This window comes from Acidimicrobiales bacterium, from assembly GCA_035546775.1.
GTDB lineage: Bacteria > Actinomycetota > Acidimicrobiia > Acidimicrobiales > JACCXE01 > JACCXE01.
Genome location: DASZWD010000030.1, coordinates 284,758 through 341,648 on the forward strand (window position 1 = coordinate 284,758; position 56,891 = coordinate 341,648).

A 56,891-nucleotide genomic window follows, 5' to 3' on the forward strand; every position below is an offset into this window, starting at 1 on the left:
GGCTACGAGGAAGGCGTGAGCTATGGCGAGGACTTCGTCGCCGGCGTGCGCGCCGCGTTGCTGTCATGACCACGCTCGCCGCATCCGTGGTCATCACCCCCGACGGGCTGCTCGCGCCGGGTGAGGTGTCGATCGACGAAGGCGTGATCGTCGACGTACGCCCGCACACCGGTGTCGCGCCCGCGCGCGTGCTGGCGCCGGGTTTCATCGACGTGCAGGTGAACGGTCACGTCGACGTCGACGTCGCCACCGCCGCGGGCGACGACTGGGATCGCCTCGACCATCTGCTGGCGTCGCAGGGCGTCACCGCGTGGTGCCCGACGATCGTGACCGCGCCGCTGGCGGTCTACCCCGAACGCCTCGAGCGCATCGCCGGCGCGGCGCGGCGGCCACCGGCGCACGCTCGCCCCACCATCATCGGCGCCCACCTCGAAGGGCCGTTCTTGGGCGACGCCTACGGCGCCCACGTGCCCGAGTGGGTCGCCCCGATCGACCTCGACTGGCTCGCCGCCCTCCCGCCAATCGTGCGGGTGATGACCCTCGGCCCCGAGCAGCCGTTGGCCGCCGAGGCCATCGGCCTCCTGTGCAACCGCGGCGTGCTGGTGAGCATGGGCCACTCGAAGGCGACCTACGAGACGGCGATCGCGGGCGCCGACGCCGGCGCGCGGCTCGTCACCCACCTGTTCAACGGAATGGCGCCGCTGCACCACCGGGCGCCGGGCATCCTGGGCGCCGCTCTCTCGGACGACCGCCTCGTGCCGTCGCTCATCGCCGACGGCGTGCACGTGCACCCCGCAGCGTTGCGCGCCGCGGCGCGGGCCAAGGGGCGCGGCGGGTGGATTTTGGTGACCGACGCCGTCGGCTGGCAGACGCACGACCGCGTCGAGATCGTCGACGGCGCCCCGCGCCTGCCCGACGGCACCATCGCCGGCAGCTGCGCCCGCATGGACGAGTGCGTGGCACGCATGGTGCAGGCAGCGCGCATCGACATCGTCGACGTGGTGCACGCGGCCGCCACCACGCCGGCGCGCCTGCTCGGCCTCGACGGTGAGCGCGGCGCCATCGCCGTCGACCTGCGCGCCGACCTCGTCGCCCTCGATCCCGACACTCTGCGCGCCACCGAGGTCTGGATCGCGTAAGAGTTAGGCAGTGGTAATACTGCGCCCGTTGCGAGAAGCCCCGCTGGCGTTCCGCCGGCTGGTGGCGGTGCAGGCGCTGCACGCGGCGGGCGACGCCATGGTCGCCGTCGCCCTTGCCAACACCCTGTTCTTCAACGTGCCGGTAGGCGAGGCGCGCGACAAGGTCGGCTTGTACCTGCTGTTGACGATGACGCCCTTCGCCGTCCTGTCACCGCTGGTGGGCCCGGCGCTCGATCGCCGCCGCGGCGCCTACCGCCTCGGCTTGCTCGCCAGCGCTGGGGGGCGCGCCGTGCTGGCGCTGTTGCTGTCGACGCGCACCGACCGGTTGTGGCTGTATCCCCTCGCCTTCGGCTTGCTCGTGTTGTCCCGCGCCCACGGCATCAGCCGCGCCGCCATCGTGCCGACCACCATCGACGAGCACCACCGGTTGATGTGGGCCAACGCCTGGCTGGCAGTGACGTCGGTCGCCGGCGCGGCGGTCGGCGCGGCGGTCGGCGGCGGCGTGCAGCACTTCATCTCGACCAAGGCGACGCTGTGGCTGGCGACGATCCTGTTCATCGTCGTAGTCCCACCGGCGTTCGCGTTGCCGAAACCCGAAGGCGACACCGCGCACGACCACGTCGCCGGTGACTACCGCGCCCTGCTCAGCTCGCGCCTGATCGGCGGTGGCGTGGTCATGGGCGCGTGCCGGGCCAGCGTCGGCTTCCTCACGTTTCTCCTCGCGTTCCTGCTGCGGGCGCACGGCCACGGCACGAAGGGCTTCGCGCTGACGATCGGCGCGGCTGGTCTCGGCGGCTTCGCCGGTTCGGCCGTCGCCCCGGCGCTGCGCAAGGTGCTGCGCGAACCGCTGCTGCTGCTGAGCGCGCTCCTGCTGATGGGCGGCGCCGCGCTGTACGTGTCGCACGCGTTCACGCTGCGCAACGCCGGACTCGTCGCCGCCGTCGTCGGCTTCGGCAGCACCGCCGGGCGCCTGGCGTTCGACTCGCTGGTGCAGCGCGACGCGCCCGAGGCGATCCGCGGCCGCACCTTCGCCCGCTACGAGACGATCTTTCAGTTGTGCTGGGTCGCAGGCGCCGGCATGGCCACGCTGATCCCGTTCCATTCCCGCGGCGGCATGCGCGTGCTGGCGCTGATCTGCTTCGGAGGCGTCGCTTTGTCGATCTACGGCCTGATCGTGCGCGGCCGGTTAGTTCACCGCCCGCTCCCGGCCCTCCCAGAAGGGGGCACGGAGCTCCCGACGAAGGATCTTTCCTGACGGGTTGCGCGGCAGGGCGTCGATGAAGCCGACGCCCGTCGGGCACTTGAAGTGGGCGAGGCGTTCGCGGGCGAAGGCGATGATCTCCTCGGGCGTCGGGTCCTGTCCCGCCGCCTTGACGACGAGGGCGTGCACCGTCTCGCCCCACTTCTCCGACGGGATTCCGAACGCCGCGACGTCGGCCACACCGGGATGCGACATCAGGCAGTTCTCGATTTCGGCGGGATAGATGTTCTCACCGCCCGAGATGATCATGTCCTTCACGCGGTCGTGGATATAGAGATATCCGTCCGCGTCCAGGTAGCCGGCGTCGCCCGTCTTCAACCAACCCTCTGCGTCGACCGTGTTGGCGGTCTCGTCCGGCTTGTGCCAGTAGCCGAGCATGTTCTGGCCGCTGCGCGTCCAGATCTCGCCCACCTCGCCGACCGCGGCGTCGTCGTTGGTGTCGGGGTCGACAATGCGCAACTCGACGCCGGGCAGCGGCTTGCCGGCGGCGCGCAGGAGGTGGGGCTTGTTCACCGGGTCGTGGTCCTCGGGCGCGAGGCACACGATGGCGCCCGTCGTCTCGGTCATCCCGTAGGCCTGGATGAACTTGGCGCCGAACAGTTCCATTGCACCGGCGAGCACCTCGACCGAGATGGGCGACGCGCCGTAGACGACCGTCTCGAGCGACGAGAAGTCCATGTCCTTGGCGCCCGGCACCATGAGCATGAACTGGAGGACGGCGGGCACGGCGAACATGTTGGTGATGCGCTTATCCGGGATCATCGCCAGCATGGCGGCGGGGTCGACCTCGCGCATGAGCACGGTGTGGCAGCCGACGAAGAAACCGACGGTGGCGTAGCCACTGCCACCGATGTGGAACAGCGGCATGGCCACGAGGTTCACGCAGTCCTCGCGGAAGCCCCAGTCGGGTACGGCGATCGGCAGGAGCGCGAACAGGTTGTCGTTGGTCAGCATCACGCCCTTGGGCAGGCCGGTGGTGCCCGACGTGTAGAGCTGGAAGCCGACGTCGTTCGGACCCGATTCGATACCCGTGTCGGTCGCGGGCTGCGCCGCCACCCAGTCTTCGTAGGACGTGTATCCCGCCTTGCCCCCGACGACGACGATCTTCTTCGCGGCGGTGAGGTCGGCGGCGATGGCGTCGAGCACGGGCGCGAACTCCTGGCCGACCACGATCACCTTGGCCTCGGAGTCGTTGAGGATCTGCGAGATCTCGGGCGGAGCAAGGCGCCAGTTGACCGCCACGTTGGCGGCGTTGACCTTGCCGCCACCGAAGAGCAACTCGAAGTACTCGATCGAGTTCTTGTCGAGGATGGCGATGCGGTCCGCGACGCCGACGCCCTCGGTCAGCAGCGCGTTGGCCACTTGGTTCGAACGCTCGTCGAGCTCGCGGAAGGTCAGCGTGCGGTCGCCGAAGGTCAGTGCCGGATTGTCGGGGCGCTCCCGGCCGTGCACGCGAACGAGGTCGGCGATGGTCTTGATGTCTGCCACGCGTCGTAGTTTGCACCCGTGAACGAGATCCTTGCCGCGCTCTCCGACCAGCAGGCCGAGCTCGACGCGCTGCTCACGCCCGTGGACGACGCCGCGTGGGGCAAGCCGACGCGTTGCGTTGGGTGGAGCGTGAGCGACGTCGTGCTGCACCTCGCGCAGACCAACGCGATGGCCGAAGCCTCGCTCGACCATCGCATGGACGCGTTCCTCGACGACATGCTGCGCGGGCTGCCTCCCACGGCCAACGTCGACGACGCCGCCGGAGCGATGGTCGACAAGGAGCGCGGCACACCGCCGGCCGACGTCTACGCCCGCTGGCGCACCGGCGTCGACGCCTTGTTGGGCAAGTACCGCGCCGCGAATCCGAGCGAGCGTGTGCAGTGGGTCGCCGGCACGCTGTCGGTGCAAACGCTGGCCACGACGCGCCTCGCCGAGACGTGGATCCACACCGGCGACGTGGCGTCGGGGCTCGGCGTCGCCCTGCCCTCGACCGATCGACTCAGGTTCATCGCCCGCCTGGCGTGGCGCACGCTCCCCTACGCGTTCGTGCGCGCCGGCCGGGAGATGCAGGGCAAGGTCGCGTTCGAACTCACGGCGCCGAACGGCACGGACACGTGGGTGTTCGCCGACGGTGCCGCCGAGACGATCGTGCGCGGCCCCGCGCGCGATCTGTGCGAGGTGGCGGCGCAGCGCGCCGACGCGGCCGAGACGTCGTTGACAGCGCAGGGCCCCGACGCCGACGGCGTCCTGGCCTTAGTCCGGACGTTCGCCTGAGCGCTAGGTCGCCGAGGTGGTGGTCGGCGTCGTGCCGCGGTAACGGCCGGGACCGTCGCCGTCGCGGTCGCCGCGGTGGTGGCCGCCGGGACCGCCGGGTCCGTGCTGGGGTGCGGGGTCATCCACCTTCGTGACGGCGAAGTTGGCGTCTTCGTGCACGAGCACGTGGGTGCCGTCGGCCTTCTCCATCATGGCGACGTAACCGCTCGGGTTCGAGCGGTCGTGATCGGCGTGCTCGAAGGTGGACTTGGGCACAGCCTTCTCGGCCGCCGCCTGCACCTTGGCGCTCGTAGCGGCGTCGAGCGATTGGTGGTCGCCGTCGTGATCGCAGCCGGGACGGTTTCCCGTCGCCGGGTCCGTGGCGGACGGAGTGGTCGTGGTGGTCGTGCCGCCGTTGCTGTCGGGGGCGGCCGTCGTGGTCGTCGTGTCAGCAGCAGCGTTGGTGACACCGTCGAGCAGCGACGTGACCGTGCTCTGCACGTTGTCGGTCGCCGCCGTGGGCGTGAAGTTGACCGCGGGGGCGGCACCGCCCAGCGCGTTCATCAAGGCAAAGGCACCGACGCCGCCGACGGCGGCAAAACCGGCAGCGCTAGCGGCGAAGGCGCGGCGAGAGCGAGGAATTCCCATGCCTCACAGGATGCGCCGCGTTTCTGTGAATTCACCCACGTTCTTCCTGTGAATCTGTGCGTGCGGCGCGGCGTTACGCGCCATTCGCCTGAATCGGTTTCTTTCTCCTGACGGAGGGGTACGGGCGCGGGGTGATTCGCGCCCTTCTCACCGCCCTCCTCAGCGTGCTCGGCCTCGCGCCCGCCCTCGCCCCACCGACGCGCGCGTCAGCCTGGGCGCCGGCGGCGAGCGCAGCCATTCACCCCGGAGTGCAGACGTTCACCAACGGCGCTCAGTGCACGGCCAACTTCGTCTTCGAGGCGGCGGGCGTCGTCTACATCGGCCAGGCGGCGCACTGCGCCAGCACCGGCAGCAACACGGACACCAACGGCTGCACCACGAAGTCGTTGCCGCTCGGCACCGCCGTCGCCGTGACCGGCGCGTCGCATGCGGGCGTGCTCGCCTACAGCTCGTGGATCACGATGCAGGCGCTCGGCGACAAGAACCCCGACGAGTGCGCGTACAACGACCTCGCCCTCGTGCAACTCGACCCCGGCGACGTTGCCCGCGTCAACCCGTCGGTCCCGCACTGGGGCGGTCCGAGCGGCCTCAACACGTCCGGCGCGCCGCTGCTGTCGCGGGTGTACTCCTACGGCAACTCGGAGCTGCGCGGCGGGCTCGAGCTGCTGTCGCCCAAGCTCGGCGTGAGCATGGGCGACGCCGGCAACGGCTGGGAGCACTACGTCAACACCGCCACGCCGGGCATCCCCGGCGACTCGGGCTCGGCGTTCCTCGACGGCTCGGGCCGCGCCCTTGGCATCCTGTCGACGCTCGGCATCGCGCTGCCGCAGGCGGGCACGAACGGCGTCGGTGACGTCGGCCGCGAGCTGATGTACATGCACGCCCACGGCGGGCCCGACGCCACCCTCGTCAACGGCACCGAGCCGTTCAACGGGACGCAGCTTCCGCTCGGCATCTGACCGCGCTCTTGCGCGAGGATCACGCTCCATGACAATGGAGCTGGACCTGGGGCCGAACGCGAAGAAATTTCGCGACGAGGTGCGCGGCTTTCTCGAAGCGCACCAACCGGAGGGCCTTGAGGGTCTCGACGACGAACAGGCGGCGTTCTCCAACACGCCGGCCGCCAGGGCGTGGGCCGACAAACTCGCCGAGCACGGCTTCATGTGCGTGTCGTGGCCCAAGGAGTTCGGCGGGCGCGGCTTGAGCGGCATCGAGGTCGCCGTCCTGAACGAAGAGTTCTCGCGCATGAAGGTGCCCCGCGTGACGCGCGGCATGGGCGAATGGCTGGTGGGCCCCTCGATCATCGTCTGGGGCACCGACGAGCAGAAGGCCAAGTTCCTGCCGCGCATCATCGACGGTAGCGACCGCTACTGCCAGGGCTTCTCCGAGCCCGACGCCGGCTCTGACCTCGCCAGCCTGAAGACCCGCGGCGTGATCGACGGCGACGAGATCGTCATCACCGGTCAGAAGGTGTGGACCTCCGGCGCGCAGGCGGCGAACATGATGTTTTGCCTGTGCCGCACCAACCCTGACGTCCCGAAGCATCAGGGCATCTCCTACGTGCTGCTGCCGATGTTCCGCGACGACGGTTCGTCCAACGGCATCGAGCTGCGTCCGATCAAGCAGATCACCGGTGGGTCAGGCTTCACCGAGACGTTCCTCACCGAAGCCCGCGCCCCGGTCGCCAACGCCATCGGCGGCTTGCACAACGGGTGGAAGGTCACGATGACCACGCTCGGCAACGAGCGCGGCGGGAACGCGACGACCCAGCACGTCCGGTTCACCAAGGAGTTCTGGGACCTCGTCACCGAGGCGCAGAAGCGCGGCCGCGCCGACGACCCGGCGCTGCGCCAGGACCTGGCGAAGGCGTTCACCAACGTGGAGATCATGCGGTACAACGGCCTGCGCGCGCTCAGCGAAGTCGTGGCCAAGAAGGAGCCGGGCCCGGCGTCGGCGCTCAACAAAATGTTCTGGTCAGAACACCAACGTCGGCTCGGCGAAGTCGCGCTCGACGTCATGGGCATGGACGCCACGGTGTTCGAGTCGTCGCAAGCCGACGGCTATCACCCCGATCGCTGGCAGAACCTGTTTCTGCAGAGCCGGTCGGGGACCATCTGGGGCGGTACCGCACAAGTGCAACGAAACATCGTCGGCGAGAAAGTTCTCGGATTACCGAAGGAGCCGAGCGTCAGCGAGGCGACCAAAGTGATCGCTAAGTAGGTAAGGACACAAGGGAGACGTTTGTGAGCAGGCTGAATGAGGGGCGCGTCGTTGTCATCACCGGCGCGGGCAATGGCATCGGACGCGAGCACGCGCTGCTGTTCGCGCAGACGGGCGCCAAGGTCGTCGTCAACGACCTCGGTGGTGCCCGCGACGGGACGGGTTCGGACCAGTCGGCCGCCAACCAGGTGGTCGAAGAGATCAAAGCCATGGGCGGCGAGGCCGTACCGAACTACGACGACGTGTCGGACTACGACGCCGCGGGTCGCATGATCCAGCAGGCGATCGACACCTTCGGCGGGCTCGACGTGCTGGTGAACAACGCCGGCATTCTGCGCGACCGCATGCTGGTCAACATGAGCGTCGACGAGTGGGACGCCGTGATCAAGGTGCACCTGCGCGGCACGTTCTGCCCGACGCGTCACGCGGCGGAGTACTGGCGCAATCGCAACAAGGCGGGCGAGGACAACGACGCCCGCATCATCAACACCACGTCGAGCTCGGGCATCTACGGCAACCCGGGTCAGACGAACTACGGCGCCGCCAAGGCCGGCATCGCCGCGTTCACGATCATCGCCGGCATGGAACTCGAGCGTTACGGGATCACCGTCAACGCCATCGCGCCGGGCGCGCTGACCCGCATGACCGAGGACCTCAACCCGAACCGTCCCCAGCCCAAGGAAGGCGAGTGGAACGCGTTCGGTCCCGAGAACATCGCGCCGCTCGTGGTGTGGCTCGGCTCGCCCGAGTCACGCGACATCAACGCTCGCGTCTTCAACGTGGCGGGCGGCCGCATCTCGGTGGCCGAAGGTTGGACCTACGGCCCCGGTGAGGACCACGGCGCCAAGTGGGATCCCGAAGAACTCGGCAAGGTCATCCCCGGTCTGGTGGAAAAAGCGGCGCCCAACGTCGCCCAAGCCCGCCGCGCCGCCCGCTAATTGACGGAAACACAACTTTGACGACGAGTTTTGGCCGCCATATCGCGTCTATGACGGGAAATGGCGGCCATAACTCGTCACAGAAGAACGGCGGGCGCGCGTGAGGGTCGTTGATCTCCGCTATGAACGACTCGTCGACCCGATCGGTCTCGACACGCCCCACCCGCGACTGACGTGGCGCATCGAGGCCGACGGCGACGAGCGCGACGTCGTTCAGACGGCGTACGAAGTCGAAGTCGACGACTGGAGTACCGGCCGCGTCGAGTCGTGGCGCCAGCAAGTCACCTACGACGGACCGGTGCTCCGCTCAGCGTGGAACGGAGGGTGGCGAGTACGTGTGTGGACGAGCGCGGGTCCCTCCCGGTGGTCCGACTGGGCGCAATTCCAGACCGGGATCCTCGACCCCAGCGAGTGGGTGGCACGCATGATCGTCGCCGATCACCCGACTACCCCCGTGGTGCGGTTCACGCGCACGATCGACGTACCCGACGACATCGACTCCGCTCTCCTCCGGCTGAGCGCGCACGGCATTGTCGACGCAACCGTCAACGGCCAACCGGTCAGCAGCGAAGTGCTCGCTCCCGGGTGGACGAGCTACGACCAGCGTCTCGTGGTGCGAACCCACGACCTCAAGGCAGTGCTCAATCCGGGCCAAGTCGAGCTGGCGCTCACCGTCGCGCCCGGTTGGTACAGCGGACGCATCGGTTTCCGTGACGCAGGGCCGCTGTATGGCACACACGTCGGCGTCTTCGGGCAGCTCGAGATCGTGCGCGCGCACGCCGATCGGATAGTCATCGGTACCGACGAGACGTGGACAGCGACCACAACCGAGTACTCGCTCGCCGAGATCTACGACGGCGAGGACATCGACGAAGCGCGCGCCGGTCAGCCGGTGCCAGTCCAGATTCTGGACTCGTTCGATCCCGCGGTGCTGTGCGCGCCGGCGGTGCCGCCGGTGCGGCGTACCGAAGTGCTGCAGCCCGTATCCGTCAACGGGTCGATCCTCGACTTCGGGCAGAACCTCGTCGGGTGGTTGCGCGTGCGCGGCGTCCCCGACGGCAGGACGGTCACGCTGCGTCACGCCGAGATCCTCGACAACGACGGGCAGCTCTTCACCGCGCCGCTGCGCACCGCCCGCGCCACCGACGTGTTCACGGGCGGCGACTACGAGCCGCGCTTCACGTTCCACGGTTTCCGCTACGCCGAGGTCACCGGCGTGTCGCCCGACGATGTGGAAGTCGAAGCCGTTGTGATCCACAGCGACCTCGAGCGCATCGGCACGTTCGAGTGCTCCGACCCCCTGCTCAACCGTCTCCACGAAAACGCGGTGTGGGGCTGGCGGGGCAACTCCGTCGCCGTGCCGACGGACTGCCCGCAGCGCGACGAGCGCCTCGGCTGGACCGGCGACGCTCAGGTCTTCTCCCCCACCGCGTCGTTCCTCTACGACGCGGAGACGTTCTGGCAGAACTGGCTGGCCGACGTCGCCGCTGACCAGCGCGCCGACGGGGCTGTCCCGAGCGTCGTGCCCGACATTGGCCTCGAGATCCGCGGCGCGTGCGGGTGGGGCGACGCCGCGGTCGTGGTTCCGTGGACGACCTATGTCGCCTACGGCGACGACACGGTGCTGCGCGAGGCGCTGCCGTCGATGCGGGCGTCGGTCGACTACGTGTACTCACGCCTCGACGCCGACCACCGCTGGACCCAGGACTTCCAGTACGGCGACTGGCTCGACCCCGACGCGCCGACTGAGCAGCCGTGGCGGGCCAAGGCGAGGTTCGACCTCGTCGCCACCGCGTACGCCGCGCACGTGGCGGACTTGCTGGCGCGCACCGCAACCGTGCTCGGCGAAGACGCGCTGGCGGCACATTCACGGGCGCGCTTCGAGACGGTGCGCGCCGCGTGGTGGGAGCACTACGGCGACACGGCGGCGACAACGCAGACGGGTGCGGCCCTGGCCATCGCCTTCGCCCTCGTGCCCGACGACGAAGCGCGCTTCAAGATGGGCGAGGCGCTGGCGCTGCGCGTGCACGACGCCGGCGACCATCTCGCGACCGGCTTCCTCGGCACGCCGTTACTGCTGCCGTCGCTGGCGGCGACGGGTCACCTCGACGTGGCCTACGACGTGTTGCTGCAACGCAGCGCGCCGTCGTGGCTCTACACCGTCCTCGCCGGTGCCACGACAATCTGGGAGCGGTGGGACGCGTTGCGCGAGGACGGGTCGGTCCCGCTCGGGTCGCTCGACATCGGTTCGGGCAGTTCGATGGTGTCGTACAACCACTACGCCTACGGCGCCGTCGCCGAGTGGCTGCACACCGCTGTCGCCGGTCTGCGCCCTGATCCCGACGACCCCGGCTATCACCATTTCTTCGTCGAGCCCCGCCCGGGTGGAGGCCTCACCCGCGCGTCGGCGGCGCGGCAGACTCGTTACGGCACCGCATCGGTCGCATGGCGCCTCGAGGGCGATCAGCTACACGTCGACGTCGAAGTCCCGCCAAACACCTCGGCGACCGTCATGCTGCCCGACGGCTCCACGCAGCGCGTCGGCTCAGGCGTCCACGCCTTCGGTTAGACGCCGGGGACGTAGCTGTCGATGAAGTCGCGCATCTGGGGGTTGTTGACCTCGCCGTAGCTGCCCGGGAACTCGGGGATGGCGCACAGGAAGCCGTGGCTGACGACGCCGATTTGGATGCGCTGGCCGAGCGGGCCCTTCCAGAACAGCGGACCGCCCGAGTCGCCCTGGCAGCTGTCCTTCAGCAGGGCGGCGGCGCACACCTGGGTGTCGGCCTCGACGCCGCTGAGCCCGCAGTTGGCGTCGCTCACGACCTTGAGTTGCACGTCGCGCATCTGCGGCAGCGCCAGCAGTCCCATGGTGACGGGGTTCCAGTCGCCCCACCCGGCGACGGTCACCGCGGTGCCGTCGGCCTCGTGCGTGTCGTCGCCCAGCGGCGCCAGCGTGATCTTGGCGACCGTCAGCGGCACCGCCGAGGCCAAGTGCAGCAGCGCCACGTCGTAGTTGGTGCCGTCGTACGCCGGGTCGACGTGGAAGGCGTCGACGGGGATGACGACACCCCCGGCGGAGTTGTCGTTGCTGCCGACCCGCACCGTCAGCCCGTTGGTCGACTCACCCGTCATGCAGTGGGCGGCGGTGAGCACCCACTGGTTGGCGATGACCGAGCCGCCGCAGAAGTGGGCGCCGCCCGACTGCACCGACGCCATGAACGTGTAGGCGCCGCCGGGCGTGGTGGAACCACCGACGATGGCGTCGGCGCCCGGCGCCGCGAGAACGGTCGCGCCGAGCGCGAACACGACGACGAGAATGCCCCAGGCTTTCCGCATGCTGGGACAACGGACGAACCGGCGCATTTCTTGCGGTTAGGTTCTGGCCATGCCCGTCGACATTGGTCAGGAAGCCCCCGATTTCGAGCTGCGCGCCAGCACCGGTGACACGGTGAAGCTGTCGCAGTACCGCGGCGACAAAGCCGTCGCCCTCGTCTTCTATCCCTTCACCTTCACCGGCGTGTGCCAGGGAGAACTATGCGCCCTGCGTGACGACATGAGCCGCTACGAGAACGCCGGCGTGCAGGTGCTCGCCGTCTCGTGTGACACCGCGCCGGCGCAAAAGAAGTGGGCCGAGGAGCAGGGCTACAACTTCCCGGTGCTCGCCGACTTCTGGCCCCACGGCAAGGTGGCGCAGGACTACGGCGTGTTCAACGACAAGCTCGGCTGCGCCATGCGCCACACCTTCCTCATCGACAAGAACGGCACGGTCGTCGACCACTTCGACACCGACGCCATCGGCACGCCCCGCGAGCAGGCGCGCTACGAGGAAGCCCTCGCGAAGCTGGTTTAGCTCTTCGGCAGGCGTTTGACGAGGTACGCGGCGGGTTCACCGTCGTCGATCACGTCGCCCCAGTACTCGTACCCGAGGCGCTCGTAGAGCCTTCGCGCCGCGGTGTTCGTCACGAGCACGCCGATGCCGATCATCTCGTCGCCGCGCCCGTGCGCGAGTTTCTCGCACTCCGCGATGATCCGCGTCCCGACGCCCGTGCCCGTGGGCCAGGCATCGAGGGCGTTGATCTCGGCGAACTCCCCCAGCGCGTCCAGTACTTCGACGTACTTCGAGAAGAAGCGGAAGCGGACGCGCCCGCGCAACTCGTCGCCCTCCCATGCGATGAGCAGCAGCGCCTCACCACGCTGCTGGGCTTCGTAGCGCTTCCGCTCGAACTGTTCGTTCGCGGGGTCGCGGGCGATGAGTCGCAGCAGGTCCTCTTCCGTGGCGGGTCGCACGTCGATCACAGTGCGCAGACGCTACGCGGCCGTCACCTCGCGGTGTGTGAGTCGGGCGCGTCACAGGCGTGACACTCGAGTTCGAGCGTGGCGTGCTCGATCCCGAACCGCTCGTCGAGCATCGCCTTCAGTTGCTCGCCCCGTTGTTGCGCCTCGTGCAGCGTCACCTCGCCGCGCAGCACGACGTGCGCCGACAGCGCCGGCACGTCCGACGCCAGGTTCCACAGGTGTAAGTGGTGCACCGTCTCCACGTTGTCGTCGCCGGCGAGCGCCGCTGCGACCTCGCCGGCGCTCATGCCCCGTGGCGCACCCTCGAGCAAGACCTGGGTGGTGTCGCGCAAGAGTCCCCACGCGGACCACAACACCAACACCGCGAGCGCGATGGACACCGCGGGGTCAACCCAGTTGGCGCGCCACAGCACCACGGCGACACCCGCAGCGATCGCCCCGATCGAACCAACGGCGTCAAGGGTCATGTGCACGAGCGCGCCGCGCATGTTCAGGCTTTCACCGCCGGCGCGGGCGAGCAGCCCGGCGCTGACGACGTTGACCACGAGGCCCAGACTGGCAACCACCAGCAACCCGCCACCGACGACGTCGACGGGTGAACCGATGCGACGAACGGCTTCGAACACGATCCATCCTGCGACGACGAGCAGCGTGAGACCGTTGGCCTGGGCGCCGAGGACCTCGGCGCGCTGGAGGCCGTACGTGTGCCGGGCCGTGGCCCGGCGATCGACGAGTTGCTGCGCAATCAGCGCGATGGTCAGGCCGGCGACGTCGGAGACCATGTGGGCGGCATCCGCGAGCAACGCCAGCGAGTGGAAGGCCCATCCACCCACCGCTTCGGCCACCAGGAACACGCCGTTGGCGGCGAGCGCGATCCACAGGGCGCGGCGTTGCTCGCCCCGGCTGCCGTGGTGATGGCCGTGGACCACATCGTTGAAGGTACAGCCGTTAGGTTGCGCACATGGTTGACATTCAGGGGACGTGCGACGAGCGCTACACCAAGGTGCGCGACGTGCTGGCCAGCAATCTCGAGTCGGGCGCCGACGCGGGCGCGTCGGTCGCGGTACTGAAAGACGGCGAGCTCGTCGTCGACATCTGGGGCGGCACCGTGGACCTCGTCGACGGCCCAGCGGACACGCCGTGGCAGCGCGACACGCTCGTCAACGTGTATTCGTCGACGAAGACGATGTGCAACCTCAGCGCGCTCGTGTGCGCCGACCGGGGCCTCATCGACCTCGACGCTCCCGTCGCCACCTACTGGCCCGAGTTTGCCGAAGGCGGTAAGGACAGCGTGCGCATTCGCCACCTGTTGTCGCACACCGCCGGCTTGGCCGGCTTCGAAGAACCGATGGAGCCTGACGACCTTTACGACTGGGAAAAGTGCTGCGCCCGCCTGGCGGCCCAGACACCCTGGTGGGAGCCCGGCACGGCGTCGGGCTATCACGCCGTCACGCAGGGCTACCTCGTAGGCGAAGTCGTTCGGCGCGTCACCGGCAAGAGTCTCGGCACGTTCTTCCGCGAGGAACTCGCCGAGCCGCTCGGCGCCGACTTCCACATCGGCACCGGGCCCGAGTACGACCCGCGCGTCGGCAAGCTCATTCCGCCCGCCGATCCGATCGTGCCGACCAACGCCGACGAGACGGGCCTCGTCTACAGGACCTTCACCAACCCGATGGTGAAGGCCGAGGCCTCGTGGACACCCGAATGGCGGCGCGCCGAGATCCCGGCGGCGAACGGGCACGGCAATGCAAGGTCGATCGCGCAGGTGCAGTCGATCGTGTCGCACGGCGGCTCCCGCGACGGAAACCAGTTCGTCTCGCCCGCGACGCTCGACCGCATCTTCGACGTGCAGTACGAAGGCACCGACCTCATCCTCGGCGTTCCGATGGTGTTCGGCATCGGCTACGGGCTGCTCAAGCTGCCGGGCATGGAGCGCACGTGCTTCTGGGGCGGGTGGGGTGGCTCGGTCGTGTTCAACGATCTCGCCCGGCGCATGACCGTGGTGTATGTGATGAACAAGATGGGCGCGGGCACGACGGGCGATTCGCGCGGCATCGGCGTCGTGTTCGCTGCCTTCGAAGCCGCCGGAGCCGAATGACCTCGTCGGTCGACGACGGCCTCGCGGCGGGACTCGACTCGCTGCAGCGCACCGCCGCGGCCATCGCCGCGCTCCCGGCGCGTAGCGCCGGCGCGTTGCGCGCCGCCGCCCAGCTGGTGCTCGACCGCCACGGCGCCCTCGTCGTCACCGGCCTCGGCAAGTCGGGACTCGTGGGCGCCAAGCTGGCGGCGACGTTCGCCAGCACCGGCACGGTCTCGTACTTCGTGCACGCCGCCGATGCGCTCCACGGCGACTCCGGCATGGTGCGCCCCGACGACGTGCTGCTGGCACTGTCGTACCGCGGCGAGACCGCGGAGGTCGTCGCCTTCGCTCGCATGGCGGCGGCGCGCGGCGTGCCGGTGATCTCGGTCACCGGTTGCGGGGGTTCGTCAAGCCTCGCCGCGCTCGCGGCGGTCACCCTCGACGGCTGCATCGAACGCGAGGGCGACCCGCACGACCTGGCGCCGACCGTGTCCACGAGCGTGGCCCTCGCACTGGGCGACGCGCTCGCCGTCACGTTGATGGTGGCCCGCGGGTTCGGGCCCGACGACTTCAAGACGTTCCACCCCGGTGGCTCGCTCGGGAGGATGCTCGATGGCCAGTAAGACGGTGTGCGTCGTCGGCTCGTTCATGATGGACGTGGTCGTGCGCACGGCGACGCGGCCGGCGGTCGGCGAGACGGTGATCGGCCGCTCCGTCGACTTCTTCCTCGGCGGCAAGGGGTTCAACCAAGCGGTTGCCAGCGCCCGCTACGGCGCGCCGACGGCGATGGTCGGCCGCGTCGGCACCGACGCCTTCGGCGACGAGTTCATCGACGCGCTGGCGCGCCTGGGCATCCACGCCGAATTCGTGAGCCGCGACCGCACGGTGGGCACGGGTGTCGGCGTGCCGATCGTCGACGACACCGGCGCCAACTCGATCATCGTCGTACCCCAAGCCAACCTCGAGTGCAGCCCCCGACATATCGAGGACGCCGCCGAAGTCATCCGCAACGCCGCGGTCGTCCTGGCGCAGCTCGAGCTGCCCTACGACTCGGTCGCCGAGGCGCTGCGCATCGCCCGCGACGCCGGCGTGCGGACCGTCCTCGATCCCGCCCCGATGGGCGCCGAATCGCTGGCGCGTTTCCGCGGCCTCGTCGATCTCGTCACGCCCAACGAGTCCGAAGCCGCCACCATCGCGCCCGACGCCGGCGACGACCCCGCGACGATCGCCGCGGCCGTCGCCGCTGCCCTCGACGCGCCGGCGGTGCTCCTCACGCTCGGCGAGCGCGGCGCGCTGCTGTGGCACGACGGCCACGTGGTCAAGTTCGAGCGCCACGTCGTGAAGGTCGTCGACACCGTCGGCGCCGGCGACGCCACCAGCGGCGCGCTGGCTGCGGCGTGGGCCGGTGGCGCATCCCTCGGCGACGCGGCGCGGGTCGGCAACGCCGCCGGCGCGCTGGCGTGCACGATCGCCGGCGCCGAACCGTCCATGCCGCACCGGGTGGCGATCGATCAGCTGCTGGGGGGCTCATGACACAACGCATCCAACTGCCCGACGATCGCATCGAAGTCGCCGGCGCCATCGCCGCGGACGTCACCGACTCGGGCGTGACGCCGCGCCGCATCGACAACGCCTACCGCCACCAGTTCCCGCCGGAGGTCGAGTTTCTGGCGTCGTCACCGAGCGGGGTGCGGTTGCGCTTCGCCACCGACGCGCGCACCGTCGGCCTCGAACTGCTCGCTACCCATCTCGCCGTCGGCGACGTGGTCTACGCCGCTGCCGTAGACCTGCTGGCCGACGGCCAACTCGTCAACTCGACGCCGTTCAGCGACGGCAACGTCCTGCGCGTCATCGTCGAGACGCAGGGATTCAACTTCGAACCCGGCGGTGCCGTCACGTTGTCCTTTGACGTGCCGCCGGGCGCCCAGGTCCTCGAATTCTGGTTGCCCAATACGTCGATCGTGGAGGCGCGGGCCGTCACCATCGACGACGGCGCCACGCTCAGCCCCGCGCCGCCCGACAACCGCCGCAGGTGGGTGCACCACGGCTCGTCGATCAGCCACTGCATGGAGGCCTACAGTGGCTCGCGTACCTGGCCGGCGACCGCCGCCCGGCTGGCGGACGTGAACCTCGTCAACCTCGGCTTGGCCGGTCAGTGCCACCTCGACCAGTTCACGGCCCGCACGATGCGCGACACGTCCGCTGACCTCATCAGCCTCAAGTGCGGCATCAACCCGGTGAACGGCGACACGCTGCGGCTGCGCACGTTCGGCCCGGCGTTGCATGGCTTCCTCGACACCGTGCGTGACGGTCACCCCGACACGCCCCTGCTCGTGGTGTCGCCCATCCTGTGCCCCGCGCACGAGCACGCGCCCGGCCCGACAGATTCGACCGACGGCAAGGCGCGCTCGGCCGCGTCACCGGTCGCCGCCGAGCAGGGAGCGCTCACCCTCACACAGATCCGCAAAATCATCGCTTCGGTCGTAAAGGCGCGCCGCGACGCCGGCGACACGAACCTCCACTACCTCGACGGCCGCGCGCTGTTCGACGAGGCGGACCTCGACGACCTCCCCGACGGGCTGCATCCCAACGGCGACGGCTACATCCGCATGGGCGAGCGCTTCGCCAAACTCGCCTTCGGCGACGGCGGCGCCTTCGCCGGCTAACCGGGCTGGACGTCGCGGCGCTGGAGAGCCGCCGCGCCGCCGGCGGCGCACACCACGGCGACGGCAACCATCGCGGTCGTCGTCGCCCAGCGCGGATCGGCCGCCGGTGCCGCCGCCAAGTGGTGGATGATCGACGTATCGAGGATGAAGTGGTTGAGCTTCACGAGCGCGCCGATCATTTCGACGAGGAACGACCACGCCACGACTCCGTAGGCGACCGCTGACCCGGGCCGCCCGGCAACGCCGTAGACCAGCGTGCCCACGCCGAGGACGAGCAGCCCGGGCCCGACGACGTTGATACCGGCGAGCATCATGTCGCCGAAGGAAATGTCGCCGCCCGACGCCGCCACGCCGATCCAGCCCCCGAACCCGACGATGCACGCCATGACGACGAGCGCGCCGGCGGCGATGGCGGTGCGCGTCGCCAGCCACGCCCGGCGCGTCAGCGGTCCCGCGGTCAGGTACTCGAGTCGACCGTCGGCTTCCTCGGCGCGACTGGCGGAGATGAAGGTGGCCGCGGTGAGACCGAGGAGCGCCGAGATCATGACGAAGGTCACGCCGATGTAGCCCTTGGCCGACAGTTCCGCGCCCATGCGCTTGAAGATGTCGGACGCGGCGTTGTTGTCGCCGAACGCATCGCTGACGGCGGTGCTCACCGTCCCGAACATGGCGGCAAACAGACCGACGCCGATCGTCCATGCGATCGACGTGCCGCGCAGCAACCGCAGCGCGAGTCCCGCGGGCGATTGCAGCAGCGCGGTCCTCGCCACCGCCGTGTCGCGGCTGGGCCACACTCCCTGACCGAGGTCGCGCCGCGACGAGACCGCGATGGCGAGGGCCACCGCGGCGACCACGCCGATCAGGACGAGCAGCAACGGAGCCGGGTTGGTTCCGGTCAACGCGTGCGTCTTGTCCATCCATCCGAGCGGGCTGCTCCAAGCCAACCACGCCGCGCCGGCGACCGACCCGGCGATGGCGCGCGCGACGAATGCCGCGCCGAGCACTGCGCCCGCAATCGACGCCGCGGCGCGGCGCGTCGAGGCGAACTGGGCGGCGACCGCGCCCACGGCGAGGAACAGCGCGGCGAGGGCGCACGCCACCAGTGAGAAGAACACCGCGGCGGTCCACGACCAGTAGTGACCGAAGACGCCGACGCAGATGAACCACGACACGACGGTGGCGAACAGCAGGAGCCACGTTACGGCCAGCCCCGCGAGTTGATACGCGAACCCGAGGCGCCGGCTGACCGGACCGGCAAAGTAGAGATCGGTGCGGCCCGCCTCCTCGTCGCCCCGCAAGATCTTCGTGGCCAGCAGCAGGGCCCACACAGCCCCGATGACGCCGAACAGGGTGCCGCAGCGCCACGCCGTGAACCCGTTCACCGTGTCGAGGGCTCGTGCCGGGCCGAAGAGCGAACGGATGCCGCTGTTGCTCCCCAGGGTGGCGACGATGTCGCGGCGGTCCTTCGCCGTCGGGTAGGCCGCCGCGTAGCCGTACGCCGACACCCACACGAACAGCCCGAAGACGCTGCCCCAGATGACCGCACCGCGTCGCTGCTGGCGATAGATCAGCTCCACGATCGCCCGGCCGCCCCTCACGACTGCGCCGGCTCCCGCCCGTAATGCGCCAGGAAAAGTTCCTCGAGCGACGGCTCGCGACTGAACATGCTCACGACCTGATGACCGTCGAGCGCGTCGAGCAGCGGCTGGATCGGGCCGGCGATCTGACACCGAACCGACTTGCCGTCGACACTGACATCGCGCACGCCCTTCACCTTCGCCAGCGCCGGCGGCCGCCCGCTGAACTTGATCTCGACGGTGACGGCGGACGCGATGCGCAGCTCGTCGATCGACCCGGACTCGACGAGCCGGCCGGCGCGCAGGATGGCGACGCGATCGGCGACGGCCTCGACCTCCGACAGGATGTGGGACGACAGGAACACGGTCTGGCCGCGGTCTTTCGCGTCGCGCATGGCGGCGCGGAACTCTTGTTCCATCAGCGGGTCGAGGCCGATGGTCGGCTCGTCCATGATCAACAGGTCGGCGCGCGATGCGAACGCCGCGATCAGCACGATCTTCTGCCGGTTGCCCTTGCTGTACGCGCGCGCCTTCTTGGTCGGATCGAAGTCGAAGCGATCGATCAACTCGCGGCGGTACGGCTCGTCGACCGATCCGTGCACGTTGGCCAAAAGGTGCAGGATCTCCTCACCGGTCAGCGTGGGCCACATCGCCGCCTCGCCCGGAACGAACGCCACCCGCTTGTGGATCTCGACGGCGTCGCGCTCGGCGTGGAGCCCGAACAACTCGGCGCGTCCCGCCGTCGGACGGATGAGGCCGAGCAGCAGCCGGATGGTCGTCGTCTTGCCGGCGCCGTTGGGCCCGAGGAAGCCGAGCACCTCGCCGTCGTGGACGTCGAGGTCGAGTTCGTGCAGGGCGTCGACAGCGCCGTAGCGCTTCGTCAACCGCTCGCAATGGATGACGGCCGCCATACCGGGGGAACATATCGCTCCGAAGTTCGGTTAGAACGGAACCATGCGTCCGATCACGACCGACCGCGACCTCGCGTATCGCCGGCGCTGGCTCACCCTCGCCGTCTTGTGCGTCAGCCTGCTGGTCATCGTGCTGGACAACACGATTCTCAACGTCGCCATCCCGACGATGGCGAAGCCGAAGGCCGCGGGTGGCCTGGCGGCGAGCGCCAGCCAACTCCAGTGGATCGTCGACTCCTACACGGTCGTCTTCGCCGGCTTGCTGCTCACCGCCGGCAGCCTCGGTGACCGATTCGGGCGGTATCGCGCTCTTGCCATCGGTCTTGTCATCTTCGGCGGCGGATCGTTGCTGAGTTCGCTGGCGACCTCCGCGTCGATGCTGATCGCCACCCGCTCGCTCATGGGCATCGGCGGCGCGTTCATCATGCCTTCGACCTTGTCGTTGCTGACCAACGTGTTCCTCGACCCGATCGAGCGGCGCAAGGCGATCGGCGTGTGGGCCGGCGTCGCCGGACTCGGATCGCTCGGCCCCATCACCGGTGGCTTCCTACTGGCGCACTTCTGGTGGGGTTCGGTATTCCTCGTCAACGTACCGATCGTGATCATCGGGCTCGTCGCCGGCTACTTCCTCATTCCCGATTCGCGGGACCCCTCCGCGCCGAAGCTCGACCCGCTCGGGGCGTTGCTGTCGATCGCGGGACTCGGCACGATCCTGTGGGCCGTTATCGAAGCGCCCAACAACGGTTGGGGCGCGTCGTCCACGCTCGCCGCCTTCGCCGTCGGAGGCGTCATCCTCGCCGCCTTCATCTGGTGGGAGCTGAAGACGCCGAGCCCGATGCTCAATATGCACTTCTTCCGCAACCCGCGCTTTTCGGGTGCGAGCAGCGCCATCATGCTGACGTTCTTCACCCTGTTCGGCCTGCTGTTCGTGCTGACGCAGTTCCTCCAGGTCGTGCTCGGGTTCTCCGCACTCAAGGCCGGACTCGTCCTCGGGCCCCAGGCGCTCACGATGCTGGTGTTCGCCCCGCTGTCACCGCGCTGGGTCGGCAAGTGGGGCAACAAGTTCGTCGTCGCCGGCGGCCTCGTCATCATCGCCGCCAGCCTCGGTGCGATGGCGCGGCTCGACCAGACGACCGCCGTGTGGGAGGTCATCGGCGCCACGATGATCATGGGTCTGGGCATGGCCAACGTGATGGCGCCGGCCACCGACTCGATCATGGGATCGCTGCCGCGGGCCAAGGCGGGCGTCGGGTCAGCCGTGAACGACACGACGCGGCAAGCGGGCGGCGCCTTCGGTGTGGCGGTGCTCGGTTCGCTGCTGTCGTCGCGCTACGCCAGCGAAGTCACCCACATCCTCGGCAAGGGGGCGCCCGTCCTCGCCGCCGTCAAGAACAACGTCGGCGCCGCGCACGGCTTCGCCCTGACCAAGCTGAACGACGCCCCGGCGTTGCAGCGCCACATCATCGACGTGTCGAACCGGGCCTTCATCAGCGGCTTCCACTACGCGGCGGTCGTCGGCGTGGGTGTGCTGCTCGTAACCGCGTTGGCCGTGTTGCGCTTCCTGCCGTCGCGGGGCGACGACGAGCCGATCCCCGAGGCGCTAGGCCTCCCAGACGACGCGCACGTTCCGGCGGATATCACCGGCTGACGCGCCGAGGAGGAGTTCGAACTCGCCCGCCTCAGCGCGCCACGCGTGTGCCGCCGGGTCCCAGAACTGGAACGCACGGTCGTCGAGCGCGATGTCGACGCTGCCCGTCGCCCCGGCGTCGAGCGCGATGCGGGCGAAGCCTTTGAGCTCCTTCTCGGGCCGCACGAGTGACGACTCGACATCCCGCACGTAGAGCTGCACCACGCACTCTCCGGCCCGCGCCCCCGTGTTGGTGACCGGCACCGACACGGTGAGGCCGCGGCCCGGTCCGGTCGTAGGCGCCGACGTCGTTGGCTCACCGAAGGCGAAGGTCGTGTAGGACAGGCCGAAGCCGAACGGGAACAGCGGCTCGACCTTCGTCTGGTCGAAGGCGCGGTAGCCGACGAACAATCCTTCGCCGTAGAGCACCTCGCCGTTCTCGCCGGGGTAGTTGAGCATCGCCGGGATGTCCGCGAGGCGGTGAGCGAACGTCGTCGGCAGGCGGCCGGCCGCGTCCACGGCGCCCGTGAGCACGTCGGCTAGCGCGTTGCCCGCTTCCTGGCCGAGGTACCACAGCTGCACGATCGCCGCGACCTCGTCGCGCCACGGCATGGCCACGGGCGCACCGGCGTTCACGACCACGACGGTGTTGGGATTCACGGTCGCCACCGCGCGGATCAGTTCGTCTTGACCGGGCGGCAAGTCGATGCTCTTGCGGTCGAAACCCTCGGACTCCCACGTCGAGTCCATGCCGACGACGACGATCGCGACCTCCGCATTGCGGGCGGCGTCGACTGCGGCCGCCTGCAAGTCGTCGGGAATGGGCTCGAGCACCCGGATGTCGAGCAGCGAGCCGAACATGTGCGCCTCGAAGATCGACGCGTAGTCGAGGCGCACGGTGACGGACTCGCCCGCGGCGAGTTGCACCGTGCCCGCGATCGTGCGGCGCTCGCCCGCGGAGTCCCACTCGTCGACGAACACGGCGTCGCTGACCCACAAGCGGCAGCGGTCGAGCGTCCGGGCGCTGAAGGTGTGCAGTCCGTCGAACTCGGCGGTGAACGTGCCCTCGACGTGGCACGACCACGGCTCGCCGACGCCCGCCGGTTCGAACTGCGCATCCCAGCGGAACGCGGAGCGCGGCGTCGTCTCTTGCAGCACCGCCTCGCCGGCGACGTCGAGGCCGGCGAAGTAGCTGACCCGCAGGCCACCGTCCCACTGGTTGGGGTCGATCTGCGCCGCGCCGCGACCGAGGGTGGCCCCGCGCGCGGTGGTGATCGAGACGCCGTCGCCCAGCGCGTCGCGCAGGCCCTGCAGCGGCGACACCTCGTAGGGCGGCAACACGCCGGCGCTGCCACCGCCCTGCGTCGACGCGGTGGCTGCCAGCGGGCCGACGAGTGCGACCGTGTTCAAGGCGCTCGCGTGCAACGGCAGCACGTCGTTCTCGTTGCGCAGCAGCACGATGGCGCGCCGCGCCACGCGCCGGAGGAGATCGTTCGTCGCCGCGTTGTCGTCGTATCTTTCCCCCGCCGGCCCGCTGCCGTCGAGGACGCCGGTGCGCTCCATGAGCTGCAGCACCCGCCGCGCCCGTTCGGTGACGATGTCCTCGTCGAGATCGCCCGCGGTGACAGCCTTGGTCAGGAGATCACCGCGATAGGCAGAGGGCCCCGGCATCTCTAGGTCGAGACCGGCTTCGGCGGCGTCGACGGTGCTGTGCGTGCCGAACCAGTCGGACATGAACAGCCCGTCGTAGCCCCACTCCTCCCGCGCGATCGTCTCCATGATGAAGCCGTTCTCGCCGCACCAGGTGCCGTACACCTTGTTGTACGCCGTCATCATGGCGTGCGTGCCCGCGGCGACCGCCGACTCGAACGGCACGAGGTACAGCTCGCGCAGGGCGCGCTCGGGCACCTCGGAGCTGATCGTCATGCGCTCGAACTCGGAGTCGTTGGCGACGAAGTGCTTGACGGTGGTCGCCATGCCCTGGCTCTGCACGCCGTCGATGTAGGCGGCGGACAGACGGGCGGTGAGGAACGGGTCCTCGCTGAAGCACTCGAAGTTGCGCCCGGCCAGCGGCGTGCGGTGCAGGTTCACCGTCGGCGCCAGGATGACCGTCGCCCCCTTGGACCGCAGCTCGCCCGCGAGAGCAACGCCGACTTCACGCAGCAAGCCGGTGTCCCACGTGGCACCGAGCGCGGTGCCGCACGGGAACGACGCGCTCGCCGGGCCACCACTGACGTGGGCGCCGCGCACGCCGGCGGGCCCGTCGCTGACCTTGAGCTGCGGCACGCCGAGGCGGTCGATGGCCGGCGTGTGCCACCAGTCCTCGCCCGCGAGAAGCGAGACCTTCTCCTCGAGGGTCATTTCGGCCAGCAGCTTCTCGATGCGGTCGCTCATGCGGGTGATTGTTGCCGATGCACCGACACGGCATAGGTGCCGTCACCCGGAAACGGGTCGCCGTCCCAGGTGGCGTAACGCTCAGCCAGGGTCAGGCCCGCGGCGACGCAGTAGCTGTCGTAGTCGGTCAGTTCGACCTCGCGACCGAGGGAGAAGCCCGAGACGAGCACGCCGCCGGGTGCTACGTGGCGCGCGCAACCGGCGACGAGCGCGGCGCGGTTTTCCGCCGGCGTGAACAGCGGCACGTTGCCCGCCATGACGACGACGTCGAACAGGCGGCCGAGGTCAAGGGCGGCGAGGTCGGACCGGACCCATGTCAGATCCGGCGCGCGCCGCTGCGCCTCGTCCAGCATCGACGCGTTGACGTCGGCGCCGACCACCTGGACCCCGCGGCGCGCCAGCTCGATGGCGACGCGGCCACTGCCGCAACCGGCGTCGAGCACCGTCGCCGGATGAAAGCGCATCACGAAGTCGACCTCGCCGTGCACGTCGGCGCCCGACGCCGCCAGCTTGTCGAAGCGCGCTTGGTATTCGGCCCCGTCCCAGTCCGTCATGCGCTGAAACGTAGATTGAGGCCGCCCACCCACCCCGATCACTCTTGGTCGGCTCGCCTACGCTCGCCTCCCGTGCACGAAGGCGGCGTCAAAGCGATCATCGCCGCGTTCCTCGCCAACCTCGGGATCGCGGCGGCGAAACTGGTCGGCTTCGTGTTCACCGGTTCGGCCTCGATGCTGGCCGAGGCCATCCACTCCGCCGCCGACACCACCAATCAGGGCTTGCTCATGCTGGGGCGGCGCAAGGCGCAGCAGCCGGCCACGGCTGACCACCCGTTCGGCTACGGCCGCGAGCGGTTCTTCTGGTCCTTCATCGTTGCGCTGGTCATCTTCTCGTTCGGTGCCGTGTTCGCCCTTTTCGAGGGCGTCGACAAGCTCCGCCACCCGCACCACCTCGACTCAGCCGGCTGGGCGGTGGGAATCCTGCTGTTCGCCGTCGTGATGGAGGGCTACTCGTTCCGCACCGCCATCAACGAGAGCCGCGCTCTCAAGGGCACCGGTTCGTGGTGGGCCTTCATCCGCCGCTCACGCGTCCCGGAATTACCGGTCCTGCTGCTCGAGGACTTCGGAGCACTCGTCGGCCTGACGTTCGCGCTGGCGGGCGTCGCCCTCGCCGAAGCGACGGGCAACACGCGCTTCGACGCCTTGGGCAGCGTCGCCATCGGCGTGCTGTTGCTGTTCATCGCCGCCACTCTGGTGGTGGAGATGAAGAGCCTGCTGATCGGCGAGTCGGCGACGCGATCACAGCGCGAACTCATTCAACACGCGATCGTCGAGCATCCGAAGACGGCGAAGCTCATCTACATGCGTACCGAGCACCTCGGTCCCGAAGAACTGCTCGTGGGCGCCAAGATCGAGTTCGTCGACTGCATGGACGCGCGGGCGCTCGCAGCGGCCATCGACGACGTCGAAGTCGCTATTCGCGTCGCGGTGCCCGCCGCCCGGATCATCTACATCGAGCCCGACATCTTCCGCCCCTGACACAATCGGTACGATTGGGGTGTGGCCGGGTCAGGGACCTGGGAACGCCTTCGTGAACGCGGCGGCGAGTTCGACGTCGCCGGCATACACCGCCTCGGTTTCGAGCGGCCGACCCAGCAGCAGCGCCAGCAGGTCGCGGCGGGTCGCGGTGATGGTGGCGTCGCTGCGCGTGTCGTAGTCGGCGTAGCGCACTTCGGCCCGCCGCGGTTCGAGGGTGACAGTCCACGCGTCGCCCTCGGTCGTGCGCAGCAGCCACGTTCCTTCGTAGCTGCGGTCGATGGGCGGCTGATTGGCGAGGCGGTTGGCGAGCCGCTCGAAGCGCAGCGGTAACCCGGCGGCGACGAGGGTGTCGCTCCACGTGTCGAGGCCGAGTAACAGGTCGCCGCCGTGCACTTCGACCTCCGTCAAGCGCAGGGTGAGCAACTGCTCGACGGTCTGCGTGCCGATGTCGAAGGTGCCGACCGGCTCGTGGATCTCGACGCGAAAGTCGTCCTCGCGCAGCGTCGCCAGCGTGGCGTCGAGCCGCGCCCCACCTTCGACGAAGGACGCCAGCACGTCCGCGGGCGACTCCCCTGGCTGCGGGTGCAGCGTGCCCGGTCGCTGCTCGAGACGGCCTTCGGGGTAGTAGAGCGTCGGCGCACCGGCCAGGCCGGCGCGCACCATGCGCTCGATCGCCTCGCCGCCGTAGCGGAGATGGCACAGCACGGTGAGTCGGTCCCAGCCAGGCAGCAACGTCGGCGCATGCCAACCGGCGTCGTCGAGATGTTGTGCCACCGCCGCGATGGCGTCCTGCGCGACGGCGATGGCCCGCGCAATCGCCGGGCCGTCGCCCATCTACTGGTTGCCGATGAGGCTGAACATGGGCATGCCTTCGTCGTAGGCGTGCTCCGGATCGGCGCGCACCGCGGCGTCGAGCTTCTCGGCGTCTTCGCCCACGAGGATCCGCCACTTCCCGGCGCGCACGCCGTCGAGGATGATCGTTGCCGCCTGCGCGGCTGTCGTGGGCGCGCTGGACTTGAATCCCTCGGCCATCATCGTGCGGATGTTCGCGACGTCGTCGTCGCTCATACCGGAGCTGTCGAAACCGCGCTTGGCCATCTGCTCGCGGATTGTCGCGATGTCCTGCTCGCCGCCGAGGATGTCGGGCGTGTTCTTCAGGATGTCGGTGCCGATGTGGCCCGGCATCACCACGGCGACCTTCACGTGCGGGGCGTTCGTGCGGAAGTCCTCGATCAGCGCTTCGCTGAATCCCTTCACGGCGAACTTCGCCGCGCTGTACGCGGTGTGCGGCACGCCGGCGCCGACCGAGGCGTAGAAGCCGTTGACGCTCGACGTGTTGACGAGATAGCCGTCGTCGCTGGCCACCAGTAGCGGCACGAAGGCGCGGGCGCAGAGATAGACACCGCCCCAGCAGATGTTGAACGTGCGCTCCCACCCCGCACGGTCGCCGTCGACGAAGCTGAAGGCGCCGCCGACGCCGGCGTTGTTGAACAGCAGGTTGATGTAGTCGGTGTCGTGCTGCTGGACGACCTCGTCGCGGAACATCAGCACCTGGGTCTCGTCCGACACGTCGGCGATGTGAGTGGTGATCGCGTTGTCGCTCGACGGTGATGCTTCGCGCGCCAGTTTCTGGGTCTCGGCGAGCGTGTCGGGGTTGACGTCGCAGGTGGCGACCGACGCCCCTTCCGCCGCCAACTGGATGACGAGCTCGCGCCCCATGCCCGTGCCACCACCGGTGACCACCGCCAACTTGTCCGCGAAAGATTCCATGGGTATCTAACTTAAGCGGATGGCGGACGACTCGCTCGCGGACTTCGAGCGCACCACATTCACCCACGACGGCAAGACGCGCACGGTGTTCCGGAAAGGAACAGGACCGGCGGTCATCGTGATGGCCGAGATGCCCGGCATCACGCCGAAGGTCGCCGACTTCGCCCGCAAGGTCGCCGACATCGGCTGCACGGCGGTGATGCCGCACCTCTTCGGCCGTCCGGGCTACGACCCGACGGGCCACGGCAACGCGGCCACGGCGCGCTACATGCTCGAGACGATCGCCCCGATCTGCGTCAGCCGCGAGTTCACGGTGATGGCGACGGGCAAGTCGTCGCCGGTGATCGACTGGCTGCGGGCGCTCGCCGCGTCCGAGCACGAACGCTGCGGCGGGCCGGGCGTCGGCGCCATCGGCATGTGCTTCACCGGCGGGTTCGCGTTGGCGATGGCGACCCATCCGAGCCTGCTCGCCCCGGTGCTGAGTCAGCCGTCGCTGCCCTTCGCCCCGCCGTGGAAGAAGCAGAACGCCCACAACATCGACATCTCTTCCGCCGAGCTCGACGTGGTCAAGCGACGCTGCGCCGCCGAGGGCTTGACCGTGCTCGGTCTGCGGTTCAAGGGCGACTCGTTCGTGCCTGCCGCCCGGTTCGACTTCCTGCGTGAGCAGCTCGGCGACGCCTTTGTCGCCGTCGAGTTCGACGACGAACACGCCAACCCCGAGGCGAAGATGAAGAACCCGCACTCGGTGGTCACCGAACACCTCGTCGACCAGGAAGGCACGCCGACGCGGGCCGCCCTCGACCAGGTTCTGGACCTCTTCCGCCAGCGGTTGCTCTCCGTACCGTGAAGTACGGTGACCGGCATGGCTGATGTCGACGTCGTCGTAGTCGGGGCCGGTTTCGCCGGGCTCTACATGCTCCACAAGCTGCGCCAGCTCGGGTTCAGCGCCCGCGTGTTCGAGGTCGGCGACGGCGTCGGCGGCACCTGGTACTGGAACCGCTACCCGGGCGCCCGCTGCGACACCGAGTCGATGGAGTACTCCTACGGCTTCGACGACGACCTCCAGCAGGAGTGGCACTGGACCGAGCGCTACGCCACGCAGCCCGAGATCGAGCGCTACGCCAACCACGTGGCCGACCGCTACGGCCTGCGCGACGGAATCACGTTCAACACCCGGGTGACGGCGGCCACCTTCGACGAGGCCGACCATACGTGGCGCGTCCAGACCGACACTGGTGAAGACGTCACCGCTACCTACGTCGTGTTCGCCACCGGCTGTTTGTCGTCGGCGAACATGCCCGACATCGAAGGCATCGACACCTTCGAAGGCCTCGAGGTACACACGGGTCGCTACCCCAAGGAAGGCGTCGACTACAGCGGCAAGCGCGTGGCGGTCATCGGCACCGGATCCTCGGCCATCCAGTCGATCCCGATCATCGCCGAGCAGTGCGCCGATCTGACGGTGTTCCAGCGCACCGCCAACTACGCGGTGCCGGCGTGGAACCAACCGCTGGCGCCCGACGACGTCGCCGACATCAAGGAGCACTACGGCGAGTTCCGCGCCGCCAACCGCACGATGGCGGCGGGCTTCGGGTCGCGGTTGCCCGAAGGGACAGGCAAGGCCGTCGCCGAGTGCACGCCCGACGAGATCCGCGCGGAGCTCGACAAGCGCTGGGCCTACGGCGGGCTCGGGTTCCTCGGTGGGTTCATCGACGTGCTGCTCACGCCGTCGGCCAACGAAGTCGTCGCCGACTACGTACGCCAGAAGATCCGCGAGACGGTGAAGGACCCGAAGGTCGCCGAATTGTTGTCGCCCGAGCAGGTGATCGGGTGTAAGCGGCTGTGCGTCGACACCGGCTACTACGCGACCTTCAACAACGAGCACGTGCACCTCGTCGACATCAAGGAGACGCCGATCGAGCGCATCACCCCCGCCGGCGTGCTCACGAGCGAGCGCGAGTACGCCGTCGACATCATCGTGTTCGCCACCGGCTTCGACGCCATGACCGGTGCGCTGCTGTCGATCGACATCAAGGGCCGCGACGGCGTGTCGTTGCAGGACGCGTGGCACGCCGGGCCGCGCACGTATCTCGGCCTCGGCGTGAAGGGCTTCCCGAACATGTTCACCATCACCGGCCCGGGTTCGCCCTCGGTGCTGACCAACATGATGGTGTCGATCCAGCAGCACGTCGACTGGATCGGCGACTGTCTCACGTACCTGCGCGACCACCACGTCACCACCATCGAGGCCGAGCAGGAGGCGCAGGACGCCTGGGTCGACTACGTCAACACCATCGCGGCGTTCACCCTCTTCCCCACGTGCAACTCGTGGTACCTCGGCGCCAACGTCCCCGGCAAGACCCGCGTCTTCATGCCGCTGCTCGGCTACCCGCCGTACGAAGAGAAGTGCAACGACGTGGCCGCCAAGAACTACGAAGGCTTCGCCCTCACCCCCGCCTGACCCGTGTGCATCTCCAGGCCGGCAGAGCCGGCCTAGGGATGCACACGGTTACGCAGTCGGCGGTGCGGGGACGCTCGGGAACAGTTCCTGGAACGCGCCGATGCGGATGCGGTGCGACGTCTCGGCGTCGACGCCGTCGAACAACTCGTGCAGGGTCTCCTGGGTGTGGCCGAACGTGCCCTCGAAGTGCGGGTAGTCGCTTCCCCACAACACGTTGCGCCACCCCATCGCCGAGCACGCCTTGACGGCCGACGAGTCGTGCTGGAACGAGGCGTACACCTGCTCGTAGAGATACTGCGACGGCGGCTTGGACAGCTTGGGCTGGACCGCCGCGCCGTGTTGGCGGTAGCCCTCGTCCATGCGGTCGGCGAGGAACGGCCCCCATGTGGCCCCGCCTTCGGACACCAGCACCTTGAGCTCGGGGTGACGGTCGAGGGCGCCGCAGGCGATCAACTGCGTGACGGCGCGCTGACCGCCATAGGTCGTCTCGACGTAGTTGAGCACCGCGCCACCGGGGCCGCGGTAGTAGCGGCCCTGGCGCTCGTTGGGGGCGAACGGTTCGGTCCCGATGTGAAAGCCGATGCGCATGCCGGACTCTGCGAACGCGGCCCACAGCGGCGCCCACTCGTCGTCGTGCCACTCCGGACGACCGTTGGGCGGCTTCACCGGCAAGAAGGCGATGAGAAACCCTTCGTCGCGGCAGCGCTTCAGTTCGGCGACGGCGTCGGCCACGTCCGCGAGCGGCAGCGACGCGCAGCACACGAACCGCGGCGACTTCGACTGGAAGTGGCCGACGAACTCGTTGAGCAGGCGCGCTCCGGCACGCGCCACCTCGGGGGTGCGGATGTTGAACTGCCAGATGCCCAACCCCGGGTAGATGACCTCGCCCCAGACGCCTTCGTTGTCGAGGTCCTTGATGCGGTGCTCGGCGTCGTTGCCGTTGATGACGCGCTCGATGAAGTCGTTGTCGGTTGTGCCGATCGGCCGCGCGTTGATCCCGCCGAATCCTTTCTTCTTCGGCCCCTGCGGCAGCTCACGGCGGAACTCCTGGCCGTCGACGTAGATGGTCTCGAACTCGCCGCCGAGGTCCTTCACGCTGCGCGGCATGCGCTCGCGCAGGTGGTCAGGCAGTTGGTCGAAGAGATTGATCGGCTCGATGATGTGCGAGTCGCCCGAGTTCGCCCACAACTTCACGGCTATGGCTTAGACGATCTCGCGGTCGAGCGCTGACGGATACGGCGGGAAGGGGGCGACGGGCAGGGTCTGGTACCAGAAGGCCGTGGTGGCGATGTCGTCCTGGAGTTGGTTGTACTTCCAGCCCGACCGCCACCCGAGCGCCTGCATCTCGATGCGCAGGTCGGACTGGAACCGGATCGGGTCGGTGATGTGCCAGCGGTACAGCGAGAAGCGCTGCTGCGATCGGTAGGTGCCGTCGGGCCGCAGCACGAGCGGCATGCCGGCATACGGCGTGACGAACTCGGTGTACTGCCCGTCGCGATCGAAGTTGTACGACCCGCAGAAATAGTCCTCGGTGCCGGTGCCGCAGATCGTGGGCCACTCGCCGTCGCCGTCGATGAAGAACTTGAGCTCGCCCTCGCCCCACCAGCCCGAGTTGTTGACGCCCCAGCAGCAGTGCAGGCCCACGAACTGCCCGGCGCCGACGACGCCGTCGAGCACCTTGACGACCTCGCCCTTGGGCAGCGGGTTGACGCGGCGGAACTGCGCGCAGAAGTACGCCGCGTCTTCGGGCACCTCACACTCCGAGTAGTCGATTTGGTAGTAGAGCGTGCGCTCCTTGTGGCTCTCGTTGGTGAGCGTGATGCGGGCGCCGGTACGAAACGGCATCTCCCAGTAACAGTTGAAGGCGCTCCCCGGGTTGACGCATACGGCGAGCGACGAGATAGGCGCGTACTCACCCCAGCCCGACGCGAAGAAGTCGCCGAGCGGGCACTCCACCGACGGGTTCTCCTGGCCGTCCCAGTAGATGCGGATGGTCTGGTTGCGCCACGTGCCCGTCGGCGTCAGCCAGATGTGCTGGATGGCGCCCGAGCCCTTGATGTCGCACAGCGTGAACGTCTCGCCGGGGGCGATCTTCACCGACGGCGACACCTTCCAGCCCTGGCCCAGGTCCGACGACGGCCACGACCCCGTGCCCTCGGTCGCCATGCCGCCTTTGCCCTTCTCACCGGTGAAGTTCTCCGGGCTGATCGAGCGTGTCTGCGCGTCGGCGAGCCGCCACAGGTTCGCCAGGCCGACACCGAGTCCGTTCCACCCCATACCCGGAGTATTGCAAAACCACTGGTTTGCTTTTGATTTCCCAACAATGTGGGAAAGATTCCTCCACAACGCTCAGAACCCCGGCCGCAGCAACCGATGGAGGCGGCATGACGACGACAACGTGGCACTACGGCGACCTCGAGGTCACGCTGGCGCCGCGGCGCCGAGACCTCGGCTTCATGTCGATGCTCCTCGGCCTGCTCGGCTTCGTCGTCACTCCTCTCGCGGTGACGGGTTGGGTGCTGGTGCACTTCTTCCCGCTGTCGGTTCCCGTCGCGTTCACGATTGCCGTGCTGTTCGGCATCGGCATGTTCGCCACCGCCGTCGACGAGGAGTAAGAACGCACCCCATGAGGGTGTGGGTCGATCCCGAACGCTGCCAGGGCCACTGCCGCTGCGTCGCCGTGGCCGAAGATCTCTTCGCAGCCGACGACCTCGGCTACGCCCACGCCATCGGGGACGGCTCGGTCGCGCCCGAACAGGCCGCGCGCGCCCAGCTGGCGGTCAACAACTGCCCCGAGTACGCGGTGATTTTGGAGCCGTAACGGGTACGCCCATGGCGTGCGTGAAATGGACTTCCAACCTCAGCGGCGCCACGAGTTGCTCGCCGTGTATCCCGACCAGGAAACCGCCGACCACGTCATCGAAGAGCTGAAGCGCCGCTTCTACGAGCGCGACGTGCACGCCGGCACCGACCAGGACCGGCGCGATTCGCTCAACGCCGAGATGAGCGACGAGATGCGCGCCAGCTTCGCCGCCCCACAGGTCGGCGTGATCTACCCGAAGGAAGCGATGAAGACCGCGGCGTGGATGATGCCGCTGTTCATCGTGGCCGGCATGGTGATCATGTTGCCGATCGCGCTGGTAGTGCACGGCTCGCACCTGGCGACGGGCACCCGCGTCGTCGCCGGGCTGCTCATCGGCGCCGCCCTCGGCGCCACGATGGCGCTGATCCTCATGGGGCTCGGCGAGAAGAACCCCGACGAAGCGATGGCGGCTGAGCGCGGCGTGGTCGTGCGGGTGGGCGAGGACCGCGACGATCTCCGCTCGTTCATGCTCGAATCGCATCCGATCCGCCTCGACGTCGTGGACGACCGCGGCCGGCCGATCCAGACGATCGCCACCGAGCCCGATATGTCGCTCGACCCGCGGACGCAGGGCAAGCGGGAGACGCACTGGCCATAGCATTGCCCGCGTGACTGATTGGGCGACCGAGTTCAACCACTACACCGACGAGTACGCGGGCAACGCGTTCGCGGTGTGGGACGAGTTGCGGGAGCGCTGCCCCGTCGCCCACTCCGACGCATTCCGCGGCATGTGGGTGCCGACGCGCCATGACGACATCGTGGCGATCGCCCAGGACACCGACACGTTCAGCTCGCGCAGCCCGCTCGTGGCGCAGTACGGGTCGATGGCCGACTTCGGCATCGTCGTCCCGCCCATTTCGAGCGACCCGCCCTACCACACCGAGATCCGCCGCATGCTGCTGCCGTTCTTCGCCCCCGGCCGCATCGAGCAGCTGCGCCCGGCGGTCGAAGCGCACTGCGACGAGCTGATCGACGCCTTCGTCGACGGCGACGGCTGCGACGCGGCGGCCGACTACGCGCAGTACATCCCGGTGCGGGTGATCGCCACGATGCTCGGCATCCCGCCCGAGGACGGCGCCCAGTTCCGCACGTGGGTCGTCCAGTTGCTGGAGTCGGCGCCGACGAACATCGAGATCGCCGGCGCCAATCTGTTCCAGCTGTTCCAGTACTTCGGCGAGCACATGGAGCAGATGAAGGCCAGCCCGGGTGACGACCTGATCTCGTTCCTGGTGGCCGAAGCCCAAGGTGTCATCGGCCGCGAACTGCAGCAGGACGAGTTGTTTGGCATGTGCCTGCTGTTACTCCTCGCCGGCATCGACACGACGTGGTCGGCCATCGGGGCGTCGATCTGGCACCTTGCCGACCATCCGAATGATCAGGATCGGCTGCGCGCCGAGCCGCAACTGTGGCCCGTTGCCCTCGAAGAACTGCTGCGGGCCTACGCCCCGGTGACGATGGCGCGCGAGGTCACCCACGACACCGAGTTCCGCGGGTGCCCGATGCGCAAGGGTGACCCGCTGCTGCTGCCGTTTCCGTCGGCCAACCGCGACCCCGCCGCCTTCGACCGCGCCGACGAGGTCATCATCGACCGCGCCGAGAACCGCCACCTCGCCTTCGGCGTCGGCATCCACCGCTGCCTCGGTTCGAACCTCGCCCGGCTCGAAGTGCAAGTGGCGGTGCAGCACTTCGTCGAGCGCGTCGGTCCGTTCCGGCTCGCCGATCCCGACGCCGTGCGCTGGGCCAAGGGTCAGGTGCGCGGGCCCCGCGCGCTGCCCGTCGCCTTCGTGAAGTAGGCCCGGACTCAGGACCGCACGGCCACGACGGCGATGCGCGGCCGCCTATCCGCGACGCGCCGTTCGGTGCGCACGTCGGCAAAGCCGTGGGACCGGCACGCGGTGACGAAGCCCTCCGCCTGATCGTCGGTCCACCCGTGTGCGCCGTGGCCCGAGGCGCCGTTGGTCGTGTTGGCCTCGATGGCCACGAAGCGACCGCCGGGCACGAGGACGCGCCGCACCTCGTCGAGGCCGGCGTCGAGGTCCTGCCAGTGGTGCACCGTCGACAGCGACCACGCCACGTCGACGCTGCCGTCGTCGAGCGGTAGGTGCTCCGCGCTGCCGTGGCGGAACTTCGCGCCACCGAACGGCGTCAGGACGCGGCCGAGGCGCAGCATCACCGCCGCCGGGTCGACGCCGACGACGCTGGCCGCGCCGCGTCGGCGCGCCAGGCGCGCCGCCACTCCGGGGCCGCACCCGATGTCGACGACGCGATCACCGGAGTGCAGACCGGCGACGTCGGCGGCGAACTCACCGACCTGGTCGCGGCCGAACACGAACGACACGCCGATGAGAAAGCCCGACAGCCCGGAGAAGGGGCGGTGGTGGGCGTGGTGATTGGGCACGGAGGTTTCCATAGCAGGGACCTTGACAATTGAACCCAGGTTCAAGTCAAGTACCTCGTGTGATGGCAATCGGAGATCTGGCGGCGCGGGCCGGCGTGCCCACCTCGACGGTCCGCTACTACGAGCGCCGTGGGCTCCTGGCGCCCGACGGCCGGTCGTCGGGGCAGCGCCGCTACACCGACGAATCGCTGCGCCGCTTGGTGTTCATCGGGATGATGCAAGACGCCGGGCTGTCGCTCGACGACATCATCGGCGTCCTGGCGGCGCGCGACGTGCGCGAGTGGAAGGCGATCGGCCTCGCTCGCCTCGAGACCCTCGAGGACGAGATCCGCAAGCTCGAAAACGCCCGCAACTACCTGCGCGGCACGTTGCTGTGCCACTTCGCCCACCCGGCGACGGACTGCAAGGTCATGGGTGCCGAGATCGACCGTCGCCTAGCTTCGAGCGCGTGATCGACGTCGCCTCGCCCCTGACCGGCATTGTCGCGTCCGTCGCCGTGAGCGTCGGCGACCACGTGCACGCCGGCCAGACCGTCGCCGTCGTCGAGTCGATGAAGATGGAACACGTCGTCGAAGCCGGCAGCGACGGCGTCGTCGCCACGATCAGCGTCAAGCCGGGCGACAACGTCACCCCCGGCACGGCCCTTCTCACGTTGACCCCCCAGGTTTTTGTGTCCCCAGATCCGAAAGACCCGAACCTGGGGACACAAAAACCGGCGGGCGACCCTCGGGCGGACCTCGCCGAGGTCGTGGCGCGGCATGAAGTCGGGCTCGACGCGCACCGACCCGAGGCGGTGGCGCGGCGGCGCAAGACCGGGCAGCGCACGGCGCGCGAGAACGTCGCCGACCTGATCGACCCGGGCACGCTGGTCGAGTACGGACCGATCGTCGTGGCCGCGCAACGGCGTCGCCGTTCGATCGACGACCTGATCACGCAGACGCCGGCCGACGGCATGATCGGCGGGATCGCGAAAGTCGACGGCCGCCCGACGGTCGTGGTGTCGTACGACTACACCGTGCTCGCCGGGACGCAAGGCGCGCAGAATCACCGCAAGAAGGACCGCCTCTTCGAACTGGCGGCGACGCTGCGAGCCCCGGTGGTGTTCTTCACCGAAGGCGGCGGTGGGCGCCCCGGCGACACCGACGGCATCGGCGGCTCGGGCCTCGACGTGCTGGCGTTCCGGCTCTTCGGCGAGCTGTCGGGCCTCGTGCCGCTCGTCGGCATCAACAGCGGTCGCTGCTTCGCCGGCAACGCCGCCATCCTCGGGTGTTGCGACGTCGTGATCGCAACGCAGAACTCCAACATCGGGATGGGCGGTCCGGCGATGGTCGAAGGCGGCGGCCTCGGTGTCTTCAAGCCCGAGGAAATCGGCCCGATGAGCGTGCAGGTGCCCAACGGCGTGGTCGACATCGCAGTGGCCGACGAAGCCGAAGCCGTCGCCGTTGCCAAGCTTTACCTGTCGTACTTCGGCGGGCGGCGTGACGACTGGACCTATCGCGATCCGACACGCTGCCGCGACGTCGTGCCCGAGAACCGCCTGCGCGTCTACGACACGCGCGCCGCCGTCGCGGCCATCGCCGATGACGAGTCCGTCCTCGAGATCCGTCCACACTTCGGCCTCGGCATGGTCACGGCCTTCATCCGCGTCGAAGGGCGGCCGATAGGTGTAATTGCGAACAATCCCACCCACCTCGCGGGCGCGATCGACGCCGATGGCGCCGACAAGGCGGCGCGCTTCATGCAGTTGTGCGACGCGTTCGACATCCCATTGCTGATGCTGTGCGACACGCCGGGGATCATGGTCGGACCCGAAGTCGAGAAGACGGCGCTGGTGCGCCACGTGAGTCGCATGTTCGTCGTGGGCGCCAACGTGACGGTGCCGACGATGACCATCGTGTTGCGCAAGGGCTACGGCCTCGGCGCCATGACGATGGCGGCCGGGTGTTTCAAGTCGCCGCTGTTCACCGTCGCCTGGCCCACGGGCGAGTTCGGCGGCATGGGCCTCGAGGGCGCGGTGCGCCTGGGCTATCGGCGCGAACTCGAGGCGATCGAGGACGACGCCGAACGCGAGCGCGTGTTCGAAGAGATGGTGGCCCGGATGTACGAACACGGCAAAGCGATCAACTCTGCCAGCTACTTCGAGATCGACGACGTGATCGACCCGGCCGACTCCCGCCGCTGGATCACGTCCGCCCTCGACGCCGTGCCGCCGGCTCCGGTGCGCGAGGGAAAGAAGCGACCCAACGTTGACACCTGGTGAGCGACCATATGCTTCTGACAACCGTCTGACCTGGAGGTTTTCTTGACCGACACGCGGCAACTGCAGCAGGGGGTACCCGTCCTGTGGTTGACCGCTGGCCTCGGTTGCGACGGCGACAGCATCGCCATGACGGCGGCGACGCAACCGAGCATCGAGGACCTCGTCGACGGGGTCTTCCCCGGCGTGCCCGCCGTCGAGTTGCACCACCCGATCCTCGGCTACGAGGTCGGCGACGAATTCCTGGCGACGTTCCACCGCGCGGCGCGCGGCGAGATGGACCCGTACATCCTCGTCGTCGAAGGTTCGGTGCCCGACGAGTCGCGCAGCGGGGAGGGGTACTTCGCCGCCATGGGCAACGACCCGGAAACCGGTGAGCCGATCACGACCGTCGAATGGATCGATCGGCTCACAGCCCACGCGTGGGCGGTCGTGGCCGTCGGCACCTGCGCGGCCTACGGCGGCATCCACGCCATGCCAGGTAACCCGACCGGCGCGATGGGTCTCACGGACTACCTCGGTTGGGACTGGACGGCGCCGTCCGGACTCCCGGTCGTCAACATCAGCGGCTGTCCTGTTCGTCCCGACAACGTCACGTCGACGCTTCTCGAGCTGCTGCGCTTCCGCGTCGGCGACCAGCCGCCGCTCGCCCTCGACGCCGAACGCCGCCCGGCCGCCCTCTTCGACCACACCGTGCACGAGGGCTGCGACCGCGGCGGCTACTACGAACAGGGCGACTTCGCCGGTGCCTACGGCTCGAGCCGCTGCATCGTGAAGCTCGGCTGCTGGGGGCCCGTCGCCGACTGCAACGTCGCCAAGCAGGGCTGGATCAACGGCGTCGGCGGGTGCGCCAACGTCGGCGGTGCCTGCAACGGCTGCACGATGCCCGGCTGGCCCGACAAATTCGAACCGTTCATGGACGAGCCGGCCGGCGCCAAGATGTCGACGTCCGCCGTCTTGCTCTACGGCCGCACCGTGCGCGCCCTGCGCGACATCACGCGCCGATCGATGAACCTCGAACCCGAGTGGCGCCGCGTTCGCATCACCCCGCGACCCGAGGCCCAACGCGATGAGTGACACGCGCGACTCCGTCGTCGAGATGTCGTGGGATCCGATCACCCGCATCGTCGGGTCGCTCGGAGTGCACACCAAGATCGACTTCGACCAGCGGGTCGTCGTCGACTGCCAGTCGACGTCGTCGATCTTTCGCGGCTACAGCGTGTTCATGCGCGGCAAAGACCCGCGCGACGTTCACCAGATCACGAGCCGCATCTGCGGCATCTGCGGCGACAACCACGCCACGTGCGCGCTGTACACGCAGCACATGGCCTTCGGCATCCATCCGCCAGCGCTCGCCGAGTGGGTGATCAACCTCGGCGAAGCCGCCGAGTACATGTTCGACCACAACCTGTTCCAGGAGAACCTCGTCGGAGTCGACTTCTGCGAGCGCATGGTCGCCGAGACGAACCCGGGCGTGCTCGAGCGGGCCCGCACCACACCGGCGCCCCACTTCGAGCAGCACGGCTACCGCACCATCGGCGACATCATGCGCGCCTTCAACCCCTTCGAGGGCGAGCTGTATCGCGAGGCGCTGCACATGAGCCGCGTCACCCGCGAGATGTTTTGCTTGATGGAGGGGCGCCACGTGCACCCGTCCACGCTGTACCCCGGCGGCGTCGGCACCGTCGTCACGTCGCAACTGCTCGACGACTACCTCGTGCGCCTCCTGCGCTACACGGAGTTCCTCAAGCGCATGGTCCCGCTCCACGACGACCTGTTCGACTTCTTCTACGAAGCGCTGCCGGGCTACGAAGAGGTAGGCCGCCGCCGCATCCTGCTGGCATCGCTCGGCACGTTCCAGAACCCCGGCCACTGCGACTTCCGCTACGAGACGATGACGGACTGGGGCCGGCAGATGTTCGTGACGCCGGGCATCGTCGTCGACGGCGAACTCGTCACCACTGACCTGGTCGAGATCAACCTCGGCATGCGCATCCTGCTCGGCAGCTCGTACTACGACGACTGGGCCGGCGGTGAGATGTTCGTGACGCACGACCCGCTGGGCAACCCCGTCGACCCGCGGCATCCCTGGAACCAGACGACGTTGCCGCATCCGGCCAAGCGCGACCTCAACGACAAGTACACGTGGGTGATGTCGCCGCGCTGGTACGACGCCCGCAGCGGCGACCACCTCCCGCTCGACACCGGTGGCGGGCCGCTCGCACGCCTGTGGGTGACGGCCCTGGCCGGGCTCGTCGAAACGCCTTTCGTCCGCGCGACGGGAAACAGCGTGGAGATCACGCTGCCGCGTACGGCGAACGTCGGCGAGGTGCAGCTGGAGTGGACGATCCCGCAGTGGTCGAACGCCCTCGAACGCGACCGCGCCCGCTCGTACTTCCAGGCCTACGCCGCCGCCAAGGCGTTCTACTTCCTCGACCAGGCGCGTGCCGAGCTGGCCGCCGGCCGCGTCGAAACCTGGACGCCGTTCGACGTCCCCGAAGAAGCGGTCGCCTGCGGCTTCCACGAGGCCGTACGCGGGCTGCTGTCGCATCACATGGTGATCCGCGACGGCCGGGTTGCGAACTATCACCCGTACCCACCGACGTCGTGGAACGCCAGCCCGCGCGACAGCTTCGGCACCGCCGGGCCGTATGAAGACGCCATCATCGGCACACCCATCTTCGAAGAGAACGACCGCGACAACTTCAAGGGCATCGACATCATGCGCGTCGTCCGCAGCTTCGACCCGTGCCTGCCGTGTGGTGTTCACATGACACTCGGCGGCGGCAAGGTGCTCCAGACGGTGCACCCTCCGAGGTACAGCCCGTGACACGCCGCGGCGCCGGCGAGTTCGACAGCGACGAGGCCGCCCAGGCGCTGCTCGAGCAGCAACTCGCCGACCTCGCCATGATCGACGGCAGTGCGCTCGACGTGTTGCTGCGCCTCGGTCAAGCGGTGTTCCCCGACGCGTCGCAACTCGGCGACCGCTCGCTGCTGATCTGGCCGGAGCAGGACCGCAACCACGCCAACCACAACGGCAACCACGAAGACCCCCGCGAGCTGGCGGCGCGCGTCGAGCGCACCGAAGCGCGCTTCAAGTCGCTGATCTCGCAGATCCCCGCCGTCGTCTTCTACGCCGCGCTGGGCGAAGGTGAGAACGAGGTCTTCGTCAGCCCACAGATCGAAGAGCTGCTCGGCTTCACCGCCGAGGAATGGCTCGGCGACCCGCTCCTCTGGTACCGCCAGCTGCATCCGGCCGACCACGATCGGCTCGTCGCCGCGTTCACACGCGGCGTGCAGACGGGCGAGCCCTTCCGCGCCGAAGTCCGCTTCTTCGCCCGCGACGGCCACGAGGTGTGGATCCTCGGCGAAGCCCGACTGATCAAAGACGAACTCGGCCGGCCCGACTTCTTCCAGGGCGTCGCCTTCGACATCACTGCAACGAAGCAGGCGCAGGAACGGGTCACCGCCATCGAACGGCTGCGCGTCGAGGAACTCACGCGCATCAACGCCGAGCTCACCGTCGCGAAGGACGCGGCCGAAGAGGCGGCGACGGCCCGCCAAATCTTCTTGGCGACGATGACGCACGAACTGCGCACGCCGCTCAACTCCGTGATCGTGCTCTCGGAGTTGTTGAGCGAGTCGCCCCTGTCGAGCGAACAGGCCGAGATGGTCCGCACGATGCAGACCTCGGCCAAGTTCCTGTTGAAGCTGATCGCCGACATCCTCGACTTCAGCCGCCTGCGGGCCTCCAGCCTCGACCTCGACCTCCAACCAATGGCGGTGCGCGCCTGGCTCGCGCGCACCATGGAGATCGCCGCCCCGTCGATCCGGGAGAAGGGCCTCGCCCTCGACGTCGAGGTCGACGACACGACACCGCCCGTCGTCCTGGGCGACGAGAGCCGGCTGCGCCAGATCCTGCTCAACTTGCTCACGAACGCCACCAAGTTCACCAACGAAGGCGCCGTCGAGGTGTACCTGTCGGCACTGCCCTTCGACGACGAGTGGGAGTTCATCTGCTCGGTCGACGACTCGGGCGAAGGCGTCCCCGTCGACCTGGCCGACGCGCTGTTCGACGAGTTCCGCCAAGCCGACGCCGGCGTGGCGCGCCGTCATGGCGGGGCGGGACTCGGCCTCGCCATCTGCCGGCAGCTATGCACGCTCATGGGCGGCAACATCTGGATCGAAGAAAGCTCGCTCGGCGGTGCTCGCTTCGTCTTCACGTGGCGAGCGAAGGCACTTGACGCCAGCGCGCTGCCCGAGGCAGCCGCTCCCCCCGAACGGGTCAACGGCGTCACCGCCCCGAGCCAGCTGCGCATCTTGGTTGCCGAGGACAACGCGGTGAACACGTTCGTGCTGCGGCGCGTGCTCGAGACGCTCGGCTACAGCGCCGAGTTCGTCACCGACGGCTTCGAGGCGGTCAGCGCCGTCGAGGACGCCGACTTCGACGTGGTGCTGATGGACATCTCCATGCCGCGCATGGACGGGTTGGCGGCGTCGCGCCACATCCGGGCGCTCGGGTCGGCGGTACGCCAACCGGTGATCGTCGGACTCACCGCCCACGCCATGCCCGGCGACCGCACCGAAGGCATCGCGGCCGGCATGGACGACTACCTCACGAAGCCGATCGACAAAGCCGAGCTGGCGCGGGCACTGTCGGAGGCGGCCGAGCACGGCCGCTCGGCGTGAGCACGGATCCCTTCGCCCCCGCGCAGGCCATCGCCGATGCCGTGCTGTGGGAGGGCTACGTGCTGTATCCCTACCGCGCCGGTGTCACCAAGAATCGGATGCGGTGGCAGTTCGGCGTGCTGGTGCCGCCGCGCTACGCGCACGCCGACGGCTTCGAGCACGCCGCGCTGGCGACCGAGTGCATCGCCGAGGCCGGCCCGGGGTTCCGCGTGACGGCACGGGTGCGGTTCTTGCAGTGTCAGCGCCGGCAAGTCGAGGTGGCCGGCGCGGATGGCTTCACCCGCGTCGACGAGGTCGAGCACGAGGGGCACCGCGTCACGTCGTGGGACGAAGGCGTACCGCAGTCCTTCGACATCGGCGTGGGCGTCACGCCCTTCGCTCTCCCCGCCGATCACACCGTCGAGTATCTCGACCCGTCAACCCGCGTCGTGCGCACTCGCGCGGCGGTCTCCGGCATCCTGCATCTCGAGACGGCGCCGGTCGACGGCTACGTGCGCGTGCGTCTGTCCGTCGAGAACACCACCGACTGGGGACCCGCCGGCGCGTCACGCGACGAGGCGATCGCGTATTCGGCGCTGGCGGCGCACGCGCTCCTGCACGTCGATCACGGCCGGTTCGTTTCTTCGCTCGACCCGCCGCCCGACGCCCGCACCGCCGTCGAGGGGTGCGCCAACGACGGCGCCTTTCCCGTCTTGGCTGGCGACGACCTGATGCTGGCGTCGCCGATCATCCTCTACGACCACCCGGAAGTCGCACCCCGCAGTCCGGGGGCGATGTTCGACGGCACCGAGATCGACGAGATCCTGTCGTTGCGGGTGATGACGCTGACGGCCGACGAGAAGGAGTGGGCGCGCGACACCGATCCGCTGGCGCGCGCTTTGGTCGACCGCGTCGAGACGCTCACCCCTGATGCGCTGGCCGCACTGCACGCCGACATGCTCACGCCCCAGTTGCGCGTCGGCAGCCGCGTGCGGTTGCAGCCGAGCAAGCACCGGCGCACTGACGCGCAGGACATGCTCGTCGCGGGGATGTCGGCGACCGTGAAGGGATTGTTCGAGGACCTCGAGGGAGCGCAGTACGTCGCCGTGGTGGTCGACGGCGACGACGATTTTGGCCGCTACCGCTACTTCTACCCCGACGAGATCGAACTCGTATGAAGACGATGGTCGCCGGCGTCGGCAACATCTTCCTCGGCGACGACGGCTTCGGCTGCGAGGTGATCGCCCGTTTGCGTGACCGCGCCTTGCCCGCGCACGTCCGCGTCGAGGACTACGGCGTGCGCGGGACGCACCTCGCGCTCGACCTGCTCGACGGGTACGAGACGTTGATCCTCGTGGACACGCTCGCCGGCGACGAGGCCCCCGGCACGGTCCGCCTGGTCGAGCTCGCGACCGTGGACGCCGCGGTCGCCGCCGGCGCGGCCACCGACGCGCACGCCATGACGCCCGAGTCCGTGCTGCGGATGGTGGCGAACATGGGTGGGCGCCTCGAGCGCGTGCTGGTGGTGGGCTGCCAGCCCGCGTCGGTGGCCGAGGGGATCGGACTGTCGGCGCCGGTGCACGCGGCCGTCGACGCCGCAGTGCGTATCGTCGAGTCCTTGGCGGACGAACCATGTGCCTAGCGATCCCCGGCCAGATCGTCGAGATACTCGACAACGACCAGCTGGCGCGGGTCGACGTGAGCGGCGTGCGCCGCGTCATCAACGTCGGCCTGCTGGAGGACGACCCGGCAGCGCTGGGCGACTGGGTGCTGATCCACGTCGGCTTCGCCATGGCCAAGATCGACGAGGCCGAAGCCGTCGCCGCGCTCGCGGCGCTCGAAGACGGAGAACTCACGTGAAGTTCGTCGACGAGTACCGCGATCCGGTTGCGGCGCGCCGCGTCATCGAACGCATCGGCGCACTCGTCGACCCCGACCGCCACTACAAGTTCATGGAGGTCTGCGGCGGCCACACCCACGCCATCTACCGCCACGGCATCGAGCACGTCCTGCCGAGCAACATCGAGCTGGTCCACGGACCCGGTTGTCCCGTATGTGTGATCCCGATGGGTCGCATCGACGATGCCATCGCCATCGCGTCGACGCCCAACGTGATCTTCACCAGTTTCGGCGACCTGATGCGCGTGCCGGGCGGCGGCCGCGGCAACAGCCTGCTGGCGGCCAAGGCGCGCGGCGCCGACGTGCGCGTCGTGTACTCGCCGCTCGACGCGCTGCAACTGGCCGTCGATAACCCCGAGCGCGAGGTCGTGTTCTTCGCCGTCGGCTTCGAGACGACGGCGCCGTCGACGGCGCTCACATTGCAACGCGCTCGCGACGACGCCGTCGTCAACTTCAGCGTGTTCTGCAACCACGTGACGATCGTGCCGCCGATCAAGGCGATCCTCGACTCGCCCGACATGCGCCTCGACGGCTTCATCGGGCCCGGCCACGTGTCGACCGTCGTGGGCAACCGCCCGTACCGGTTCGTGCCGCGCGACTACCACCTGCCGCTGGTGACCGCCGGGTTCGAACCTCTCGACATCCTCCAGGCCATCGAGATGCTGCTGCTGCAGTTGCGCGACGGTCGCTGCGAAGTCGAGAACCAGTACACCCGCGTCGTGCGCGACGAAGGCAACGCCACCGCGCTCGCCGCGCTCGCCGAGGTGTTCGAGCTGCGCCCGCACTTCGAGTGGCGCGGCCTCGGCTTCATCGCCCAGAGCGCGCTCAAGCTGCGCGCCGAGTTCGCCAAGTGGGACGCCGAGGTGCGCTTCGAAATCCCCAACGTGCGCGTGGCCGACCCCAAGGCGTGCCAGTGCGGCGAGGTGTTGAAGGGCGCGCTCAAGCCGTGGCAGTGCAAGGTCTTCGGCACCGCCTGCACGCCCGAAACGCCGATCGGCACGTGCATGGTGTCGTCGGAAGGCGCGTGCGCCGCGTATTACAACTACGGCCGCATCATCCGGCGCCGCGATGCATGAGATGGCGATCGCCGAGTCGATCTTCGACACCGTGACGGCGCGCCGCGGCGGTCGCCGCGTCGAGCGCGTCGACGTGCGCATCGGTTACCTGCGCCAAGTCGTGCCCGACGCGTTGGAGTTCGCGTGGCAGGTCCGCACCCAGGACACCGACCTCGCCGGCTGCATACTCGCCATAGACCACGTGCCCGCCGTCGTGGTGTGCGAGGAGTGCGGCGCCACGACGACCCTCGACCTGCCGATTCCGCAGTGCGACGAGTGCGAAGGGTTCGAGGTCACGGTGGTCAGCGGCGAGGAGTTCGACCTGTTGTCCTTCGACGAGGAGCGTGTCTAGTGGGACTCGTGCACCGGACCGACGTGATGGAGTCGTTGCTGGCCGAGAACGATCACCTCGCCGACCACAACCGCGAAGACCTGGCGACCCACGGCGTGTGGTCGCTCAACCTCATGTCGTCGCCGGGAGCCGGCAAGACCACGCTGCTGCAGCGGACCCTCGACGCACTGCGCGACCGGTTGCGCATCGGCGTCGTCGAAGGCGACGTCGAGACGAGCCTCGACGCCGACAAGTTGTCGCCGCTCGCCGCTGCCGTCTCGCTCGTGAACACGGGCAAGGGCTTCGCCGGCGAGTGCCACCTCGACGCCCGCATGGTGCGCGCCGGCCTCGCCGGGCTGCCGCTGGCGGAACTCGACGTGGTCATCGTCGAGAACGTGGGCAACCTGGTGTGTCCCGCCGAGTTCGACGTCGGCGAGCACGCCAAGGCGATGGTGTTCGCCGTCACCGAGGGTGAGGAGAAGCCGCTCAAGTACCCGGTGATGTTCCGCGCCGTCGACGTCGTCGTGATGAACAAGGTCGACCTGCTCCCCCACCTCGATTTCGACGTCGACGCGTTCGTCGCCAATGTGCGCGCCGTCAACCCGTCGGCGATCGTGCTGCCGGTCAGCGCCACGACGGGCGAGGGCCTCGACGCCTGGCTCGCCTGGCTCCTGGCGGCGATGTCCTAATAGCCCAACCACAAACTTGTGTTCTGTCGCACCCGAAACGGGTGCGACAGAACACAAGTTTGTCAGGAGACGCCGCGGGCATGGGTGGTGATGCGCTCGACGATCGTGTCCCACAGCTGCGGCGGGTAGTCGTGGCCCATGCCCTCGACGACCGAGAAGGTCGAGCCGGGGATGCACTCGTGGGTCAGGCGGCCGGCGTCGATCGGGACGAGGCGATCGGCGTCGCCGTGGAGGACGAGTGTGGGCACGGCAAGCGAACGCAGCGCCTCCTGGCGTGAACCCGAGCGGGCAATGGCGGCCACCTGGCGGGCGCGGCCCTTGGGGTCGAAGCAGCGGTCATACGCCGCCTCGGCATCCGCGGTGAGGCGTTCGACCTCGCGGAACGCTGGGCTGCCCCACACGTTGATCCCGGCGATGTACTGCGCCACCGCCTCGTCGCGTGTCTTGGGCGCCTTGGCTCCGAAGACCGCCGCCACGTCGGGATCGGCGGCCAGCGCGACACCGCCGGGCGACGACATCACCGTCGTCATCGACAGCACACGCTGCGGATGCGCCAGCGCCATCGTCTGCACGATCATGCCGCCCATCGACCAGCCGGCGATGTGCGCCTGCTGCGCGCCGACGGCGTCAAGCACGGCGAAGCCGTCGTCGGCCATGTCGGCGAGCGTGTACTCGGGCCCGTCGGGCAAGTGGGACGAAAGGCCCACGTCGCGGTTGTCGAAGCGCACGACCTGGAACCCATTCGCCGCGAACTTCTCGCAGAACGCCTCTTTGAAGTTGATGCACTGGCTGCCGAGGCCGTTGACCAGCAGCAGCGTCGGGTCCGCCGGGTTCCCGAACGTCTCGTAGTACAGCTCGACGGTCCCGTTTTGTGAGTGAGTGCGCACTCACTTATAGTAGCGCTGTGACTCAGGCTCTTTCGTCGCGGCCCAAGCGGGCCAGCGCCCTTCCCCCCGAAGAGCGGCGGGCGATGATCGTCGAGGCGACCCTCCCGCTCCTGCTCGAGTACGGCGAGGCGGTGACGACGCGCCAGATCGCCGACGCGGCGGGCATCGCCGAAGGCACGATCTTCCGTGCCTTCACCGACAAGGACGAAGTGATCGCGGCCGTCCTCGAGAAGGCACTCGACACCACCGCCCTCGAAGAAGCGCTGTCGAGGATCAAGCTCGACCGGCCCTTCGAGAAGTGCCTCGATGAAGCCGTCGCCGCCATCCAGCGTCGCGTCGTCGACATCTGGCAGCTCATGTCGGCCGTGGGACCACGCTTTCATCCGCAGAAGAAATCCGAGCCGACGCCGATCAGCCCGGCGCTCACGCGGCTCTTCGAGGCGCACAAGGACCGCCTCGGCGTGAAGCCGGCCGAGGCCGCCAAGTTCCTACGGGCGCTGACGATGTCGGTGACCCACCCCATGCTCAACGACAACCCCATGTCGTCGCGCGACGTCGTGAAGTTGTTCCTCTACGGCGTCCATGCCAGGCCCGACGGAAGGAAGCCCGGCGCATGCTGATCAAAGTCCTCCGCACCCACCTGCGGCCCTACAAGAAGACGCTGCTGGTCATGGTCGCGCTGCAGGCGGTGCAGACCAGCGCGGCGCTGACGCTGCCCACACTCAACGCCCGCATCATCGACAAGGGCATCCTGCAGAAGAACACGCACTACATCTGGCACGAAGGCTTCATCATGCTCGGCTTCTCGCTCGTGCAGATCGTGTTCTCGGTGTGGGCCGTGTACCTCGGCGGCAAGGTCGCCATGAGCTTCGGCCGCGACATCCGCAACAACCTGTTCCACAAGGTGACGGGCTTCTCGGCGCGCGAGGTGGGCACTTTTGGTGCGCCGTCGCTGATCACGCGCATCACCAACGACGTGCAGCAGATCCAGATGCTCGTCGTGATGGTGTGCACGATGGCGATCTCGGCACCCATCACCATGGTCGTGGGCGTGATCATGGCGCTGCGCCAGGACGTCGGCCTGTCCGCCATCCTGCTCGTGTCGATGCCCGCCGCGGCAATCGTCCTCGGCCTCATCGTCGGCGGCATGGTGCCGTCGTTCCGGGTCATGCAGGAACGCATCGACGAGATCAACCGCATCCTGCGCGAGCAGATCACCGGCATTCGCGTCGTGCGCGCCTTCGTGCGCGAGAAGGAAGAGGACCGCCGTTTCACCAAGGCCAACACGGAGTTGACGGCGGTGTCGTTGCGCGCCGGGCGCCTCCAGTCCTCGATGTTCCCGACCGTGAACATTCTCGTGAACCTGTCGTCGGTGGGCGTGGTCGCCCTCGGCGCCCACCGGGTCGCCGAAGGCCACATCCAGGTCGGCACGATCGTCGCCTACCTCAGCTACCTCGTGCAGATCCTCATGTCGATCGTCATGGCGACCTTCATGGTGTCGGTGATTCCCCGCGCCGCCGTGTCGTCGGGCCGCGTCCAGGAGGTGCTCGACACCGACTCGTCGGTCGTCCCGCCCGAAGTTGGCGCCACCCCCCGCACCCGTGGCCAGGTCGAGTTCCGCAACGCCGGCTTCCACTACCCCGGCGCTGAGCACTCGGTGCTCAACGACATCTCGTTCCTGACCGAGCGCGGCCAGACCACGGCGATCGTGGGATCGAGCGGTGCGGGCAAGACGACGCTGGTGGGCCTAGTCGCCCGGCTGTTCGACGCCACGTCGGGTCAGATTCTGATCGACGGCGTCGACGTGCGCGACCTCGCGCCCCACGACGTCACCGACCGCATCGGGTTCGTGCCGCAGCGCCCGTTCCTGTTCGCCGGCACCGTGGCGTCGAATCTCCGCTACGGCAAGGCCGACGCCACCGACGAAGAGATGTGGGAGGCCCTGCGGGTGGCGCAGGCCGAGGACTTCGTGCGCGAGATGCCCGGCGGCCTCGAGGCGCGCATCGAACAGGGCGGCACCAACGTGTCGGGCGGCCAGCGCCAGCGCCTCTCGATCGCCCGTGCCCTCATCCGCCGGCCCGAGGTCTTCGTCTTCGACGACTCGTTCTCCGCCCTCGACCTCACCACCGACGCCAAACTGCGCGCCGCCCTGCCGGCGTTTACGTCGGAGTCCGCGGTACTGATCGTGGCCCAGCGCGTCTCGACCATCTCGACGGCGGACCAGATCATCGTGCTCGAAGACGGCGAGATCGTCGGCAAGGGCACCCACGACGAGTTGCTGGCGACCTGCGAGACGTATGCCGAGATCGTGCAGTCGCAGATCGGCGAGAAGGAAGAGGCGGCGGCGTGAGTGCTCCGATGAACGGCAACGGACACGGCAACGGCGCGAAGGCCAACGGCAAGGCGAAGGACGCGCCCGACAAGCCCAAGGCGCTACCGCCCGGCGCGCTGCAGTCGGGCCCGGGCGGCCGGTGGGGCGCCATGGGCATGCCGCTCGAGAAGTCGCAGAACTTCGGGACCTCCGTCCGGCGGCTAGCGCGCATGCTCGGTCGGCGCTGGTACACGATCGGGCTGGTGCTGTTCTGCTCGATCACGAGCACCGTGCTCAACGTGTACGGCCCGCGCGTCCTCGGCCACGCCACCGACGTGGTGTTCAAGGGTGCGGCGCCGGTGCTCTTCGGCGGCAAGAGCCTGGGCATCAACTTCGCCCAGCTGCACCACTACCTCTTCCAGGCAGTGGCGCTCTACAGCACGTCGTGGGTACTGCTCATCTGCTCCGCGTACATGATCGCCGGCCTGGTGCAGGGAATGATGTTCGACCTGCGCGAAGAGGCCGAGGACAAGATCAACTCGCTGCCGCTGAGCTACATCGACCGCCAAGCGCGCGGCGACCTGCTCAGCCGCGTCACCAACGACCTCGACAACGTCGCCCAGACGCTCCAGCAGACGATGAGCCAGACGATCACGTCGGTGTTCATGCTCGCCGGCACGATGATCATGATGTTCTCGATTTCGTGGATGCTGGCCCTCGTCGCCCTCACCACGGTGCCGACGTCGATCTTCGTCATGCAGCGCATCGCCCGCAGCGCCCGCCCGCGCTTCATCAGCCAGTGGATGAACACCGGCTCGCTCAACGCCCAGGTGGAAGAGACCTTCACCGGCCACGCCGTCGTCAAGGCGTTCGGCCAGCAGGAGGCCACCGAGGAGCGCTTCCGCGAGACGAACGACGAGCTGTACGAAGCTGCGTTCGGCGCGCAGTTCCGCTCGAGCCTCATGCAGCCCGCGACGATGTTCATGGGCAACCTGCAGTACGTGCTCGTGGCGGTCGTGGGCGGCCTGCGGGTCGCCGCGGGCGCCATCACCGTGGGCGACGTGCAGGCGTTCATTCAGTACTCGCGGCAGTTCTCGATGCCGCTCACGCAGCTGGCATCGAGCGCCAACATCTTCCAGTCCGGCATCGCGTCGCTCGAGCGCGTCTTCGAGTTCCTCGACGCCGAGGACATGAGCGCCGAGCAGCCCTACGGCGTCATCACCGAACCGACGCGGGGCCGGGTCGAGTTCGACCACGTGTCGTTCTCCTACAACCCCGACGTGCCGCTGATCGAGGACCTGTCGCTGGTCGCCGAACCCGGTGAGACGATCGCCATCGTCGGCCCGACGGGTGCCGGCAAGACCACGCTGGTCAACCTCATCATGCGGTTCTACGAGCTGAACAGCGGCCAGATCACCCTCGACGGGCGCAACATCGCCGAGATGTCGCGCCAGGAGCTGCGCAGCCAGATCGGCATGGTGCTCCAGGACACGTGGCTTTTCGGTGGCACGATCCACGACAACATCGCCTACGCCAAGCCCGACGCCACCGACGAGGAAGTGCTGGCCGCCGCCAAGGCCACCTACGTCGACCGCTTCGTGCACAACCTGCCCGACGGGTACAACTCGCTGATCAACGAAGAGGGCGACAACATCTCGGCCGGTCAGAAGCAGCTGCTGACGATCGCCCGCGCCTTCCTCGCCGACCCGGCGATCCTGATCCTCGACGAGGCCACGTCGTCGGTCGACACCCGTACCGAGGTGCAGGTGCAGGAGGCGATGAACGCGCTGCGCCATGGACGCACGTCATTCGTCATCGCCCACCGCCTCTCCACCATTCGCGGCGCCGACCTCATCGTCGTCATGGAGCACGGCCGCATCGTCGAGCAGGGCACACACCACGAACTGCTCAGCCGCGACGGCCCCTACTTCCGCCTCTACAACTCGCAGTTCGCCGGCGCCGCCGACACCGAACTCGAACCCGTCTAACAACCGTCCGCAGCGCTGTGTGCGGGACTGCTCCGGCATTTGCCGAAGCAACCCCGCACACGGGAAGCCGGATACTTCACCGAGCTAATTAGTCTGGTAAAGTATCTTCATGTACCGCGTGGAGGAGATGGCAGCCCGGCTTCGGCTGAGTGCCACCCACTTGCACCGAGCGCTGCGCCGCGAGTCGGGGGTGCTGCTGTCGCCGAGTCAGATGTCGGCGCTCGCCGCCATCGACCGCCACGGACCGATCACCCTCGGCGCCCTCGCCGAGCACGAAGGCGTCGCTCCCCCGTCGATCACCAAGGTGATCGCGGTGCTGGAGGACGACGGCTTCGTCACCCGCGCGCCCGACCCCAGCGACCGGCGCGTCAACTTCGTCTCGACCACGCCCCAGGGCGCCGAGATCGTGGCCGAGTCGCGCCGCCGCAAGACGGCGTGGCTGTCGGGCCGCATCCGTGAGCTGAGCGCCGACCAGCGCCAGCGCCTCGCCGACGCCCTCGACGTGATCGACGAACTCGTCAAGAAAGAACACGCATGAGCACGACCTTCCGCTCCCTCACGCACCGTAACTTCAAGCTGTTCTTCACCGGCCAGCTGATCTCGCAGGTGGGCAACTGGCTGACGCTGGTGGCCCAGACCCTGCTGGTGTTCAAGCTCACCCACTCGGGCACGATGCTCGGCCTGCTGGCCGCCGCGCAGTTCGGGCCGGTCCTGCTGATGGGTGCCTACTCCGGCCTCGTGGCCGACCGCTCCGACAAGCGCAAGCTGCTGCTGATCGTGCAGAGCCTGGCCATGGTCCAGTCCTTCGCGCTCGCCGGTGTCGCCTTCATGCACCACCCGCCGGTGGCCGCGATCTTCGCCATCGCCATCGCCGGCGGCTGCGCCACGGCGTTCGACAACCCGGCGCGGCGCAGCTTCGTCGTCGAGATGGTGCCCGACGACGACATCAACAACGCGGTCTCGCTCAACTCGGCGCTGATGACGGGCTCGCGCATCGTGGGCCCGGCGCTCGCCGGGTTCCTCATCACGACCGTCGGCTTCGGGTGGGCTTTCGCCCTCGACGGCTTGAGCTACATCGCAGTGCTGGTCGCGCTGGCCCGTATGAACACCGCCGAGCTGCGCCCCGCGCCGGTGACGGAAAAGGGCCGCGGCCAGATCGCCGAAGGCATCCGCTACGTGCGCAGCATCCCCGACCTGTGGATCCCGCTCATGATGATGACCGTCATCGGCACGCTGGCGTTCAACTTCCAGACGGTGCTGCCGGTCTTCGTCAAGCGCGACCTCCACGGCGGCGACCTCACCTTCACGCTGCTGTTCAGCGTCGTGAGCACCGGCTCGCTCGTGGGCGCGCTGTTCACGGCGCGGCGCAAGGAAGTCCGGCTCAGTCACGTCACGCAGGCGGCGCTTGCCTTCGGCGCCGCGATGACGCTGTGGGCCATCAGCCCGAACTCACCGGTGGCCTTCCTCGTCGGCGTCACGATCGGCCTGTCGAGCATCGCGTTCATGACGTCGTCGACGACGATCGTGCAGGTGCGGGCCAACCCGTCGATGCGCGGCCGCGTGCTGGCGCTCCAAGCGATCGTGTTCCTCGGCAGCACCCCGCTCGGCGGACCGATCATCGGGCTCATCTCGCAGCACTTCGGCGCCCGCTACGCCCTCGGCCTCGGCGCCGCCGGCTGCTTCACCGCCGCCCTGGTCGGCTACCTCAAGCGGTCAGGCCCCTCAGGCCCGGTAGAACGGCTTGTCGCCGGCGATGGTGACGCGCTCGACGGTGCGCTTGCTGGGTAGGTAGTCGTTGACCGCGTAGTGCTGCGTGGCGCGGTTGTCCCAGAACGCCACCGACGTGCGCGTCCACTTGAAGCGCACCTGCACGTCGGGAATCGACGTCTGGCGGTACAGCACGTCGAGGAGTTCCTTCGACTCGTCGCGATCCATGCCCTCGATGTGGGTGGTGAAAGAGCGGTTCACGTACAGCGTCTCGCGTCCGGTCTCGGGGTGCGTGCGCACGACGGGATGCAGCTGCGGCGGGTTCTCCTCCCGCATGCGCGCCTTGGTCTCCTCGGTCTGCCCGCGCCCGAAGGCGCGGGTGAAGTCGTGGACTGCTTCGAGGCCGCGGATGCGGTCCTTCACGTCCTCGGGGAGCATGTCGAAGGCGAGCGCCATGTCGGCCCACAAGGTGTCGCCGCCGATCGCCGGCAGCTTGCGCATGGCCAGGATCGATCCGAGCGACGGTTCGGGCCGCCACGACACGTCGCTGTGCCAGATATCCGGACCCCCGTACTTGCCGCCGGTCGGGATGCGGAACAGTTCGGGATGCGCCTGGTCCTTGGGCGTAAGCGGGTGAACCTCGAGCTCGCCGAAGCGACGCCCGAACGCGATGTGGCGCTCGGGTGTGAGGTTGGTCTGGCCGCGGAAGAAGATGACCTTGTGGGCCAGCAGCGCGGCGCGAATCTCGGCGATGGTGTCGTCGCTGTGCTCATCCGCGATCTGGATGCCGACGAGCTCGGCGCCGATGGTGCCCGTCAGCCGCTTGACCTTCATCGGAACTGCGCCGCCACGTCGTTGATGAACAGATCGCAGGTGTCCTTGCGCCGCGGCATCGAGCCCATGGTGAAGTCGGGGATGATCAACTCGTCGCAGCCAGCCTCCGCGTAGGCGGCGACGACTTCGGCGACTTCTTTGGCGTTGCCGACAAGACACGACATGGCGCGCTTGTCCTTCAGCCACTCCTCGTCGTCGGACAGGAACAGCATCGCCTGGGTCGACACCTGGATCTGCGACGGGTCGCGGCCGACGGCGTCGCAGTGCTGATGCAACACGCCGACCTTGTGGCGCAGCGTTTCGGGATCCGTCCACGCGTTCCACTCATCCGCGTATTGCGCCGCGATGCGCAGCGTGCGCTTCTCGCCCCCGCCGCCGATGAGGATCGGCAGCGCTGCCTGCACCGGCGCGGGCTGGTTGGGCGCGTCGCGCACGTCGTAGTACTCACCCTTGAACGTGGTGCGGTGCTCGCGGGTGAGACCGCGGATCACCTGCACCGCTTCTTCGAAGCGGTCGAGACGCTGCTTGATCGTGCCGAGCTCGAGGCCGTAGGCGACGTGTTCGTTCTCCTGCCACCCGGCACCGAGTCCGAGCAGCAGCCGCCCGTTCGACATGTTGTCGACGGCGGCGGCGATGTTCGCCAGCACGCTGGCGTGCCGGTAGGTCACGGAGGTCACCAGCGGGGCCAGCCGCAGCCGCGTCGTCGTCGCCGCCAAACCGGCCAGCACCGACCAGCACTCGAGCGTCGGACCGTCGGCCGCCTCGAGCGTGCCGCTGTTGGGCATGAAGTGGTCGGCGAAGTACACGCCGTCCCAGCCGGTCGCCTCGCAGTGCTGCGCCAGTTCCAGTATTTCCCCCCAGGGCCGCTGTGGTGACGGCCAGATGCTGAATCGCATGGTCGATCACGTTAGTGAGCGCGGTTACCGGCTTGAATGTGACGCAATTCTTTCGTCCTGATGAGGAGGTCGTGACGCGTGGCGCACATCGACACGGGTGACACCGCTTGGGTGCTGGTCGCAACGGCGCTGGTGCTGTTTATGACACCGGGCCTGGCGCTGTTCTACGGCGGCATGGTGCGAGCCAAGAACCTGCTGGCGATGTTGATGCAGAACTTCTTCGCCATGGGCATCGTCACGGTGCTGTGGGTGCTGTTCGGCTACTCGCTCGCCTTCGGCCACGCCGGGAACGCCGGCGTGATCGGCAGCTTCGACTTCGTCGGCCTCAAGGACCTCACCCACGCCGTGTCGGGCACCGTGCCGGCGTTCGCCTTCGTGGCGTTCCAGTGCACGTTCGCGGTCATCACCCCGGCGCTCATCACCGGCGCCATCGCCGACCGGATGCGGTGGGCGGCGTGGGTCGGCTTCATCGTGTTGTGGTCAGTCCTCGTGTACGTTCCCGTCGCCCACTGGGTCTTCGCCGGCGGCTGGCTCGCCCATCGCGGCGCCCTCGACTTCGCCGGTGGCACCGTGGTCCACGTCAACGCCGGCGCCGCCGCCCTCGCCCTCGTGCTCATCCTCGGCAAGCGTCGCGGCTGGCCGAAGGAACCGATGCCGCCGCACTCGCTGCCTCTGACGCTGTTGGGCACGGGCATCTTGTGGTTCGGGTGGTTCGGCTTCAACGCCGGCTCGGCGCTGGCGGCCAACGGCGTCGCGGCGGTGGCGTTCATGAACACCTTCGTGGCGCCCGCCGCCGCCATGCTCGGCTGGCTCATCGTCGAGCGCTGGCGCGACGGCCACGCCACCACCCTCGGCGCGGCGTCGGGTGCGGTCGCCGGCCTCGTCGCCATCACGCCGTGCGCCGGCTTCGTCGGACCGCTCGCCGCGGTGGTCATCGGGCTCGTCACCGGTGCCGTCTGCTACCTCGCGATTTCGCTCAAGTTCCGCTTCGGCTACGACGACTCGCTCGACGTGGTCGGCGTCCACCTCGTAGGCGGCATCCTCGGGTCGATCCTGCTCGGGCTCTTCGCCGACGTGAGCATCAACAGTGCGGGCCGTGACGGCGTGTTCTTCGGCGGTGGCTGGGGCCTCTTCGGCGAACAGGTGCTGGCGGTAGCAGCCACGTTCGTGTTCTCGTTCGTCGTGTCGGGCCTCATCGGCCTCGCCCTCAAAGCGGCGCTGCCCAAGGGCATCCGCGTCACCGAGGAGCAGGAGCACACCGGCCTCGACCTCACCCTGCACGCCGAGTCCGCTTACGCCTTCGACCGGGGATAAGGAGACACCGTGAAACTGATCGTTGCCATCGTGAAGCCGTTCAAGGTCGACGAAGTCAAGGATGCGCTGCTCGAACTCGGGCTGCACGGCATGACCGTGTCGGAGGCCCAGGGGTTCGGTCGCCAGCGCGGCCACAGCGAGGTGTACCGCGGCAAGGAGTACACGATCGACTTCGTGCCCAAGTCGCGCATCGAAGTCCTGGTCGAGGACGACGACGTGCACCGCGTGCTCGACCGCTTGATGGAGGTCGCCCGCACCGGTCAGATCGGCGACGGCAAGGTGTGGGTCATCCCGCTCGAGGGCGTGTACCGCGTGCGGACGGGCGAAGCCGGCTCAGACGCCCTCTAGCGCGTCGGGCAGCGGCGCGGCCGACACCACCGACAGCACCTGCACCGCGCGCGTCAGCGCGATGTAGAGGGCGCGCACGCCGTCGGCTTCGACGATGGCGGCGGGCTCGACCACCACGACGGCGTCGAACTCGAGACCTTTGACGGTGAGCGGCGCCAGCACAGTCACGTGGTCGTCGAGGACCGCGGCGCGGCGGGCGTCGGTGAAAGCCACGCCGGCATCACGCAGCGACTCGGCGACGGCGTCGAGCAGCGCGGCCGGTGCCACCACAGCGACGGTGTTCCACTCGCCCACCAGTTCGAGGGTGGCCAGCGCAGTGGCGGCGGGAAGATCGTCCGCGTCGACTTCGGTCAGCCGCGGCTCCTCGCCGCGCTGGCGCACCGACGCGGTCGGCGTCAGCGACGGCGCCGCCACCGGCAGTAGCCGATTGGCGAAGTCGATGATCGGCGCGGGCACGCGGTAGCCGACGGTCAACTCCTCGAGGCGGGGCTGGGCGGGCGCCACCACGGCGAGGGCGTCCTCCCAACTGGTCTGGCCGCCCGGGGCCGTCGCCTGCGCGAGGTCACCGAGGATCGTCATCGACCCGCCGCGGGCGCGGCGGGCCACCATACGCAGTTCCATCGCCGACAGGTCCTGCGCCTCGTCGACCACCACGTGCTCGTAGAGCCGTGGCCCATCGGAC

57 protein-coding genes (2 of these 57 only partly in view) are annotated in these 56,891 nt (G+C 68.7%); 39 read left to right on the forward strand and 18 right to left on the reverse strand.

What is annotated here, in order from left to right; translation table 11 throughout:
• The 3 genes in view from VHC63_07245 to VHC63_07255 are tightly spaced (at most 28 nt apart) and all read left to right on the forward strand, a layout consistent with a single transcriptional unit that may run on beyond the window.
• Positions 1 to 69, forward strand: partial view of a hypothetical protein gene (locus tag VHC63_07245; protein ID HVV36384.1) — the 3' end only. It extends 1,053 nt beyond the left edge of the window; 69 of the gene's 1,122 nt are visible here — the last part of the coding sequence; its start codon lies off the left edge, out of view; it ends in the stop codon at positions 67 to 69.
• On the forward strand, positions 66 to 1,139 hold the full coding sequence (locus tag VHC63_07250) for an amidohydrolase family protein (GenBank protein ID HVV36385.1): 1,074 nt from the start codon (positions 66 to 68) through the stop codon (positions 1,137 to 1,139). The genes VHC63_07245 and VHC63_07250 overlap by 4 nt, the downstream gene beginning before the upstream one ends.
• Positions 1,140 to 1,167: 28 nt before the next feature.
• Complete coding sequence (locus VHC63_07255; protein HVV36386.1) at positions 1,168 to 2,394, forward strand: MFS transporter; 1,227 nt, start codon at positions 1,168 to 1,170, stop codon at positions 2,392 to 2,394.
• Here VHC63_07255 and VHC63_07260 read toward each other — a convergent pair.
• On the reverse strand, positions 2,326 to 3,888 hold the full coding sequence (locus tag VHC63_07260) for a fatty acid--CoA ligase (GenBank protein ID HVV36387.1): 1,563 nt from the start codon (positions 3,886 to 3,888) through the stop codon (positions 2,326 to 2,328). The two genes, VHC63_07255 and VHC63_07260, sit on opposite strands and share 69 nt — an antisense overlap.
• Before the next feature lie 18 nt (positions 3,889 to 3,906).
• On the opposite strand from VHC63_07260, the gene VHC63_07265 reads away from it, so the two are divergent.
• Positions 3,907 to 4,662 (forward strand): maleylpyruvate isomerase family mycothiol-dependent enzyme, encoded by a 756-nt coding sequence (locus tag VHC63_07265; GenBank protein ID HVV36388.1) that lies wholly within the window; start codon positions 3,907 to 3,909, stop codon positions 4,660 to 4,662.
• Positions 4,663 to 4,665: 3 nt separating this feature from the next.
• On the opposite strand, the gene VHC63_07270 is transcribed toward VHC63_07265, so the two are convergent.
• The gene (locus VHC63_07270) at positions 4,666 to 5,289 is read right to left on the reverse strand and encodes a hypothetical protein (protein HVV36389.1); all 624 of its coding nucleotides are present in this window, start codon (positions 5,287 to 5,289) and stop codon (positions 4,666 to 4,668) included.
• 131 nt (positions 5,290 to 5,420) lie between these two features.
• Between VHC63_07270 and VHC63_07275 the strand changes: the two genes are divergently transcribed.
• From VHC63_07275 to VHC63_07290, 4 genes are all read left to right on the forward strand, one after another.
• Positions 5,421 to 6,248, forward strand: coding sequence for a hypothetical protein (locus VHC63_07275; protein ID HVV36390.1), 828 nt, complete (start codon positions 5,421 to 5,423; stop codon positions 6,246 to 6,248).
• Positions 6,249 to 6,276: 28 nt separating this feature from the next.
• The gene (locus VHC63_07280; GenBank protein ID HVV36391.1) at positions 6,277 to 7,509 is read left to right on the forward strand and encodes an acyl-CoA dehydrogenase family protein; all 1,233 of its coding nucleotides are present in this window, start codon (positions 6,277 to 6,279) and stop codon (positions 7,507 to 7,509) included.
• A gap of 23 nt (positions 7,510 to 7,532) precedes the next feature.
• Positions 7,533 to 8,447 carry an SDR family oxidoreductase gene (locus VHC63_07285; protein ID HVV36392.1) on the forward strand — a complete coding sequence of 305 codons (915 nt, stop codon included), beginning with the start codon at positions 7,533 to 7,535 and terminating at the stop codon, positions 8,445 to 8,447.
• 100 nt (positions 8,448 to 8,547) lie between these two features.
• Positions 8,548 to 11,016, forward strand: coding sequence for a family 78 glycoside hydrolase catalytic domain (locus tag VHC63_07290; protein HVV36393.1), 2,469 nt, complete (start codon positions 8,548 to 8,550; stop codon positions 11,014 to 11,016).
• Here VHC63_07290 and VHC63_07295 read toward each other — a convergent pair.
• A complete protein-coding gene (locus VHC63_07295; GenBank protein HVV36394.1) occupies positions 11,013 to 11,783 on the reverse strand; it encodes a serine protease in 771 nt (256 codons plus the stop codon). The two genes, VHC63_07290 and VHC63_07295, sit on opposite strands and share 4 nt — an antisense overlap.
• A 49-nt stretch (positions 11,784 to 11,832) precedes the next feature.
• Between VHC63_07295 and VHC63_07300 the strand changes: the two genes are divergently transcribed.
• Entirely contained in the window at positions 11,833 to 12,297 is a 465-nt protein-coding gene (locus tag VHC63_07300) for a peroxiredoxin (GenBank protein HVV36395.1), read from the forward strand.
• Here the strand turns inward: VHC63_07300 and VHC63_07305 are convergent.
• Together VHC63_07305 and VHC63_07310 are read right to left on the reverse strand one after the other, a co-directional pair.
• A complete protein-coding gene (locus VHC63_07305; GenBank protein HVV36396.1) occupies positions 12,294 to 12,743 on the reverse strand; it encodes a GNAT family N-acetyltransferase in 450 nt (149 codons plus the stop codon). The two genes, VHC63_07300 and VHC63_07305, sit on opposite strands and share 4 nt — an antisense overlap.
• Before the next feature lie 23 nt (positions 12,744 to 12,766).
• Positions 12,767 to 13,672 carry a cation diffusion facilitator family transporter gene (locus VHC63_07310; GenBank protein ID HVV36397.1) on the reverse strand — a complete coding sequence of 302 codons (906 nt, stop codon included), beginning with the start codon at positions 13,670 to 13,672 and terminating at the stop codon, positions 12,767 to 12,769.
• A 32-nt stretch (positions 13,673 to 13,704) separates the two neighbouring features.
• Here VHC63_07310 and VHC63_07315 point away from each other — a divergent pair, with 32 nt between their 5' ends.
• From VHC63_07315 to VHC63_07330, 4 genes are read left to right on the forward strand one after another with little or no spacing between them, the layout of a single operon-like run.
• The gene (locus VHC63_07315; protein ID HVV36398.1) at positions 13,705 to 14,841 is read left to right on the forward strand and encodes a serine hydrolase domain-containing protein; all 1,137 of its coding nucleotides are present in this window, start codon (positions 13,705 to 13,707) and stop codon (positions 14,839 to 14,841) included.
• Entirely contained in the window at positions 14,838 to 15,446 is a 609-nt protein-coding gene (locus VHC63_07320; GenBank protein HVV36399.1) for an SIS domain-containing protein, read from the forward strand. The genes VHC63_07315 and VHC63_07320 overlap by 4 nt, the downstream gene beginning before the upstream one ends.
• Positions 15,436 to 16,356 carry a ribokinase gene (locus tag VHC63_07325; GenBank protein ID HVV36400.1) on the forward strand — a complete coding sequence of 307 codons (921 nt, stop codon included), beginning with the start codon at positions 15,436 to 15,438 and terminating at the stop codon, positions 16,354 to 16,356. Before VHC63_07320 ends, VHC63_07325 begins: the two co-directional genes overlap by 11 nt.
• Positions 16,353 to 17,489, forward strand: coding sequence for an SGNH/GDSL hydrolase family protein (locus VHC63_07330; GenBank protein ID HVV36401.1), 1,137 nt, complete (start codon positions 16,353 to 16,355; stop codon positions 17,487 to 17,489). The genes VHC63_07325 and VHC63_07330 overlap by 4 nt, the downstream gene beginning before the upstream one ends.
• On the opposite strand, the gene VHC63_07335 is transcribed toward VHC63_07330, so the two are convergent.
• Complete coding sequence (locus VHC63_07335; protein ID HVV36402.1) at positions 17,486 to 19,087, reverse strand: hypothetical protein; 1,602 nt, start codon at positions 19,085 to 19,087, stop codon at positions 17,486 to 17,488. The two genes, VHC63_07330 and VHC63_07335, sit on opposite strands and share 4 nt — an antisense overlap.
• Positions 19,084 to 19,977 carry an ABC transporter ATP-binding protein gene (locus VHC63_07340; GenBank protein HVV36403.1) on the reverse strand — a complete coding sequence of 298 codons (894 nt, stop codon included), beginning with the start codon at positions 19,975 to 19,977 and terminating at the stop codon, positions 19,084 to 19,086. Before VHC63_07340 ends, VHC63_07335 begins: the two co-directional genes overlap by 4 nt.
• Before the next feature lie 43 nt (positions 19,978 to 20,020).
• Here VHC63_07340 and VHC63_07345 point away from each other — a divergent pair, with 43 nt between their 5' ends.
• Entirely contained in the window at positions 20,021 to 21,625 is a 1,605-nt protein-coding gene (locus tag VHC63_07345) for an MFS transporter (protein HVV36404.1), read from the forward strand.
• Here the strand turns inward: VHC63_07345 and VHC63_07350 are convergent.
• Positions 21,578 to 23,998, reverse strand: coding sequence for a glycoside hydrolase family 3 C-terminal domain-containing protein (locus VHC63_07350; GenBank protein HVV36405.1), 2,421 nt, complete (start codon positions 23,996 to 23,998; stop codon positions 21,578 to 21,580). The genes VHC63_07345 and VHC63_07350 overlap by 48 nt on opposite strands.
• Positions 23,995 to 24,552 (reverse strand): class I SAM-dependent methyltransferase, encoded by a 558-nt coding sequence (locus VHC63_07355; GenBank protein HVV36406.1) that lies wholly within the window; start codon positions 24,550 to 24,552, stop codon positions 23,995 to 23,997. Before VHC63_07355 ends, VHC63_07350 begins: the two co-directional genes overlap by 4 nt.
• Positions 24,553 to 24,624: 72 nt before the next feature.
• Between VHC63_07355 and VHC63_07360 the strand changes: the two genes are divergently transcribed.
• Positions 24,625 to 25,533, forward strand: a complete 909-nt coding sequence (locus VHC63_07360) for a cation diffusion facilitator family transporter (protein HVV36407.1) — start codon at positions 24,625 to 24,627, stop codon at positions 25,531 to 25,533.
• 30 nt (positions 25,534 to 25,563) lie between these two features.
• Here VHC63_07360 and VHC63_07365 read toward each other — a convergent pair whose 3' ends face one another.
• Together VHC63_07365 and VHC63_07370 are read right to left on the reverse strand one after the other, a co-directional pair.
• Positions 25,564 to 26,367 (reverse strand): maleylpyruvate isomerase N-terminal domain-containing protein, encoded by an 804-nt coding sequence (locus VHC63_07365; protein HVV36408.1) that lies wholly within the window; start codon positions 26,365 to 26,367, stop codon positions 25,564 to 25,566.
• Entirely contained in the window at positions 26,368 to 27,303 is a 936-nt protein-coding gene (locus tag VHC63_07370) for an SDR family NAD(P)-dependent oxidoreductase (GenBank protein HVV36409.1), read from the reverse strand.
• A gap of 19 nt (positions 27,304 to 27,322) precedes the next feature.
• Here VHC63_07370 and VHC63_07375 point away from each other — a divergent pair, with 19 nt between their 5' ends.
• Together VHC63_07375 and VHC63_07380 are read left to right on the forward strand one after the other, a co-directional pair.
• Positions 27,323 to 28,150, forward strand: a complete 828-nt coding sequence (locus tag VHC63_07375; protein HVV36410.1) for a dienelactone hydrolase family protein — start codon at positions 27,323 to 27,325, stop codon at positions 28,148 to 28,150.
• Between the two features lie 15 nt (positions 28,151 to 28,165).
• A complete protein-coding gene (locus VHC63_07380; GenBank protein ID HVV36411.1) occupies positions 28,166 to 29,764 on the forward strand; it encodes an NAD(P)/FAD-dependent oxidoreductase in 1,599 nt (532 codons plus the stop codon).
• A gap of 48 nt (positions 29,765 to 29,812) precedes the next feature.
• Here the strand turns inward: VHC63_07380 and VHC63_07385 are convergent, their stop codons facing one another.
• Positions 29,813 to 30,958, reverse strand: a complete 1,146-nt coding sequence (locus tag VHC63_07385) for an amidohydrolase family protein (GenBank protein ID HVV36412.1) — start codon at positions 30,956 to 30,958, stop codon at positions 29,813 to 29,815.
• 9 nt (positions 30,959 to 30,967) lie between these two features.
• Complete coding sequence (locus tag VHC63_07390; protein ID HVV36413.1) at positions 30,968 to 32,041, reverse strand: glycoside hydrolase family 172 protein; 1,074 nt, start codon at positions 32,039 to 32,041, stop codon at positions 30,968 to 30,970.
• A 107-nt stretch (positions 32,042 to 32,148) separates the two neighbouring features.
• Between VHC63_07390 and VHC63_07395 the strand changes: the two genes are divergently transcribed.
• The 4 genes from VHC63_07395 to VHC63_07410 are packed head-to-tail and all read left to right on the forward strand — an operon-like array spanning position 32,149 to position 34,420.
• Positions 32,149 to 32,379, forward strand: coding sequence for a hypothetical protein (locus VHC63_07395; protein ID HVV36414.1), 231 nt, complete (start codon positions 32,149 to 32,151; stop codon positions 32,377 to 32,379).
• An 11-nt stretch (positions 32,380 to 32,390) separates the two neighbouring features.
• Complete coding sequence (locus VHC63_07400) at positions 32,391 to 32,585, forward strand: ferredoxin (GenBank protein ID HVV36415.1); 195 nt, start codon at positions 32,391 to 32,393, stop codon at positions 32,583 to 32,585.
• 25 nt (positions 32,586 to 32,610) lie between these two features.
• Positions 32,611 to 33,225 (forward strand): hypothetical protein, encoded by a 615-nt coding sequence (locus VHC63_07405; protein HVV36416.1) that lies wholly within the window; start codon positions 32,611 to 32,613, stop codon positions 33,223 to 33,225.
• Positions 33,226 to 33,235: 10 nt separating this feature from the next.
• Complete coding sequence (locus VHC63_07410) at positions 33,236 to 34,420, forward strand: cytochrome P450 (protein HVV36417.1); 1,185 nt, start codon at positions 33,236 to 33,238, stop codon at positions 34,418 to 34,420.
• A gap of 8 nt (positions 34,421 to 34,428) precedes the next feature.
• Here the strand turns inward: VHC63_07410 and VHC63_07415 are convergent, their stop codons facing one another.
• The gene (locus VHC63_07415) at positions 34,429 to 35,037 is read right to left on the reverse strand and encodes a class I SAM-dependent methyltransferase (GenBank protein ID HVV36418.1); all 609 of its coding nucleotides are present in this window, start codon (positions 35,035 to 35,037) and stop codon (positions 34,429 to 34,431) included.
• 50 nt (positions 35,038 to 35,087) lie between these two features.
• On the opposite strand from VHC63_07415, the gene VHC63_07420 reads away from it, so the two are divergent.
• From VHC63_07420 to hypB, 11 genes are read left to right on the forward strand one after another with little or no spacing between them, the layout of a single operon-like run.
• Positions 35,088 to 35,477 carry a MerR family transcriptional regulator gene (locus tag VHC63_07420; GenBank protein HVV36419.1) on the forward strand — a complete coding sequence of 130 codons (390 nt, stop codon included), beginning with the start codon at positions 35,088 to 35,090 and terminating at the stop codon, positions 35,475 to 35,477.
• Positions 35,474 to 37,285 carry a carboxyl transferase domain-containing protein gene (locus tag VHC63_07425; GenBank protein HVV36420.1) on the forward strand — a complete coding sequence of 604 codons (1,812 nt, stop codon included), beginning with the start codon at positions 35,474 to 35,476 and terminating at the stop codon, positions 37,283 to 37,285. The genes VHC63_07420 and VHC63_07425 overlap by 4 nt, the downstream gene beginning before the upstream one ends.
• A 42-nt stretch (positions 37,286 to 37,327) precedes the next feature.
• On the forward strand, positions 37,328 to 38,359 hold the full coding sequence (locus VHC63_07430) for a hypothetical protein (protein HVV36421.1): 1,032 nt from the start codon (positions 37,328 to 37,330) through the stop codon (positions 38,357 to 38,359).
• The gene (locus VHC63_07435) at positions 38,352 to 40,112 is read left to right on the forward strand and encodes a nickel-dependent hydrogenase large subunit (GenBank protein HVV36422.1); all 1,761 of its coding nucleotides are present in this window, start codon (positions 38,352 to 38,354) and stop codon (positions 40,110 to 40,112) included. The genes VHC63_07430 and VHC63_07435 overlap by 8 nt, the downstream gene beginning before the upstream one ends.
• Positions 40,109 to 41,971, forward strand: coding sequence for a response regulator (locus VHC63_07440; protein ID HVV36423.1), 1,863 nt, complete (start codon positions 40,109 to 40,111; stop codon positions 41,969 to 41,971). Before VHC63_07435 ends, VHC63_07440 begins: the two co-directional genes overlap by 4 nt.
• A complete protein-coding gene (locus tag VHC63_07445) occupies positions 41,968 to 43,128 on the forward strand; it encodes a hypothetical protein (protein HVV36424.1) in 1,161 nt (386 codons plus the stop codon). The genes VHC63_07440 and VHC63_07445 overlap by 4 nt, the downstream gene beginning before the upstream one ends.
• Positions 43,125 to 43,592: a hydrogenase maturation protease gene (locus VHC63_07450; protein ID HVV36425.1), complete on the forward strand. Its 468-nt coding sequence runs from the start codon at positions 43,125 to 43,127 to the stop codon at positions 43,590 to 43,592. The genes VHC63_07445 and VHC63_07450 overlap by 4 nt, the downstream gene beginning before the upstream one ends.
• A complete protein-coding gene (locus VHC63_07455; protein ID HVV36426.1) occupies positions 43,583 to 43,810 on the forward strand; it encodes a HypC/HybG/HupF family hydrogenase formation chaperone in 228 nt (75 codons plus the stop codon). Before VHC63_07450 ends, VHC63_07455 begins: the two co-directional genes overlap by 10 nt.
• A complete protein-coding gene (hypD, locus tag VHC63_07460) occupies positions 43,807 to 44,925 on the forward strand; it encodes a hydrogenase formation protein HypD (protein ID HVV36427.1) in 1,119 nt (372 codons plus the stop codon). Before VHC63_07455 ends, hypD begins: the two co-directional genes overlap by 4 nt.
• A gap of 1 nt (position 44,926) precedes the next feature.
• Positions 44,927 to 45,256 carry a hydrogenase maturation nickel metallochaperone HypA gene (locus tag VHC63_07465; protein ID HVV36428.1) on the forward strand — a complete coding sequence of 110 codons (330 nt, stop codon included), beginning with the start codon at positions 44,927 to 44,929 and terminating at the stop codon, positions 45,254 to 45,256.
• Positions 45,256 to 45,924 carry a hydrogenase nickel incorporation protein HypB gene (hypB, locus tag VHC63_07470; protein ID HVV36429.1) on the forward strand — a complete coding sequence of 223 codons (669 nt, stop codon included), beginning with the start codon at positions 45,256 to 45,258 and terminating at the stop codon, positions 45,922 to 45,924. Before VHC63_07465 ends, hypB begins: the two co-directional genes overlap by 1 nt.
• A 62-nt stretch (positions 45,925 to 45,986) precedes the next feature.
• On the opposite strand, the gene VHC63_07475 is transcribed toward hypB, so the two are convergent.
• Positions 45,987 to 46,811: an alpha/beta fold hydrolase gene (locus VHC63_07475; GenBank protein ID HVV36430.1), complete on the reverse strand. Its 825-nt coding sequence runs from the start codon at positions 46,809 to 46,811 to the stop codon at positions 45,987 to 45,989.
• Between the two features lie 17 nt (positions 46,812 to 46,828).
• Here VHC63_07475 and VHC63_07480 point away from each other — a divergent pair, with 17 nt between their 5' ends.
• The 5 genes from VHC63_07480 (at position 46,829) to VHC63_07500 (ending at position 52,898) form a co-directional block, all read left to right on the forward strand.
• The gene (locus VHC63_07480) at positions 46,829 to 47,431 is read left to right on the forward strand and encodes a TetR/AcrR family transcriptional regulator (GenBank protein HVV36431.1); all 603 of its coding nucleotides are present in this window, start codon (positions 46,829 to 46,831) and stop codon (positions 47,429 to 47,431) included.
• Positions 47,425 to 49,161: an ABC transporter ATP-binding protein gene (locus VHC63_07485; protein ID HVV36432.1), complete on the forward strand. Its 1,737-nt coding sequence runs from the start codon at positions 47,425 to 47,427 to the stop codon at positions 49,159 to 49,161. The genes VHC63_07480 and VHC63_07485 overlap by 7 nt, the downstream gene beginning before the upstream one ends.
• On the forward strand, positions 49,158 to 51,110 hold the full coding sequence (locus VHC63_07490) for an ABC transporter ATP-binding protein (protein ID HVV36433.1): 1,953 nt from the start codon (positions 49,158 to 49,160) through the stop codon (positions 51,108 to 51,110). The genes VHC63_07485 and VHC63_07490 overlap by 4 nt, the downstream gene beginning before the upstream one ends.
• 109 nt (positions 51,111 to 51,219) lie before the next feature.
• Positions 51,220 to 51,648: a MarR family transcriptional regulator gene (locus VHC63_07495; GenBank protein ID HVV36434.1), complete on the forward strand. Its 429-nt coding sequence runs from the start codon at positions 51,220 to 51,222 to the stop codon at positions 51,646 to 51,648.
• A complete protein-coding gene (locus VHC63_07500; GenBank protein HVV36435.1) occupies positions 51,645 to 52,898 on the forward strand; it encodes an MFS transporter in 1,254 nt (417 codons plus the stop codon). Before VHC63_07495 ends, VHC63_07500 begins: the two co-directional genes overlap by 4 nt.
• Here the strand turns inward: VHC63_07500 and VHC63_07505 are convergent.
• Entirely contained in the window at positions 52,833 to 53,651 is an 819-nt protein-coding gene (locus VHC63_07505) for a TauD/TfdA family dioxygenase (GenBank protein ID HVV36436.1), read from the reverse strand. The genes VHC63_07500 and VHC63_07505 overlap by 66 nt on opposite strands.
• Positions 53,648 to 54,547: a TIGR03560 family F420-dependent LLM class oxidoreductase gene (locus VHC63_07510; GenBank protein HVV36437.1), complete on the reverse strand. Its 900-nt coding sequence runs from the start codon at positions 54,545 to 54,547 to the stop codon at positions 53,648 to 53,650. Before VHC63_07510 ends, VHC63_07505 begins: the two co-directional genes overlap by 4 nt.
• Positions 54,548 to 54,625: 78 nt before the next feature.
• On the opposite strand from VHC63_07510, the gene VHC63_07515 reads away from it, so the two are divergent.
• Together VHC63_07515 and VHC63_07520 are read left to right on the forward strand one after the other, a co-directional pair.
• Positions 54,626 to 55,861 carry an ammonium transporter gene (locus VHC63_07515; protein HVV36438.1) on the forward strand — a complete coding sequence of 412 codons (1,236 nt, stop codon included), beginning with the start codon at positions 54,626 to 54,628 and terminating at the stop codon, positions 55,859 to 55,861.
• 9 nt (positions 55,862 to 55,870) lie between these two features.
• Positions 55,871 to 56,209 carry a P-II family nitrogen regulator gene (locus tag VHC63_07520; protein ID HVV36439.1) on the forward strand — a complete coding sequence of 113 codons (339 nt, stop codon included), beginning with the start codon at positions 55,871 to 55,873 and terminating at the stop codon, positions 56,207 to 56,209.
• Here the strand turns inward: VHC63_07520 and VHC63_07525 are convergent.
• A protein-coding gene (locus tag VHC63_07525) for a hypothetical protein (GenBank protein ID HVV36440.1) crosses the window boundary here: on the reverse strand, positions 56,195 to 56,891 show its 3' end. Its footprint extends 1,283 nt past the window's final position; 697 of the gene's 1,980 nt are visible here — the last part of the coding sequence; its start codon lies beyond the right edge, outside the window; the stop codon is at positions 56,195 to 56,197. The genes VHC63_07520 and VHC63_07525 overlap by 15 nt on opposite strands.

Bases quoted from the DNA above. Each gene is read 5' to 3' on its own strand.
- VHC63_07250 (HVV36385.1), top strand. From the start codon at position 66: ATGACCACGCTCGCCGCATCCGTGGTCATCACCCCCGACGGGCTGCTC.
- VHC63_07270 (HVV36389.1), bottom strand. From the start codon at position 5,289: ATGGGAATTCCTCGCTCTCGCCGCGCCTTCGCCGCTAGCGCTGCCGGT.
- VHC63_07280 (HVV36391.1), top strand. From the start codon at position 6,277: ATGACAATGGAGCTGGACCTGGGGCCGAACGCGAAGAAATTTCGCGAC.
- VHC63_07295 (HVV36394.1), bottom strand. From the start codon at position 11,783: ATGCGGAAAGCCTGGGGCATTCTCGTCGTCGTGTTCGCGCTCGGCGCG.
- VHC63_07300 (HVV36395.1), top strand. From the start codon at position 11,833: ATGCCCGTCGACATTGGTCAGGAAGCCCCCGATTTCGAGCTGCGCGCC.
- VHC63_07315 (HVV36398.1), top strand. From the start codon at position 13,705: ATGGTTGACATTCAGGGGACGTGCGACGAGCGCTACACCAAGGTGCGC.
- VHC63_07320 (HVV36399.1), top strand. From the start codon at position 14,838: ATGACCTCGTCGGTCGACGACGGCCTCGCGGCGGGACTCGACTCGCTG.
- VHC63_07325 (HVV36400.1), top strand. From the start codon at position 15,436: ATGGCCAGTAAGACGGTGTGCGTCGTCGGCTCGTTCATGATGGACGTG.
- VHC63_07330 (HVV36401.1), top strand. From the start codon at position 16,353: ATGACACAACGCATCCAACTGCCCGACGATCGCATCGAAGTCGCCGGC.
- VHC63_07340 (HVV36403.1), bottom strand. From the start codon at position 19,977: ATGGCGGCCGTCATCCATTGCGAGCGGTTGACGAAGCGCTACGGCGCT.
- VHC63_07345 (HVV36404.1), top strand. From the start codon at position 20,021: ATGCGTCCGATCACGACCGACCGCGACCTCGCGTATCGCCGGCGCTGG.
- VHC63_07350 (HVV36405.1), bottom strand. From the start codon at position 23,998: ATGAGCGACCGCATCGAGAAGCTGCTGGCCGAAATGACCCTCGAGGAG.
- VHC63_07355 (HVV36406.1), bottom strand. From the start codon at position 24,552: ATGACGGACTGGGACGGGGCCGAATACCAAGCGCGCTTCGACAAGCTG.
- VHC63_07365 (HVV36408.1), bottom strand. From the start codon at position 26,367: ATGGGCGACGGCCCGGCGATTGCGCGGGCCATCGCCGTCGCGCAGGAC.
- VHC63_07370 (HVV36409.1), bottom strand. From the start codon at position 27,303: ATGGAATCTTTCGCGGACAAGTTGGCGGTGGTCACCGGTGGTGGCACG.
- VHC63_07375 (HVV36410.1), top strand. From the start codon at position 27,323: ATGGCGGACGACTCGCTCGCGGACTTCGAGCGCACCACATTCACCCAC.
- VHC63_07380 (HVV36411.1), top strand. From the start codon at position 28,166: ATGGCTGATGTCGACGTCGTCGTAGTCGGGGCCGGTTTCGCCGGGCTC.
- VHC63_07390 (HVV36413.1), bottom strand. From the start codon at position 32,041: ATGGGGTGGAACGGACTCGGTGTCGGCCTGGCGAACCTGTGGCGGCTC.
- VHC63_07395 (HVV36414.1), top strand. From the start codon at position 32,149: ATGACGACGACAACGTGGCACTACGGCGACCTCGAGGTCACGCTGGCG.
- VHC63_07400 (HVV36415.1), top strand. From the start codon at position 32,391: ATGAGGGTGTGGGTCGATCCCGAACGCTGCCAGGGCCACTGCCGCTGC.
- VHC63_07405 (HVV36416.1), top strand. From the start codon at position 32,611: ATGGACTTCCAACCTCAGCGGCGCCACGAGTTGCTCGCCGTGTATCCC.
- VHC63_07415 (HVV36418.1), bottom strand. From the start codon at position 35,037: ATGGAAACCTCCGTGCCCAATCACCACGCCCACCACCGCCCCTTCTCC.
- VHC63_07420 (HVV36419.1), top strand. From the start codon at position 35,088: ATGGCAATCGGAGATCTGGCGGCGCGGGCCGGCGTGCCCACCTCGACG.
- VHC63_07435 (HVV36422.1), top strand. From the start codon at position 38,352: ATGAGTGACACGCGCGACTCCGTCGTCGAGATGTCGTGGGATCCGATC.
- VHC63_07450 (HVV36425.1), top strand. From the start codon at position 43,125: ATGAAGACGATGGTCGCCGGCGTCGGCAACATCTTCCTCGGCGACGAC.
- VHC63_07455 (HVV36426.1), top strand. From the start codon at position 43,583: ATGTGCCTAGCGATCCCCGGCCAGATCGTCGAGATACTCGACAACGAC.
- VHC63_07465 (HVV36428.1), top strand. From the start codon at position 44,927: ATGGCGATCGCCGAGTCGATCTTCGACACCGTGACGGCGCGCCGCGGC.
- VHC63_07485 (HVV36432.1), top strand. From the start codon at position 47,425: ATGCTGATCAAAGTCCTCCGCACCCACCTGCGGCCCTACAAGAAGACG.
- VHC63_07495 (HVV36434.1), top strand. From the start codon at position 51,220: ATGTACCGCGTGGAGGAGATGGCAGCCCGGCTTCGGCTGAGTGCCACC.
- VHC63_07500 (HVV36435.1), top strand. From the start codon at position 51,645: ATGAGCACGACCTTCCGCTCCCTCACGCACCGTAACTTCAAGCTGTTC.
- VHC63_07505 (HVV36436.1), bottom strand. From the start codon at position 53,651: ATGAAGGTCAAGCGGCTGACGGGCACCATCGGCGCCGAGCTCGTCGGC.
- VHC63_07510 (HVV36437.1), bottom strand. From the start codon at position 54,547: ATGCGATTCAGCATCTGGCCGTCACCACAGCGGCCCTGGGGGGAAATA.